The 57,010-nt window shown below is 60.5% G+C and carries 55 protein-coding genes and 2 pseudogenes (1 of these 57 cut by a window edge); 20 read left to right on the forward strand and 37 right to left on the reverse strand.

Annotated features, from left to right (window positions below; translation table 11 throughout):
- A partial coding sequence (locus NJC38_RS14365) for a transposase (protein ID WP_253115247.1) occupies positions 1-643 on the reverse strand: 643 nt, incomplete at its 3' end.
- A gap of 124 nt (positions 644-767) precedes the next feature.
- The gene (locus NJC38_RS14370; protein WP_253115249.1) at positions 768-1,925 is read right to left on the reverse strand and encodes an MFS transporter; all 1,158 of its coding nucleotides are present in this window, start codon (positions 1,923-1,925) and stop codon (positions 768-770) included.
- A 244-nt stretch (positions 1,926-2,169) separates the two neighbouring features.
- On the opposite strand from NJC38_RS14370, the gene NJC38_RS14375 reads away from it, so the two are divergent.
- A complete protein-coding gene (locus NJC38_RS14375; protein ID WP_253115251.1) occupies positions 2,170-2,892 on the forward strand; it encodes a hypothetical protein in 723 nt (240 codons plus the stop codon).
- Between the two features lie 33 nt (positions 2,893-2,925).
- On the opposite strand, the pseudogene NJC38_RS14380 reads toward NJC38_RS14375, so the two are convergent.
- A pseudogene (locus NJC38_RS14380) lies at positions 2,926-3,791 on the reverse strand (IS5 family transposase); the annotation flags it as partial.
- Between the two features lie 388 nt (positions 3,792-4,179).
- Between NJC38_RS14380 and NJC38_RS14385 the strand changes: the two are divergent.
- A complete protein-coding gene (locus NJC38_RS14385) occupies positions 4,180-5,805 on the forward strand; it encodes a methyl-accepting chemotaxis protein (protein ID WP_253115253.1) in 1,626 nt (541 codons plus the stop codon).
- 317 nt (positions 5,806-6,122) lie between these two features.
- Here NJC38_RS14385 and NJC38_RS14390 read toward each other — a convergent pair.
- Together NJC38_RS14390 and NJC38_RS14395 are read right to left on the reverse strand one after the other, a co-directional pair.
- Positions 6,123-7,036 (reverse strand): annotated as a pseudogene (locus NJC38_RS14390) (IS5 family transposase).
- A 254-nt stretch (positions 7,037-7,290) separates the two neighbouring features.
- Positions 7,291-7,953, reverse strand: a complete 663-nt coding sequence (locus tag NJC38_RS14395; protein ID WP_253115255.1) for a DUF4214 domain-containing protein — start codon at positions 7,951-7,953, stop codon at positions 7,291-7,293.
- Between the two features lie 282 nt (positions 7,954-8,235).
- Here NJC38_RS14395 and rarD point away from each other — a divergent pair, with 282 nt between their 5' ends.
- Positions 8,236-9,123: an EamA family transporter RarD gene (rarD, locus tag NJC38_RS14400; protein ID WP_045489594.1), complete on the forward strand. Its 888-nt coding sequence runs from the start codon at positions 8,236-8,238 to the stop codon at positions 9,121-9,123.
- A gap of 581 nt (positions 9,124-9,704) precedes the next feature.
- Here rarD and zapE read toward each other — a convergent pair.
- The gene (zapE, locus tag NJC38_RS14405) at positions 9,705-10,814 is read right to left on the reverse strand and encodes a cell division protein ZapE (RefSeq protein ID WP_253115257.1); all 1,110 of its coding nucleotides are present in this window, start codon (positions 10,812-10,814) and stop codon (positions 9,705-9,707) included.
- A gap of 3 nt (positions 10,815-10,817) precedes the next feature.
- Positions 10,818-12,269, reverse strand: a complete 1,452-nt coding sequence (locus tag NJC38_RS14410; protein WP_253115259.1) for a SulP family inorganic anion transporter — start codon at positions 12,267-12,269, stop codon at positions 10,818-10,820.
- Positions 12,270-12,478: 209 nt separating this feature from the next.
- Here NJC38_RS14410 and NJC38_RS14415 point away from each other — a divergent pair, with 209 nt between their 5' ends.
- From NJC38_RS14415 to efeO (NJC38_RS14440), 6 genes are all read left to right on the forward strand, one after another.
- Positions 12,479-13,411, forward strand: coding sequence for a methyltransferase domain-containing protein (locus NJC38_RS14415; protein WP_253115261.1), 933 nt, complete (start codon positions 12,479-12,481; stop codon positions 13,409-13,411).
- Positions 13,412-13,559: 148 nt separating this feature from the next.
- A complete protein-coding gene (ampC, locus tag NJC38_RS14420) occupies positions 13,560-14,774 on the forward strand; it encodes a class C beta-lactamase (protein WP_253115263.1) in 1,215 nt (404 codons plus the stop codon).
- Between the two features lie 233 nt (positions 14,775-15,007).
- On the forward strand, positions 15,008-15,850 hold the full coding sequence (efeU, locus tag NJC38_RS14425; RefSeq protein ID WP_253115266.1) for an iron uptake transporter permease EfeU: 843 nt from the start codon (positions 15,008-15,010) through the stop codon (positions 15,848-15,850).
- 15 nt (positions 15,851-15,865) lie between these two features.
- Positions 15,866-17,062: an iron uptake system protein EfeO gene (gene efeO, locus NJC38_RS14430; protein ID WP_253115268.1), complete on the forward strand. Its 1,197-nt coding sequence runs from the start codon at positions 15,866-15,868 to the stop codon at positions 17,060-17,062.
- Between the two features lie 22 nt (positions 17,063-17,084).
- Positions 17,085-18,392 carry an iron uptake transporter deferrochelatase/peroxidase subunit gene (efeB, locus tag NJC38_RS14435; protein ID WP_045489577.1) on the forward strand — a complete coding sequence of 436 codons (1,308 nt, stop codon included), beginning with the start codon at positions 17,085-17,087 and terminating at the stop codon, positions 18,390-18,392.
- A gap of 21 nt (positions 18,393-18,413) precedes the next feature.
- Positions 18,414-19,238 (forward strand): iron uptake system protein EfeO, encoded by an 825-nt coding sequence (gene efeO, locus NJC38_RS14440; RefSeq protein ID WP_045489576.1) that lies wholly within the window; start codon positions 18,414-18,416, stop codon positions 19,236-19,238.
- Positions 19,239-19,323: 85 nt separating this feature from the next.
- Here the strand turns inward: efeO (NJC38_RS14440) and NJC38_RS14445 are convergent, their stop codons facing one another.
- Entirely contained in the window at positions 19,324-19,992 is a 669-nt protein-coding gene (locus NJC38_RS14445) for a polysaccharide lyase family 7 protein (protein ID WP_253115271.1), read from the reverse strand.
- A 304-nt stretch (positions 19,993-20,296) separates the two neighbouring features.
- Positions 20,297-20,962 (reverse strand): aspartate/glutamate racemase family protein, encoded by a 666-nt coding sequence (locus NJC38_RS14450; protein ID WP_253115273.1) that lies wholly within the window; start codon positions 20,960-20,962, stop codon positions 20,297-20,299.
- A gap of 111 nt (positions 20,963-21,073) precedes the next feature.
- Between NJC38_RS14450 and NJC38_RS14455 the strand changes: the two genes are divergently transcribed.
- The 9 genes from NJC38_RS14455 (at position 21,074) to NJC38_RS14495 (ending at position 29,735) form a co-directional block, all read left to right on the forward strand.
- On the forward strand, positions 21,074-21,973 hold the full coding sequence (locus NJC38_RS14455; protein WP_253115275.1) for a LysR family transcriptional regulator: 900 nt from the start codon (positions 21,074-21,076) through the stop codon (positions 21,971-21,973).
- 115 nt (positions 21,974-22,088) lie between these two features.
- The gene (locus NJC38_RS14460; RefSeq protein ID WP_253115277.1) at positions 22,089-22,538 is read left to right on the forward strand and encodes a MarR family transcriptional regulator; all 450 of its coding nucleotides are present in this window, start codon (positions 22,089-22,091) and stop codon (positions 22,536-22,538) included.
- 2 nt (positions 22,539-22,540) lie between these two features.
- Entirely contained in the window at positions 22,541-24,628 is a 2,088-nt protein-coding gene (locus NJC38_RS14465; RefSeq protein ID WP_253115279.1) for an FUSC family protein, read from the forward strand.
- Positions 24,625-24,834, forward strand: coding sequence for a DUF1656 domain-containing protein (locus tag NJC38_RS14470; RefSeq protein WP_045489560.1), 210 nt, complete (start codon positions 24,625-24,627; stop codon positions 24,832-24,834). The genes NJC38_RS14465 and NJC38_RS14470 overlap by 4 nt, the downstream gene beginning before the upstream one ends.
- The gene (locus NJC38_RS14475; RefSeq protein ID WP_253115281.1) at positions 24,831-25,718 is read left to right on the forward strand and encodes an efflux RND transporter periplasmic adaptor subunit; all 888 of its coding nucleotides are present in this window, start codon (positions 24,831-24,833) and stop codon (positions 25,716-25,718) included. The genes NJC38_RS14470 and NJC38_RS14475 overlap by 4 nt, the downstream gene beginning before the upstream one ends.
- Positions 25,715-27,127, forward strand: a complete 1,413-nt coding sequence (locus NJC38_RS14480) for an efflux transporter outer membrane subunit (protein ID WP_253115283.1) — start codon at positions 25,715-25,717, stop codon at positions 27,125-27,127. Before NJC38_RS14475 ends, NJC38_RS14480 begins: the two co-directional genes overlap by 4 nt.
- 290 nt (positions 27,128-27,417) lie before the next feature.
- A complete protein-coding gene (locus NJC38_RS14485; RefSeq protein ID WP_253115285.1) occupies positions 27,418-28,251 on the forward strand; it encodes an ion transporter in 834 nt (277 codons plus the stop codon).
- 105 nt (positions 28,252-28,356) lie between these two features.
- On the forward strand, positions 28,357-29,352 hold the full coding sequence (locus tag NJC38_RS14490; RefSeq protein ID WP_045489548.1) for a sulfate ABC transporter substrate-binding protein: 996 nt from the start codon (positions 28,357-28,359) through the stop codon (positions 29,350-29,352).
- Positions 29,353-29,462: 110 nt separating this feature from the next.
- Positions 29,463-29,735, forward strand: coding sequence for a hypothetical protein (locus NJC38_RS14495; protein WP_253115288.1), 273 nt, complete (start codon positions 29,463-29,465; stop codon positions 29,733-29,735).
- A gap of 72 nt (positions 29,736-29,807) precedes the next feature.
- On the opposite strand, the gene NJC38_RS14500 is transcribed toward NJC38_RS14495, so the two are convergent.
- From NJC38_RS14500 to ccmA, 10 genes are all read right to left on the reverse strand, one after another.
- A complete protein-coding gene (locus NJC38_RS14500; RefSeq protein WP_253115290.1) occupies positions 29,808-30,221 on the reverse strand; it encodes a hypothetical protein in 414 nt (137 codons plus the stop codon).
- Between the two features lie 9 nt (positions 30,222-30,230).
- Positions 30,231-31,418, reverse strand: coding sequence for a c-type cytochrome biogenesis protein CcmI (ccmI, locus tag NJC38_RS14505; protein WP_253115292.1), 1,188 nt, complete (start codon positions 31,416-31,418; stop codon positions 30,231-30,233).
- On the reverse strand, positions 31,415-31,897 hold the full coding sequence (locus tag NJC38_RS14510) for a cytochrome c-type biogenesis protein (protein WP_253115295.1): 483 nt from the start codon (positions 31,895-31,897) through the stop codon (positions 31,415-31,417). Before NJC38_RS14510 ends, ccmI begins: the two co-directional genes overlap by 4 nt.
- A complete protein-coding gene (locus NJC38_RS14515; RefSeq protein WP_253115297.1) occupies positions 31,894-32,430 on the reverse strand; it encodes a DsbE family thiol:disulfide interchange protein in 537 nt (178 codons plus the stop codon). Before NJC38_RS14515 ends, NJC38_RS14510 begins: the two co-directional genes overlap by 4 nt.
- On the reverse strand, positions 32,427-34,400 hold the full coding sequence (locus NJC38_RS14520; RefSeq protein WP_045489534.1) for a heme lyase CcmF/NrfE family subunit: 1,974 nt from the start codon (positions 34,398-34,400) through the stop codon (positions 32,427-32,429). Before NJC38_RS14520 ends, NJC38_RS14515 begins: the two co-directional genes overlap by 4 nt.
- A 3-nt stretch (positions 34,401-34,403) precedes the next feature.
- The gene (gene ccmE / locus NJC38_RS14525; RefSeq protein ID WP_045489532.1) at positions 34,404-34,883 is read right to left on the reverse strand and encodes a cytochrome c maturation protein CcmE; all 480 of its coding nucleotides are present in this window, start codon (positions 34,881-34,883) and stop codon (positions 34,404-34,406) included.
- Positions 34,883-35,056 (reverse strand): heme exporter protein CcmD, encoded by a 174-nt coding sequence (gene ccmD, locus NJC38_RS14530; protein ID WP_045489531.1) that lies wholly within the window; start codon positions 35,054-35,056, stop codon positions 34,883-34,885. The genes ccmE and ccmD overlap by 1 nt, the downstream gene beginning before the upstream one ends.
- Positions 35,053-35,835, reverse strand: coding sequence for a heme ABC transporter permease (locus NJC38_RS14535; RefSeq protein WP_045489528.1), 783 nt, complete (start codon positions 35,833-35,835; stop codon positions 35,053-35,055). The genes ccmD and NJC38_RS14535 overlap by 4 nt, the downstream gene beginning before the upstream one ends.
- Positions 35,836-35,937: 102 nt before the next feature.
- Positions 35,938-36,609, reverse strand: coding sequence for a heme exporter protein CcmB (ccmB, locus tag NJC38_RS14540; protein ID WP_253115299.1), 672 nt, complete (start codon positions 36,607-36,609; stop codon positions 35,938-35,940).
- Entirely contained in the window at positions 36,606-37,238 is a 633-nt protein-coding gene (ccmA, locus tag NJC38_RS14545; RefSeq protein ID WP_253115301.1) for a cytochrome c biogenesis heme-transporting ATPase CcmA, read from the reverse strand. The genes ccmB and ccmA overlap by 4 nt, the downstream gene beginning before the upstream one ends.
- Positions 37,239-37,430: 192 nt before the next feature.
- On the opposite strand from ccmA, the gene NJC38_RS14550 reads away from it, so the two are divergent.
- On the forward strand, positions 37,431-39,065 hold the full coding sequence (locus NJC38_RS14550) for a flagellar hook-length control protein FliK (RefSeq protein WP_253115304.1): 1,635 nt from the start codon (positions 37,431-37,433) through the stop codon (positions 39,063-39,065).
- Positions 39,065-39,397, forward strand: a complete 333-nt coding sequence (locus NJC38_RS14555) for an EscU/YscU/HrcU family type III secretion system export apparatus switch protein (RefSeq protein WP_045489516.1) — start codon at positions 39,065-39,067, stop codon at positions 39,395-39,397. Before NJC38_RS14550 ends, NJC38_RS14555 begins: the two co-directional genes overlap by 1 nt.
- Before the next feature lie 55 nt (positions 39,398-39,452).
- Here NJC38_RS14555 and NJC38_RS14560 read toward each other — a convergent pair whose 3' ends face one another.
- From NJC38_RS14560 to fliP, 18 genes are all read right to left on the reverse strand, one after another.
- Positions 39,453-39,845 carry a DUF2802 domain-containing protein gene (locus tag NJC38_RS14560; protein WP_253115306.1) on the reverse strand — a complete coding sequence of 131 codons (393 nt, stop codon included), beginning with the start codon at positions 39,843-39,845 and terminating at the stop codon, positions 39,453-39,455.
- Between the two features lie 3 nt (positions 39,846-39,848).
- Positions 39,849-40,328, reverse strand: a complete 480-nt coding sequence (locus tag NJC38_RS14565) for a chemotaxis protein CheW (RefSeq protein ID WP_045489510.1) — start codon at positions 40,326-40,328, stop codon at positions 39,849-39,851.
- A 63-nt stretch (positions 40,329-40,391) separates the two neighbouring features.
- Positions 40,392-41,288 carry a CheW domain-containing protein gene (locus NJC38_RS14570; RefSeq protein WP_253115308.1) on the reverse strand — a complete coding sequence of 299 codons (897 nt, stop codon included), beginning with the start codon at positions 41,286-41,288 and terminating at the stop codon, positions 40,392-40,394.
- A gap of 99 nt (positions 41,289-41,387) precedes the next feature.
- On the reverse strand, positions 41,388-42,176 hold the full coding sequence (locus NJC38_RS14575) for a ParA family protein (RefSeq protein WP_045489505.1): 789 nt from the start codon (positions 42,174-42,176) through the stop codon (positions 41,388-41,390).
- Between the two features lie 40 nt (positions 42,177-42,216).
- A complete protein-coding gene (motD, locus tag NJC38_RS14580) occupies positions 42,217-43,104 on the reverse strand; it encodes a flagellar motor protein MotD (RefSeq protein ID WP_045489502.1) in 888 nt (295 codons plus the stop codon).
- A 4-nt stretch (positions 43,105-43,108) separates the two neighbouring features.
- Complete coding sequence (locus tag NJC38_RS14585) at positions 43,109-43,849, reverse strand: flagellar motor protein (protein ID WP_253115310.1); 741 nt, start codon at positions 43,847-43,849, stop codon at positions 43,109-43,111.
- Positions 43,849-45,039 (reverse strand): chemotaxis response regulator protein-glutamate methylesterase, encoded by a 1,191-nt coding sequence (locus NJC38_RS14590; protein WP_253115312.1) that lies wholly within the window; start codon positions 45,037-45,039, stop codon positions 43,849-43,851. The genes NJC38_RS14585 and NJC38_RS14590 overlap by 1 nt, the downstream gene beginning before the upstream one ends.
- A 45-nt stretch (positions 45,040-45,084) precedes the next feature.
- Positions 45,085-47,370, reverse strand: a complete 2,286-nt coding sequence (locus NJC38_RS14595; RefSeq protein ID WP_253115314.1) for a chemotaxis protein CheA — start codon at positions 47,368-47,370, stop codon at positions 45,085-45,087.
- Between the two features lie 34 nt (positions 47,371-47,404).
- A complete protein-coding gene (locus NJC38_RS14600; protein ID WP_253115316.1) occupies positions 47,405-48,190 on the reverse strand; it encodes a protein phosphatase CheZ in 786 nt (261 codons plus the stop codon).
- A gap of 20 nt (positions 48,191-48,210) precedes the next feature.
- A complete protein-coding gene (locus NJC38_RS14605; RefSeq protein WP_173426689.1) occupies positions 48,211-48,585 on the reverse strand; it encodes a chemotaxis response regulator CheY in 375 nt (124 codons plus the stop codon).
- Positions 48,586-48,820: 235 nt separating this feature from the next.
- A complete protein-coding gene (fliA, locus tag NJC38_RS14610) occupies positions 48,821-49,561 on the reverse strand; it encodes an RNA polymerase sigma factor FliA (protein WP_045489483.1) in 741 nt (246 codons plus the stop codon).
- Complete coding sequence (gene fleN, locus NJC38_RS14615; RefSeq protein WP_045489480.1) at positions 49,558-50,394, reverse strand: flagellar synthesis regulator FleN; 837 nt, start codon at positions 50,392-50,394, stop codon at positions 49,558-49,560. The genes fliA and fleN overlap by 4 nt, the downstream gene beginning before the upstream one ends.
- Positions 50,395-50,509: 115 nt before the next feature.
- Positions 50,510-51,844, reverse strand: a complete 1,335-nt coding sequence (gene flhF / locus NJC38_RS14620; protein ID WP_045489477.1) for a flagellar biosynthesis protein FlhF — start codon at positions 51,842-51,844, stop codon at positions 50,510-50,512.
- An 11-nt stretch (positions 51,845-51,855) separates the two neighbouring features.
- Positions 51,856-53,985 carry a flagellar biosynthesis protein FlhA gene (gene flhA, locus NJC38_RS14625; protein WP_045489474.1) on the reverse strand — a complete coding sequence of 710 codons (2,130 nt, stop codon included), beginning with the start codon at positions 53,983-53,985 and terminating at the stop codon, positions 51,856-51,858.
- Between the two features lie 132 nt (positions 53,986-54,117).
- Entirely contained in the window at positions 54,118-55,254 is a 1,137-nt protein-coding gene (flhB, locus tag NJC38_RS14630) for a flagellar biosynthesis protein FlhB (protein ID WP_253115319.1), read from the reverse strand.
- Positions 55,255-56,040 (reverse strand): flagellar biosynthetic protein FliR, encoded by a 786-nt coding sequence (gene fliR / locus NJC38_RS14635; RefSeq protein WP_253115321.1) that lies wholly within the window; start codon positions 56,038-56,040, stop codon positions 55,255-55,257.
- A gap of 6 nt (positions 56,041-56,046) precedes the next feature.
- Positions 56,047-56,316: a flagellar biosynthesis protein FliQ gene (fliQ, locus tag NJC38_RS14640; protein WP_253115327.1), complete on the reverse strand. Its 270-nt coding sequence runs from the start codon at positions 56,314-56,316 to the stop codon at positions 56,047-56,049.
- A gap of 25 nt (positions 56,317-56,341) precedes the next feature.
- Positions 56,342-57,010, reverse strand: partial view of a flagellar type III secretion system pore protein FliP gene (fliP, locus tag NJC38_RS14645; RefSeq protein ID WP_253115330.1) — the 3' portion only. It continues 84 nt past the right edge of the window; the window shows 669 of its 753 coding nt (coding positions 85-753); its start codon lies off the right edge, out of view; it ends in the stop codon at positions 56,342-56,344.

The following is a 57,010-nucleotide window of genomic DNA, read 5'->3' on the forward strand; positions in this document are numbered from 1 at the left end:
GCACACGGGCCTTCTTGCCGGCGCGCTGGGCCGTGCCCAGGGCGCTCTCCAGATCCCGGTAGAACCTGCCGCTTTCAAGGCGATCACCGTCGCTGCAGGTGGCCGTGGTTTTCAGTCCGAGGTCGATCCCCACTGCATCCTGGCCTGGCGATAACTGGCGGTCGAGCTCGACCACGACGTTGAAATACCAGCGTCCACGGCTGTCCTCGTTGAAGCTACCGGATCTGAATTTAAAGCCCGCCAGGCCGTAGCTGTCCCAGACCTTGAAGTGCTGTCTGTTGAAGACGACCTGGCCGTTTTTCCAGACAGCAGCGCCGGCCTTGAGGGGCACCCAGCCCAGGCTGCGCCGAGCGCCGCCCGAGCAGCGCCAGCGTAGCTGGCGCTTTTTGAACTGCTTGCGCCGTGTGACATATTCGTCGGCAACAGCCTGCACCGATTGGCTGTGCAGTCCCAGGTCTTTGCCGGCCCCGTTGGTGTACTTGTGAATGTCGAACGCCGACAGAAAACGACCACGCTCACGAATCGTGCGACTGCTCAACTCGTTTACGTAGTTCCACACAAAATTCACAGCACGAGAAGCTTCACGCAACTGCGCTGCATGCTTATCTCGCACTCGAATCTTGAGGGTTCTGGTCGCTTTCATTTCAGTCATGAAACACAGGATAGGGGAGGTTTTATGGATCTTAACCCTTATGACCGCTTCGCGGTGGCGCTTTCATCCCCCACCTGAAGGAAGGGGCTTTTCGCGCCAGCTTGGTAATCAGGCATCACGCCTTGAGCCGGCTGCCACTGGCCGCCACTCCCAGCAGCATGATCGCCACGACCATGAACGCAACGCCCAGGCTGCTGAGGTGGGCGACAAAGCCGATGGCTGCCGGCCCCATCAGAATCCCGGCATAGCCGACCGTGGTCACTGCCGGGATGGCCACGCTTTCGGGCATGTCTTGCTGGCGTCCCACGGCGCTGTAACACACCGGAACGATGTTCGAGCAGCCGGCGCCGACCATCGCATAACCCAGCAAGGCCGCTTCCCAGGCCGGCACCAGGGTGGCAATGGCCAGACCCAGCGCCGCCAGCAGACCACCCAGAATAATGATGCGATTCGGCCCGAGCCGACGCACGATGGCATCGCCGAACAACCGGCCAAAGGTCATGGTCACGGCAAATACCGCATAGCCCAGGCCAGCGTAGGCGGTCTCCATGCCGCGGCTGGCGGTCAGGAACACCGCGCTCCAGTCGAGCATCGCGCCTTCGGCGAGAAATACGGTGAAGCACAGCAGACCAATGAACAGCACCACCCCACGCGGAATGGCAAACGCCGGGCCTTCAGCAGCACTGCCATAAGGCAGCAAATGCGCCATGGCCTTGAACAACGCCAGCGCAATAATGACCAGCACCACCAAAATCGCCTGCAACGGCGAGGCGCCCAGCACCAGCAGTACGCTGACGCCGGCAGCGCCCACGATCCCGCCCAGGCTGAACAAGCCGTGAAAACCCGACATCATGGTCTTGCCACTTTCACGCTCGACAATCACCGCCTGGATATTGGCCGTGCAGTCCACAGCGCCCATCCCCACCCCGAACATAAACAGCGTGGCAATCAGCAACGGCAGGCTGGCGACCGTGGCCAGCAGTGGCAGGCACAGGCAGATCAGCAAAGTGCCGCCAACCAACAGACGTCGACACCCCCAGCGTGCCGCCAGCGCTCCGGCCACCGGCATGGCGCTGATCGAGCCCACCCCCAGACACAACAAAAGCAGGCCGAGCATGCCGTCATCCAGACCGACACGCAGCTTGGCGTAAGGCACCAGTGGTGCCCAGGCGGCCATCCCGAAACCGGCAATGAAAAACGCCAGGCGCGTTGCCATCTGCTCCTGGCGCGGGGTGCTGCGCGAGGCAGCGGTAGCGGTGTCACAAGCGGTCATGCGGGCTCCTCATCCATGACAAAAAAGGGCCATGGTAGCGACTCAGACCTGACAACGCTGGAAAAGTCGAATACGTGTCACCTCCATTAACGCCAATTCACTCGGAGGGGAACCTTTAATACTCATCTGCACCCGGGCGAACGACCCTCTCCAAAACCTCTGATATCAAAATGAAATTACCTAGGGTATATGTCTGCCCCGCTGGACAAGGATCATTTAGTGACATTCACGCAGGCTTGAGAAAATGAAACGGATCAAATCGGTTGCACTGTCAGGTGCAATGATCTTCTCGCTGTTTTGCCACAATATCTGGGCTGCCAATGCTCAATCCTGGAATCTGGCCAGAGACATGTACCTCATGACGGAAAAGTCCCCTGCGGGCTCTCCATGGGCGTTCATGCAGAACAAGACAGCAGTCAATGCGGCAGCCAATTACACGCTTTTCCCAACCTTGCATGCTGATCAATGCGGCGACGGGGCGACTACCTGCTGGATGGAAGGTGCTGGCAACGGCTACATAGCTATCGTAAAGAAAAGCTGGACCTTCTCAGGGTCGGGCTCCAGTTCCCTGTTCAAGCAGGGCGACGTGGTTGCACATCCTGGCTCAAACTTCCAGAGCATTGTTCGCTGGACCAGTCCGATTGCCGGCAACATCAATGTACTGGGCAGGATCAACGATCTGCATAACGCGTGCGGAGACGGGATAAGCTGGTCACTCAACCTCGGCGACACATTGCTGCAGTCAGGCAGCCTTGCAAAAGGCGGCAGCTCGTTGATTCATGTCGATAACATCGCTGTTACTGTGGCCGCCGCTCTATATTTAGTCATCGACAAGAAAGCCAACTACTCGTGCGATGCCACGAGCTTCGATCCACTAAGGAAACTCCGAACACGTTGTCCATCAGCCGGAAATAGACGGCTTGAGGATGCCGAAAAGCCCGATTTTCAGCCGCTGATTATTGGATAACCAAGGCAAAGCCTTGGGTTTCTGCCCTCCCGGGCGCACCTCTCCCGCAGCAGGTAATAATTGCCGACGCACCATCCGCAGATTCGACAGAGCAAACAGCGTGGTCAGTTGCGCCATGTTCTTGGCCAAGCCACGGAAACGGGTTTTCACATAGCTGAATTGGCGCTTGATTACACGGAATGGATGTTCGACCTTCGCTCGCGCCTGCGCTTTGAACTTTTCGATCTTGCGTCTGGCCTTGTAGAGCACGCTTCGTTTGCTTAAATGCGTATAGGTGCTACGACGAGCCGCAATCTGCCAGATTACCGACCTTCCTTCATGCTCCGGCCGCTTTTCCACGCCGGTATAACCCGCGTCGGCACAGATAACATTTTCATCGCCATGCAACAGGTGAGCGACCTCCGTTACATCGGCCACATTTGCCGCATTTCAGGATCGCGCTTGCCGTCCTTGTTCTTGGTCGAGCTGGGTGCGTGGATGATGGTGCCCTGGCGCAACGACAGGCCCTTGTCTCGCAGGTAATTGTTGATGGCTTCCAGAATCCCCGACGCTAGCTGATGCTTTTCCAGCAGGTGCCGGAAATTCATGATTGTCGTGTCTTCGGGGATAGGAGCGCTGAGCGTCAATCGAGCAAACTGGTGCGCCGAAGTGATCTCGTACAGCGCCTCTTCCATGGCTGGCTCACTCAACGAGAACCAGTTCTGCAGCAGATGAACACAAAGCATGGTTTCCAGTGGGTACGGCTTGCGACCATCGCCGGCCTTTGGGTAATGCGGCTCGATCAATGCCACCAAGCCGCTCCACGGCACCACCTGCTCCATCTCGGCCAGAAAACGCTCGCGACGGGTTTGCTTGCACTTACCGGTGTACTCGAAATCGGAAAAGCTCATCTGACTCATGGGATGGAGGGTTTGTAGAGGGCAGTTGGATGGGCCCTATTTCAGCACAGCTCAGATGGTCTGTGCTGACTTGTTCGGAAAATCCCTAACCGGCCTTCTGGCCAGTTTTTCGTTTCCACGACCCTCCGTCTGGAACTAACAAGCAGCGACCTCGAATGCCACACGGCGCAAATCGCGTGATGGTGCCTGCAAACTTTTGGGCGGCGGTGCAGGGCTTCTCGTGTAGACGGAATATTTTTTACGATCAGGCCTGAATAAAACCTCAAGGGTTGCCGATATATCTGGAAAGTTCATAAAGCTTTCGTGCATAGCAATAGACTATAAAAAAATACATTGCGATAGATGTAATAAAAATTCGCCAGTAGCATCATTGTTCAGAGAGATTCTCATGCCACTACGCAGTATGAACATCGCCCCTCGCGCTTTTCTCGGTTTCGCATTCATCGCATTGCTGGTGATTGTGCTGGGCGTCTTTGCCCATACCCGCATGACGTTGATGCGCCAGGCGACGATTGAGGTGCAGACCAACCAGTTGCCCAGCGTCGGCTACCTGGGCAACTTGATCGAGGGTGTGCTACGGATGCGCATTCTGTCATTTCGGGTCTTGGTCAATCGCGAGCCCGCGGCCCTGGACGAGGCCTATGCGCGTATTGGCGTCCTGGTGGACAAGTTGCGCAAGGACCAGAAGAGCTATGCCGACCTCCCTGCTGTAGATGAGGAGTTGGCAAAGTACCGCGAGTTCACCGCTACCCTCGACACCTACCTCAAGGATCAGGAGCGCATGGTGGAACTGTCCCGGCAAAACAAGCTGGAGGATTTGCGCAGCCTGATCAATACCCAGATCAAGGCCGGCACCGATCTGATGGGCGTACAGCTTAATAAACTGGTGGAAATCAACAAGGCTGGTGCCAAGGTCGCTTCGGATGAATCCGGCAGGCAATACGACAACGCGAGTACCGGCATTGTCATTGTTTCGGTGGTGGCTGCCCTGCTGACGGTGCTGTTGGCCTGGCTGCTGACCCGAAGCATTGTCACGCCATTGAGGAAGGCCGTCGAAACTGCCGAAGTCATCGCCAGTGGCGATCTGAGCAAGCAGATCCTGGTCGAGGGTTCGGATGAACCGGCTCGCCTGCTGACCACCTTGTCCACCATGCAGGACAACTTGCGCAAGACCATAGAACAGATCTCCGGCTCAGCCACGCAGTTGGCTTCGGCTGCGGAGGAACTGAGCGCTGTGACCGAAGAGTCTTCGCGTGGGCTGCAACAGCAGAACAACGAGATCGAGCTGGCGGCCACAGCCGTCAATGAGATGACCAGTGCGGTGGAAGAGGTGGCGCGCAATGCCGTTTCGACCTCCGAGGCGTCCCAGCAGTCCAACCAGGCCGCGCGCGAAGGTCATTGCCGTGTCTTGGAAACCGTGGAAGCGATCCAGGCCATGACCCGTGACGTACAGAGCACTTCGGCCATGATTGAGGGCCTCGCGGCTCAAGGCCGTGATATCGGGCAGGTGCTGGACGTGATTCGGGCGATTGCCGAACAGACCAACCTGCTGGCCCTCAACGCAGCTATCGAGGCGGCCCGTGCCGGTGAAGCAGGTCGTGGTTTTGCGGTGGTGGCCGATGAAGTACGAGCTCTGGCGCACCGTACCCAGCAGTCGACCCGCGAGATCGAGCAGATGGTGGCAGGCATCCAGAACGGCACCGGTGAAGCCGTGCAGTCGATGCAGCAAAGCAACCAGCGTACCCAGGACACTCTGGAGCGCGCACGTGCGGCAGGCGGGGCGCTGGAGCAGATCACCCACTCGATCAACCTGATCAACGAACGCAATCTGGTGATCGCCAGTGCGTCGGAAGAGCAGGCACAGGTTTCCCGTGAGGTGGACCGTAACCTGGTGAATATCCGCGACCTGGCCTCCCAGTCAGCGGCGGGAGCCAACCAGACCAGTGCTGCCAGTCATGAATTGTCACGTCTGGCGCAGGAGTTGCGCTCGCTGGTCGCCCGATTCGTCATCTGACGGTCCGAAGGACTTGAGTGTGATGATTAGTTGCGATCTTTCCAGCGCAATGTGCCGATGGCAGTCTCTCATCGCCAAAACTCCGCGTGCCTGCAAGTTCGCCGTCTTGCAGGCACGCGGTTTCTTTTCAGAATGATAGAGAAGATGGGCCTAATCAGCCCTTTGCAAGCTCGGGAAGCACCAGAGCGCTTTAGGGATCCTCCGATCAAGTTAGCTTCTGACGTGCAGAAGCTAACCACCAGCGGCGTTTTTCCGTCATATCGGCTTGATAAGCAATTGCTCAAGCAGCTGTCGGCAGGCTTTTCAGCCCACCTTGTCTAGCCAAGGCGCAATTCACCCATACCCATCAGTTTCTTGCGCACCATCCACAGGTTCGACAGTACAAACAGCGTGGTCAGATGAGCCGTGTTTTTTACCGAGCCACGGAACCGGTTCTTTACGTGGCCGAACTGACGCTTGATCACCCGAAACGGATGTTCGACCTTGGCTCGGGTTAGTGCTTTTGCCCGTTCAATTTCGCGCTTGGTCTTGTAGATCCGGCTGCGCTTGCTCAGCTTCGTGTACGTACTGCGACGCCCTGCAATCTGCCAGATCACCTTACGGTTTTCATGCTCCTTGCGCTTCTCAACAACGGTATAGCCCGCGTCGGCGTAGACAGCATTCTCGTCACCGTGCAGCAGTTCAGCCACTTGCGTCACATTTGCGACCTTGGCTGCGGTGCAATGGACGTGATAGACCAGCCCCGATTCCATATAGGCACCAATGTGGGCTTTCATGCCAAAAAAGGACTGATTTCCTTTTCTGGTCTGGTGCATTTCAGGGTCACGTTTGCCGTCGTTGCTCTTGGTCGAACTGGGGCATGAACAATCGTGGCGTGGACGATGGTGCCTTGGCGAAGCGACAGACCTTTGTCCTGCAAGTAGCGATTGATGACGTCCAGGATCCCCGCTGTCAGTTGGTGTTTTTCCAGCAGGTACCGGTAATTCTTGATCGTGGTGTCTCCGGGGATCGGAGCGCTGAGCGTCAGCCGGGCGCACTGGCGCATCGAGGTGATTTCGTACAGCGCTTATTCCATGACCGGATCACTGAGAGAAAACCAGTTTTGCAGCAGGTGAATGCGCACCATGGTCTCCAGCGGATAGGGCTTGCGACCGCCGCCAGCCTTTAGGTAATGAGGCTCGATCAGTGCCACCCGCTCGCACCAGGGAACGACTTGCTCCATCTGGGCCAGGAAGCGCTCTCAACGGGTCTGCTTGCGTTTGCCGACGTACTCGAAATCGGAAAAGCTAATCTGACTCATGGGACTGGCTGTTGCTCGTGACGGGAGTGGTGGGCTATTTCAGCACAGCGGGCGGGCGCTGTGCTGGAACTTGATCGGAGAATCCCTAATAGCCGGTTGAAACCGAAGAGCTCTTTGCAGCGATGAGCTGAAAAGGGTCAGGCGCAGTGCCTGTAGGCGTGCAGGCACTGTGCAAGCCCAGGGTGTCAGACAAACGCTTCAGTAGCGACCGGCTGGCCGGCCAGTTGAATGAAGCCGTCGACGGCCTGGTTGCTCAAAGCGACAAACTCGGCCGACTCGGAGAAGGCGATTACCACTTCCTGACGGCTCATGGTCTGGTTGTCCAGATGGCCGGCCCACCAATCCCGGCCACCGGCGTCGGCGCTGCGATCCAGGGCATTGAGGTACAGCTGATTGACGAAGTCGGTATTGTTGAGGGCACCGTAGGTCTGATTGAACTCGCTACTGTTCACAAAGCTTGCAGCCACATCCGTCAGTGACATGCCGCGGTCCACTTGCTGTTCCCAGTAACGAAAGCCGCCAAGGTCCGGGCTGCGGTCGAAGGTGGTCATGTACAGGCGCGCCAGTGACGCATCACTGACTTGCGCCACCAACGGCTGGCCGGTCTCGCCCGGACGACTGTGCGACACCGAGATTTCCTGATAGATGCCACTGCCGTCCAGGTCGCGGTAAACGGTGGTCTCGATCCAGCCATCGTCGCGCTCGACATGCAGCACATCAGTGCCAGACACGCTGTAGGTCTCGTCGCGATCAATGTTCTCAAGCTCCCAGCGACCGTCGTCGAACTCATAGACCCGCTGGATCTGCCCGGAAACAATATCGAAACGCTTCAGATCGATCTCCGCCATGACTCACCCTCTCCCTAACAATGTGAATATTTGATGTCAGGCAAATGTATGGCACTTGGCTTAAACGAAACTTAATAACCAGTTACAACCTCGCCCCCATTCAGTGCACGGCATCGCGTTCGGGCATTCAAGGGACGCATCTGGGCAGGCGGGCGGACAAATTCTGTAGCATTTTCAACTACACGACTGTTTTGAATCGCGAACAGTCCTTAGAATAGGCAGGCATTGCACCACTGCGGTGCAACCCTTCTCTTTCATCCATTGCCTTCCCAAGAGTCCCTCGTGCAGAAAGGAATTGCGCTTTCGGTACTGGCTTCCTGTCTGTTCGGAGTCATGTACTACTACACCTCGCTGATGGCCCCGCTCAGCGGTGAAGAGATTTTCGGCTGGCGCATGCTGCTGACGGTGCCGTGCGTGACGCTGTTCATGTTCATGTGCGGTGACTGGCCGCTGGTCAAGGCGCTGGGCGCACGCATTTTGCGTCATCCGGTGCTGATTCCCGGGATCATGCTGTCTTCGTTTCTGATGGGTGTGCAGTTGCTGTTGTTCATGTGGGCGCCGTTGCACGGTCGCAGCCTGGAGGTGTCGCTGGGTTATTTTCTGTTGCCACTGACGATGATCCTGACCGGGCGTCTGGTGTATGGCGAGCACCTGTCGCACCTGCAGAAGGTGGCGGCAGCCTTTGCTGCGTTTGGGGTGGCGCATGAAGTGTGGCGACTGGGCAGTTTTTCCTGGGAGACGCTGGTGGTGGCGGCCGGTTATCCGGTGTATTTCGTGCTGCGCCGACGGTTGCAGACGGACAATCTGGGCGGGCTGTGGTTTGACATGTTGTTCATGTTGCCGGTCGGGGTGTGGTTCATTGTCAGCGGTAATCCGGCGGCGGCGCAGGCGACGCCGATGTTGTATGTGTTGATTCCGCTGTTGGGGGTGATCAGTGCGTCGGCGTTGATCAGCTATCTGCTGGCGAGCCGGCTGTTGTCGTTCAGCCTGTTCGGGCTGCTCAGTTATGTGGAGCCGGTGTTGCTGGTGGGTGTGGCGTTGTTGCTGGGCGAGAGTATCGGCGCTGATGAGTGGCTGACCTATGTGCCGATCTGGCTGGCGGTGCTGGTGTTGGTGATCGAGGGCGCGAAGCATCTGTTAGCGCAGCGGCGGCGCAACGCGGTTTCCTGAACGGCTGTAGGAGCGGCTTCAGCCGCGAACAGCTGATGTCTTGGCAGGTTCATTGCCGCGGTTGTCTGGCCTGCGGGTTTCGCCCCGACGGGCGACCCTATTTTGTGCTTGGCAAAACCGGGGAAAACCGCTTGCTCCTGGCTTGGGTCCGCCCTGCGGGCAGACTTCCCTCCGTCCGGCGCCGATTCGGGGGCCGGCGCGATGGGCATCCCTGCCCAGCGCACCTGAAACTGGCTTCCCTGCCAGTTTCTCCCCCGAATCGACGCCTACCCTCGGCCTGCACCCAAGTCGCGACTCGCGTCGTCTGCGCCATCTCGGCTCGAAGATCAAAAGCAAAATCAACGGCAACGGCAACGGCAACGGCAACGGCAACGGCAACGGCAACGGCAACGGCAACGAAGTTCTCAAGCCATGCGCGATTTGTTTTGGAATGTTCTTGCAGGCGCCGCCGAACGCGACTTGGGCGCTGGCCGAACGCAGGTGTCGATTTGGTGGGAAAGCCGGCAGGGAAGTCGCTGCTCTTTCTATAAGGAGCAGGTGCGCTTGGCAGGACGGGTTTTAATCTGCCGGGGCTCTCTCACTCACTCACTAAACCGCTGCAACTGCATCTCCTGCAACCGGCTCAAAGTTCGGCGGAAGGCGAATTCCAGGTAGCCCTGGGTGTAAAGCTGGTCCATGGGCACGGGGGCTTCGACATAGAGCGGGACGCGGCGGTCGTAGCATTCGTCGACCAGGGCGATGAAGCGCCGCACGCTGTCATCTTTGGGTGACAGTTGCGGCAGTTCGCGGTCACCGGCTTTGACCTGTTCGACGCCGTCTTCGGTGCCGCGGGCAATCTTCGCCTCGCGCTGTACAGCGCTGAGCAGCGGTACTTCGCTGAGCATGACCACGGCAAAACGGTCGCACAGGGCGATGAAGTCCATCGCCGCCAGTGGTTGTTCGCACAGGTCGCGGTAGCGGCACCAGATCACGTTGTCGGTATGTTGCAGGACATTGACGCTACGGTAGCCCAGCATGACCTGAGTGTCGTGCACGGTCTGGCCGTGGGTCAGGCCCTTGAAGATTTCAGCCAGGGCGCCGGGCTTGCCGGGTTCGCTGACCCAGTAGCGTTGCAGCAGTTGCCCCGGATGCAGTCGGTGGTCTGCGCCGCCATCGACCTCGACCACTTGCATGTAGTGCTCGATCGCGGCAATGGCCGGCAGGAAGCGTTCGCGGTTGTGGCCGTGGCTGTACAACTGCGGCGGCGGGATGTTCGAGGTGCAGACCAGCACCACACCGGCTTCGAACATGGTCTGTAGCAGCCCACCGAGAATCACCGCGTCGCCAATGTCGGTGACGAACAGCTCGTCGAAACACAGCACTCGCACGTCTGCCGCCAGTTCCCGGGCGATCACCGCCAACGGCTGGGCGGTGCCGGTCAGTTCAAACATGCGCTTGTGGACCCAGCGCATGAAGTGATGAAAGTGCTGACGCCGCGACGGTACTTGCAGGCTTTCATGGAAGCGATCCATCAGCCAGGTCTTGCCGCGCCCCACTGGCCCCCACAAGTAGATACCCCTGGCGCCGCCGCCATCAGCCAGCGCCTGCCAGCAGGCCTGCAACTGTTCAGCGGCATCACGCTGGGACGCATCAGCATGAAAGCCCCGTTGCAGGGCTTGTTCATAGGCTTGCAGCGGCGTCGGGCCAGTCATTGTTCACACTCCTTGTGGCTGGATGCCGGCACGCCGCAGCAGGCTGCGGCAACGCTCGGACAGATGGATCACGCGCAGGTGTTTGCCGGCCTTTTCATAGCGCTCGCGCAGGGTTTTGAGTGCGGCAATGGCCGAGTAGTCGACGAAGCTCAGGTGCTGACAGTCGAGTACCACCTGCTCAGGATCATCTTGCGGCGAGAACTGTTCGAGAAAATGTGTGGTCGAGGCAAAGAACAGCGTGCCATGCGCGTTGTAGACCTTGCTGCCATCGACGGCCTGATGGCTGTCGACATACAGGTCACGGGCATGCTTCCAGGCAAAGTCCAGCGCGGCGACGATAACCCCGAACAGCACCGCCATGGCCAGGTCGGTGAGCACCGTGACCACGGTTACCGCGACAATCGCCAGCATGTCGCTGACCGGCACTTTGCGCAGGATCCGCAGCGACGCCCAGGCGAAGGTCTGCTGCGCCACCACCAACATCACACCGACCAGTGCCGCCAATGCAATACGCTCGATCAGCGGCGCCAGAAACAGGATGAACATCAGGATCATGCCACCGGCCACAACCCCGGACAGCCGCCCACGACCGCCGGAGCCAAGGTTGATCACGGTCTGGCCAATCATGGCGCAGCCGCCCATCCCGCCGAACACCCCTGACACCATGTTCGCCGCCCCCAGCGCCACGCACTCGCGGTCCGGGTAACCACGAGTCTCGGTGATTTCATCGGTGAGGTTAAGGGTCAGCAACGTCTCCAGCAGGCCCACCATGGCCATAACCAGCGCATAAGGCGCGACGATGTACAGGGTTTCCAGCGTCCAGGGCACTTGCGGCCAGGCAAAGGCCGGCAAACCACCGGCCATGTGCGCCATATCCCCCAGGGTGCGGGTCGGCAGGTCGAGCAGGTACACCGCCAGGCCAACCCCGACAATCGCTACCAGTGCGGGCGGTGCCGCACGGGTCAGACGCGGCAGCAGGTAAACGATGGCCATGGTGACCGCGACCAGGGCGAGCATGATGTACAACGCCTGGCCGCTGAGCCAGGCGCCGTCATGTTGAAAGTGTTCGAGCTGGGCCATGGCAATGACAATGGCCAGACCGTTGACGAAGCCGAGCATCACCGGGTACGGCACCAGCCGCACCAGCTTGCCCAGGCGCAGCAGGCCGAACAGCACCATTAGCGCCCCGCCGAGCAGCACCGTGGCCAGCAGGTATTGCACGCCATGTTCGACCACCAGCGCGACGATCACTACCGCCATTGAGCCTGCTGCGCCGGAGATCATGCCCGGCCGACCACCCAACAGGGCGGTCAGGATGCAGATGATAAAAGCCCCGTACAGGCCCATCAGCGGGTTGAGATGCGCCACCAGGGCAAAGGCGATGCACTCGGGCACCAGCGCAAAAGAGGTAGTCAGGCCGGCGAGAACATCGGCGCGCAGACGGGAGAATTTCATGGGTTACCAGACAAAATGGCCCGTAGGCGCGAAAAAGCAGGCATGTTACGCAAAGTGCTGGCGTGCGGCCAGAGACTGCGCAGAACCGTTAGCGTTACGGCGCCATGCTTCTTGCTGCTGCGTGCAGCACCTGAAAGGCAGCTTCATGCAAAGGCACGAAAACTGCTAACTGACTCCAAAGTCAAATTTTCGCCACTCAAGGAATCAATATGTCTCATGTTCAAGGAATGACCCTTGCTTACAACTATTGCCTTGGTGAGGGCCTGGAGCTTGGAGCCTCGTTGCATAACTCATTCCACTTGCCAAACTGCCCCAATCTGTCGCCCAGTGACGGGACCGCCTACCTGTATGAACGTGATCTGCTGGACTACCAGCACTACCAGGCCGGTTACATCAATTACTCCAACAGTGAAATGGCGCCCGTCGACCTGATCGGTGATTTCCAGAATATCCCCAAGGCCGATATTAGCCTGGATTATCTGGTCAGTTCCCATGTCATTGAGCACGAACCCAATCTCTTTGCCGCATTTATTGAGTCGGACCGAGTGCTCAAAAATTTTGGGGTCTTCTTCTGTATTTTCCCCAAACGTCACGCTACCCCCGGAGACGGGGTTCGCCGACTGACAACCCTGCAAGAGATGATCGACGCCCATGAAAACGAGCTTGGCATGCTCGACATGCCGCCGGAATCCTGGCGTGGTCATTATCAACTTCTGTCTCTGCAAAGCATGCTTCGAGCTGTGAATTACCTGAATCAACAACACTTGGGTAGCTGGCTCATCGAGACCGTTGAAGAAACCGACAGCAAGGTGGGCAACGGGCACACCATTGTGCTTCGCAAGTACGAAAAACTGGCAGAATCGCGCTGGCCCGACGACGAAAGTTTTGCTCAGGCTTTCTTTAGTGCATGGGAATCCGACCGCCTGGGCGAGGCACTAGCCATGCTGAAAATCTCGCTTTCATTCAATTTCTTTGATCCGGTCAAGCTGCACCTGGCAGGCCATCTGTCCAGGCAACTCGGCTACACCGATGAGGCCATTGAGTTCCTGCGTCAGGCACTCATCATCGAGCCGGAAAACGAGGAGTTTCGAAGAGAGTTTTTCGAATGGTCGGGCATCATCTACAGCAACCCTGTCCTTTAATACCGATCACCTCGTAGGCGACCAAGGATGTGCATGCCGCTTATGGGCCAGAGCACGGGGGAGGCAACCCACGCATGCATGACCAACCCAGCATTCGGGTTACACGCGTGTATGATCACTGCCCCCTATTGAATATCTGGAACTTGTAATGCGCAGAGTTTCAACAACCGCGCTGCCTGCTTGGCTGAGTCTGGCTGTCGCACTGGCCTGGAGCCAGAACCTCCATGCGACCGTCAGTCTGGAGCGTACCGCCATTGAACAGGTTGAAGTACAGCGCGCGGCGCAGGAACAGCTAATTGAAGAAACCGCCCGGCAAGTCATGCAACAAAACGGCATCGCCGGCATGGCCATCGCGGTCACTGACCATGGCGTCCAGCGCTTCTATAATTTCGGCGTGGCGGCCAAAGACACGGGCGCACCGGTGACCAGCGACACGCTGTTCGAGCTGGGCTCGATCAGCAAGACCTTCACCGCGACCCTCGCCACCTGGGCTCAGGCGCAAGGCAAACTCCGGCTCGACGCCCCGATCGACAGCTACCTGCCCGCCCTGCATGACAGCCGCCTGGGCAAGGTCGCCGTATTGCACCTGGCCACCCACACGGCCGGCGGCTTCCCGTTACAGGTGCCGGATCGAGTGCAGGATGAGCAACAACTGATGGCGTACTTCAAGGCATGGCAGCCGCAGTACCTGCCCGGCACGCATCGCAGCTATGCCAACCCGAGTATCGGCCTGCTCGGGGTGATTGCCGCCAAAAGCCTGGGGCTGCCGTTCGACCAGGCCATGCAGCAAGGGTTGCTGCCGGCCCTGGGGCTGTCGGCGACCTGGATCAAGGTGCCTGCGGACAAACAGAGCCTGTATGCCCAAGGCTATGACCGGCAGGACCAACCGGTACGGCTCAATCCCGGCATACTGGCCGATCAGGCTTACGGGGTGAAATCCAGCAGCGCCGACCTGATCCGTTTTGTCGAGGCCAATATCGCCAGCCATCCGCCAACCAGTCCGTTGCAAGAAGCGCTGCGAGCGACCCACACGGGTTATTTCAGCTTTGGCCCGGCGATTCAGGCGCTGGCCTGGGAGAGCTATCCGCCACCGGCGGACCTGTCGGCACTGCTGGCAGGCAATTCCAATGACATGGCGCTCAAGACCCAACCGGCGCAGGCACTGCGCCCCCCCGTGCCTCCAGCACCCGGCAGTTGGCTCAACAAGACCGGCTCGACCAATGGTTTCGGTGGTTATGTGGCCTTCATGGCCGACCGCAAATGGGGCGTGGTGATCCTGGCCAACCGCAACTACCCGAACCCAGAGCGAGTGCGCCTGGCACAGACCATTCTCAACGCTGCGGACACGCCACTAGTGCGTTGAAAACCGTTTAAAAGCGCCGATTGGAATTGATAAACAAGGCATCGCCAGACGCTTTGGCCATGACAACCGGCGCTTGACAAACACCTGAACCGCCCCTGAACAGCAGCCAGAAATCCTTGGATAAGGGAAAAACAACTGGCCCTTACACGGGAATGACTATCATTATGTTGCGCATTGTTTCGGTGGCAACACTTTGAAACGCTTCACCCGCCCGTAGTCATTCCTGGTGAAAAATGCTCGTTCCCTTTCTGATCATGCTGCGCGAAGGCATTGAAGCCGCGCTCATCGTAGGCATCATTGCCTCCTATCTCAAACAGACCGGCCGCGGCCAATGGATGCCGGCGGTGTGGATCGGCGTGTTCCTCGCAGGCGCCCTGGCCTTGTTGGTCGGTGGCGGCCTGGAACTGATGAGCGCCGAATTTCCGCAAAAACAGCAGGAACTGTTCGAAGGCATCGTCGGCCTGCTGGCAGTGGGCATCCTCAGTTCCATGGTGTTCTGGATGCGCAAAGTGGCGCGCTCGGTCAAAGACGATTTGCAACAGTCACTGGACAGCGCATTGAGCGGTTCGCGCAATCAAACCTGGGCGTTGATTGCCATGGTGTTCTTCGCCGTGGCCCGCGAAGGTCTGGAGACCGTGTTTTTTCTGCTCGCGGTATTCCAGCAGAGCACCGGCTCCGGTGCCCCGCTGGGTGCCCTGCTCGGCCTGCTGGTCTCGGTAGCCGTGGGGGTGGCACTGTACCGCGGCAGTCTGCGCCTGAACCTGAGCCTGTTCTTTCGCTGGACCGGGCTGTTCATCCTCGTCGTGGCGGCCGGAGTGCTGGCCAATTCGGTCAGGTCACTGCATGAAGCCGGTATCTGGAACCACTGGCAAGAGGTGGTCTTCGATTTCAGCGCCACGCTGCCGATGGATGGTCCGACCGGCGCGATCCTGGCCGGGATGTTCGGTTACCAGGACGCCCCCACCGTCAGTGTGCTCGGCGCATGGCTGCTGTATCTGCTCGCCGCCCTGACGCTGTTTTTCCTGCCGCACAAAGCTCAGCCGCAGGCGCCGCGCCCGGCCCTCACGAATCACTAGTCTCAAGGGATACTCATGTCCAACGCCTCATCGGGAGCCTGGTCTCCCCGTGCCCTGCGCGTGGCCGTCGCCGGCTCCGTGGTCCTGATGTTCGCCGCTGGCGGGCTGTTCTACTACGCCTCGCAAGTGGCCGCGCACAAGCGTGCCGCCAATGCAGGTAACGAAACGGTGATCAATATTCACCCGCGCAGTTGCGAGCCCAATGCCCTGACCGTGCCGGCGGGCAAGCACAGCTTCCGCATCGTTAACCAGTCCGAACGTGCTGTGGAATGGGAAATCCTCGACGGCGTGCTGGTGGTCGAAGAGCGCGAAAACATCACCCCCGGCATGAGCCAGGTGATCAACGCCAATCTGATGCCCGGCGATTACGCCATCACTTGCGGCCTGCTGAGCAACCCGCGCGGCACCCTGCACGTGACCCCGACCGCCGAGTCCGAGGCGCAGGCCAAGGCGCGCCCGTCGATGACCGCATTCATCGGCCCGTTATCCGAGTACCGGGTGTACCTGAGCCAGCAAGGCTCGGCGCTGATCAAAGCGGTTGCCAGCTTGCAACAAGCCATCGAAGCCGGCGATCTCAACGCCGCCCAGGCGGCCTACCTGCCCGCGCGCAGTGCCTATCAGCGCATCGCCCCGGCCGCCCAGCGCCTGGCCGAACTGGACAACACCATCAACGCCCGGGCCGATTACTTCGAACAACGTGAGCAAGACCCAGGCTTCAGCGGCTTCCACCGGATCGAATTCGGTCTGTTCAAGCAAGCCAGCCTCGACGGTCTTGCTCCTGTGACGCAAAAACTCAGTGCCGATGTGGCACGGCTCAAGCAGGAACTGCTGGCCCAGAGCATTGCCCCGGAGCAACTGACCAGCATCGTGATCCGCAACCTGCTGAGCCTGGCGCAGAACCGCAGCAAGGGTGAAGAGGAACGCTACAGCCACACCGACCTCAATGGGTTTGCCGCCAACCTTGAGGGCGCGCGTAAGGTCATCGACCTGCTGCGTCCACTGCTGGCGAAGAACCACGCTGACCTGCAACAGCGCCTGGACAGCGCCGTGACCAACCTGGACAGCACCTTTAACGGCCTGAAAAGCGCAGACGGCTATCGACCTTACGATCAGGTCGATGCCGCCGCCCGCCAACTGATCGCCAGCCAGTCCACGGCGCTGGCCGATGCCCTGCAACAAATCGATCCGGCCTTGGGCCTGTCGAGCCTGTAAGACTGCGGAGTACTCAATCAAGATGAAAAAACCAGACGCAACCGCTGTGATCGAATCGCCCCAGCGCCGCCGCGTGCTGATGGGGCTGGGCGCCGCCGGGGCGGCGTTGGCCGGCAGCAGCCTGGCAGGTCCAGCGATGGCCGCAAAACCTGCGCAGGTCACCGAAGCACCGAACAGCGACAAGACCCAGGACAGCAACGCCTTTCATGGCGTGCACCAGAGCGGCATCGTCAACCCGCGCCCGGCGGCCGGCATGTTCGTCGCTTTCGATGTACTGGCCACTGACCGCCAAGACCTGGAGCGACTGCTGCGCACCCTCAACGAGCGCATCGCGTTTTTGATGAAAGGCGGCCTGGTCCAGGACATTGATCCAAAGCTTCCACCGCTGGACTCCGGCATCCTCGGCCCACTGGTAACCCCGGACAACCTGACCATCACCGTGTCGGTGGGCGATTCGCTGTTCGACGAGCGTTTCGGCCTGCAAGCGGCAAAACCCAAGCGGCTGAGCCGTATGGTCGGTTTTCCCAATGACGCGCTGGACGCCGCCAGTTGCCATGGCGACCTGAGCATTCAGTTCTGCGCCAACACCCCGGACACCAACATCCACGCCCTGCGCGACATCGTCAAAAACCTGCCGGACCTGCTGCTGGTACGCTGGAAGCAAGAAGGCACCGTACCGCCGCAGGCACCGAAAAAGCCCGGTCAGCCGGCAGAGAGCGCGCGTAACTTCCTGGGTTTCCGTGATGGCTCGGCCAACCCGGACTCCAACGACAAGAAACAGATGGACGAACTGGTCTGGGTCCAGCCCGGCAGCGACGAGCCGGCCTGGGCCGCGCACGGCAGCTATCAGGTGGTACGCATCATCCGCAACTTCGTCGAACGCTGGGACCGTACCCCGTTGCAGGAGCAGGAGTCGATCTTCGGCCGCACCAAAGCCAGCGGTGCGCCCATGGACGGCAAGCTCGAAAGTGACGAGCCGAATTACGCCGCCGACCCGCACGGCAAAAAGACCCGCCTGGATTCGCATATTCGCCTGGCCAACCCGCGCACCCCTGAGAGCCGCAAGAACCTGATTCTGCGCCGCCCGTTCAACTACTCCAACGGCGTCAACAAGAATGGTCAGCTGGATATGGGGCTGCTGTTTATCTGCTACCAGGCTGACCTTGAGAAGGGCTTCATTACCGTCCAGACCCGCCTTAACGGTGAACCGCTGGAGGAATACCTCAAGCCGGTCGGCGGCGGTTACTTCTTCACCCTGCCGGGGGTGACCAATGATGAAGATTTCATCGGTCGCTCGCTGCTGGCGGCCACTTCACCGAAATCTGTCTGAACCTCAACTGGAAGAGTCGATATGAACAAGACCCCGCTCGCCCTGCTGTTCGCCCTTGGTGTGTTGAGCGCACCGCTCGCCGCCGTTGCCGCCCCCGCACCGCTGGATCTGGTCGGCCCGATCTCTGACTACAAGATCTACGTGACCGAAAACATCGATGAACTGGTCAGCCACACCCGCCAGTTCACCGATGCGGTTAAAAAAGGCGACATCGCCACCGCGAAAAAACTCTACGCACCGACCCGTGTGTTCTACGAGCGCGTGGAGCCGATTGCCGAACTGTTCAGCGACCTCGACGCCTCCATCGACTCGCGGGTCGATGACCACGAACAAGGCGTCGACGCCGAAGACTTCACCGGCTTCCACCGCCTGGAACATGCGCTGTTCGAGAAGAACACCGCGCAAGATCAGGGCGCTATTGCTGACAAGCTGATGGCTGACGTCAATGACCTGCAAAAGCGCATTGCCGATTTGACCTTCCCTCCGGAGAAAGTGGTCGGCGGCGCCGCCGTGCTGCTCGAAGAAGTGGCGGCCACCAAGATCTCCGGCGAAGAAGACCGCTACAGCCACACCGACCTGTATGACTTCCAGGGCAACGTCGACGGCGCGAAGAAAATCGTCGACCTGTTCCGTCCGCAGATCGAGAAGCAGGACAAAGCCTTTGCCGCCAAGGTGGACAAGAATTTCGCCTCGGTGGACAAGATCCTGGCCAAGTACCAGACCGCTGACGGCGGCTTCATGACCTATGACAAGGTCAAGGAAAACGACCGCAAGGCACTGGTGGGTCCGGTCAACACCCTGGCCGAAGACCTCTCGACCCTGCGCGGCAAACTGGGCCTGAACTGATCGGCATTGCCCCGTAGGAGTGGTCGGGCGGCGATCCGCTTTAGCCGCGAATTACCTTCGCAGCTAAAGCTGCTCCTACAAAGGTTCAAGCCTTTTTGTCGTGGCTGATACGCAGCAGATAAAAGGTCGCCGCCCCCCCTTCACTGGCATAGCCGGTATTGTCCTGGGTATAGACCCCGGCCTTGAAGTACAAAAGTTTGGTACTCCACTGCTGATCCAGGCGCACTTTCCAGTCGTGATCATAAGCGTTGACGCTCAGCTCGCCGGTGCTGGTCAACGCAATCGTGTAGTTGAAGCGCACATTGAGTGGCACCCCTTGCGCCAGGGTGATGACTTCAATCTCGGCATCCGGGTTGCGCCGCAACTTGGCAACGATGTTGCCGGTCTGGAGTTTCTCCTTGTACTGATACTCCACCTTGAGCAGCGGCTCATTACTCTGATAAGCGTGAATCTGGCCGATGACAATCTTGCCGTTCGATGGCACCTGATTGACGGTCAAGGCGGCGCGCAAAACGTTGTCTGCCGAGGTGTAACTCCAGTTGAAAGCCCGACCATCTGCGGTGGTCTCGCGCAGTTCACTGCGCGGGTATTTGGCGTTGTCAGTGGTCGAACCGGTTACCGGAGCCCAGAAGAACAGCGTTTCGCCGGAGCGGAAGTAACCATCCTGGTAGCCGCGCACCAATTGCGGGGTGTTGATGGTCGTGGCGGGAATGCCGACGGGAACGGACAAATTCCAGGTGGCGAGGTCGATCATTGGGGGGCTCGCAAGGTGCGCATGCGCACCGACAGAATGGCTCTGGAGCGGGCCTTTCGGCCTGCCCTGTTCGCCACCGCTATCGGCCTGGAGCGTTTTTTGTTGACCCCCTGAAAGCGTCAATGAATCGTTGCCCGAGCCGCCGGGCCATTATTGCGATATCACCGATGACCGCCCTTGTGCAGGACCGTTTCAGCTCCGGCGCCGGATTGATCGGCATAGGCGGCGACATCGCAGTGTCAGTTTTTTGAATGGCGCGACTCAAACACCGAACAAAAGTTGCACGGCTTCCGACCAACGGTCATCAACCAGCCTGATCAAGCAGGCCGCGCAGCTTCAGAACCGCGCTGTCTGGCGTGGTCAACACCGGCAGGCCGCTGACTTGCCGCACCCACTCACTGGCACGGGCCATGGAGAATTGCGCCAGGCAGATCACCTCAGCCGGCCCCAACGCATCAGCTGCTTGCGCCACTCGCCGGTCATGTTCAGGGCCATCACCCTGAGCCAGGATCTGCATGCCGTCCTCGGCCAGTTGCAGTTGCAAGTCCAAGGCCTGGCCCTGGCGTTCGGCAGCCGCGATAAATTCGGCACGCATCGACGCCAGGGTCGGTTCAAAGGTCGCCAACAGCCCGATCCGGCTGCCTTGCGCCAGCGCCGCTTCGATCATCGCCTCATTGGGCTTGAGCAGCGGAATGCTCACTTCGCGCTTGCAGGCATCGATGGCTTCACCGAACGCCGAGCAGGTAAACAGAATGGCATCGGCACCGGCACTGACCGCGTAACGGGTCAGATCGAGAAAGCGCTGGATAATGGCCGGGGTCAGCTGCCCGGCAGCCTTCAAATCACGGGGCAGCGAGTCCTCCAGCAAGTTGACAAGCTCGGCTTGCGGCCAGTGCCGGTCAAAGGCCGCATTGATGGGGCTGATCGACAAGGGAGTGGCATGGATCAGGAAAATACGCGGCGTGTTCAAAACGAACCCTCATGAGCTGGAAAACGTGACACCATCCTGCCGCATCGCGCTCATCACAAAAAATATTTATTTGTGATGCTACCTATCAATTTTTGTTAGCTATGGCGAGTCATGAATCTCAAGGCACTGACTTACTGCGTTACGGTCGCGCAACTGGGCAGCTTCACCAAGGCGGCGCAGGCGCTGCATGTGGCGCAACCGGCGCTGAGCATGGCCGTGGCGCGGCTGGAAGAAGAACTCGGCGTGCAACTGTTCAACCGCGCCGGCCGGCAACTGACGGTCACCGCCGAGGGCCAACTGTTCGTGCAACGGGTAGAAGCTGGCCTGGTGCAGTTACGCGGAGCGCGGCAGGCACTCAAGGACCTGACCGCGCTGGAGTGCGGCGAGATCCGCATCGGCATCCCGCCGTTGTACGGTATTGGTCATATTCCTGAGTTGCTGGCGCGGTTTCGGGCACGTTATCCGGGTATGGCCATGCACGTGGTCGAGGGCAGCGCAGACGATATTCGCCAGCGCCTCAAGGACCGGCAGATAGACGTTGCGCTGCTGGAGCAGCGCCGGATAGATCCTGACTGGGAGCACGTGGCGCTGGGCAGCGACGAAATGGTCCTGTGCATGACTGACGACCACCCGCTGGCCAACGAAACAGCAATTCGCGCCGAGCAACTGCAGGACATCGACATGCTGGTGTTCGACCAGAGCTTCTTGCAGCGTCACCTGCTAGACGCCTTCTGCGCCAACCGTCAGGTCCGCTACCGGATTGCCCTGGAGAGCAATTTCGTGTCGCTGATCAGCCGCCTGGCCTGCGACGGGATGGGCATCTGCACCCTGCTGCGCTCAATCCAGCGTCAGCAACCAAGGCTGGTCGGCGTGCCGTTCGATCCGCCGTTACTGCTGAGCTTTGGCCTGTGCTGGCGTCCTCAGGAGTACTTGTCATTGGCCAACCAGCGGTTTGTCGAAGCGGCGCAGGCGTTTTTCGCTGAGTCAGCGGCGGAGCGTGTTCGCGGCTGAAGCCGCGCCTGCAAGCAAGAAATTTCATTTGACTGAAACAGGTTGTTACAGGATAGTAATAGTTAGCAAGCTATTAATATCCTCACTAATAATACTCTCCCTAACGACCTGAGCCATGTCTGACCCAACCCTGCATCGCGCCATCAGCAGCACCATGGTCGCCGCCTCCCGTCATTGGCGGCGGCTGTGCCATGCCACGCTGTCCAGCTACAGCATCAGCGAAGCCTGCGCCGGTCCCCTGCTGGCCATCGCTCGCCTGGGCGACGGGGTGCATCAGGTCAGGGTGGCGCACGCTGCGGGGATGGAAAGTCCAACCCTGGTGCGCCTGCTCGACCAGTTATGCAAGGCCGGGATCGTCTGCCGTACCGAAGACCCCAACGACCGCCGCGCCAAGGCCTTGAGCCTGACCGACAAGGGCCGCGAGCTGGCCGCCTCAATCGAGGTCGAGCTGACCCGCCTGCGTGCCGGCGTGCTGAGCGGCATCACCGCTGAAGATCTGCAGATTGCCCTGCGCGTGCTGCAGGCGTTTTCTGATGCGCTGCCGCCCGAGGGGGATCCGGCTTGAGCATGAAGGACTTTCTCAGCGACCTGCCGCCCGGCCGCGACTGGCTGCACGGAGTACGCACCTTCGCCGCCTCGATGCTGGCGCTGTACATCGCGCTGGTCATGGAAATGCCACGTCCTTACTGGGCCATGGCCACGGTGTACATCGTCGCCAGCCCGTTTGTCGGCCCGACCAGTTCCAAGGCCCTGTACCGGGCGTTAGGCACACTGACGGGCGCCTGCGCCTCGGTGATCCTGGTGCCGATTTTCGTCCAGACACCGATCCTGCTGGCCATCGTTATTGCCTTGTGGACCGGCACCCTGCTGTACCTGTCGCTGCACCTGCGTACCGCCAACAGCTACGCGCTGATGCTGGCCGGCTACACCATGCCGCTGATTGCCTTGCCCGCCGTGGACAACCCCCAGGCGGTGTTTGAAATCGCTGTGTCGCGTACCGAGGAAATCTTCCTCGGGATCACCTGCGCCGCGGTGGTCGGCGCCATGTTCTGGCCACGGCGCCTGGCGCCGGTGTTCCGGGCCAGCACCGACAAATGGTTCAGCGATGCCACCCTGTACAGCGAGCAGTTTCTCAGCCGCAACGTTGACCCCGGCGAGGTCGCGGGCCTGCGCACCGCCATGGCCGCCGGGTTCAACAGCCTGGAGCCAATGATTGGCCAGTTGCGCCATGAAGGTGCGCATAAACAGACCGTGCGTCACGCGCTGGAACTGCGCGGGCGGATGATCCATCTGCTGCCGGTGATCGACGCGCTCAACGACGCGCTGTGGGCGCTGGAACGGCGCTGCCCGGAACGCATGGCCGACCTTTCGGCCCTGCTGATCGAGGCGCGCCACTGGCTGCGGGCCACTGCCAGCGGCCTGCAACCGGAGCAGTGGGACTCTCTGCATCAGGCGTTGCAACGCCTGCAACCGGACGCCGAACAGCTCGACGAGCGCGAGCACCTGCTGCTCTCCAACGCTCTGTACCGCCTGGGCGAGTGGATCGATCTGTGGCAGGACTGCCGAAGCTTGCAACAGGCTATCGAAGCCGATGATGGCCGGCCCTGGCAGGCGGTGTACCGGCACTGGCGGCTGGGGCGGATCAGCCCGGCGCTGGATCGCGGCCTGATGCTCTACTCGGTGGCTTCGGCGGTGCTGGCGATTGTCGTCGCTTCGCTGATCTGGATTTTCATGGGCTGGCAGGACGGCGCCAGTGCAGTGATTCTGGCCGCAGTGTCGTGCAGCTTCTTTGCCGCCATGGATGACCCGGCGCCGCAGATCTACCGGTTCTTCTTCTGGACCCTGGTTTCGGTGGTGCTGTCGAGCCTGTACCTGTTCGTGGCGCTGCCCACAGTGCATGACTTCCCGATGCTGGTACTGGCCTTTGCAGCGCCATTCATCACGGTGGCGACCCTCAGCGCCCAGCCGAAATTCTTCCTGCCTACGGTGCTGACGGCGGTAAACACCGCGACGTTCGTCAGCGTGCAGGGCGCCTATGACGCCGACTTTCTGGTGTTTATCAACAACAATCTGGCCGGCCCCGCCGGTCTGCTGTTCGCGTTCATCTGGACGCTGATCATGCGCCCGTTCGGTGTAGAGATGGCCGTGCGCCGCATGACCCGTTTCAACTGGCAGGACATTGTCAGCCTGAGCGAACCGGCCACTCTGGCCGAACATCGGCGCCTGGGCGTGCAGATGATCGACCGCCTCATGCAGCAGGTGCCGCGCCTGGCCCAGACCGCCCAGGACAGCAGCACGCCACTGCGTGAACTGCGGGTGGCGTTGAACCTGCTTGACCTGCTGGCCTGGACACCCCGGATCCCGACCTCCTGTCAGGCACCGCTGCGTCAGGTGGTCGCGCAGATCGGCGGTTATTTTGCCGCCTGCCTCAAGGCCGGGGAGCGCCTGCCGGCCCCCAATGGCCTGCTGATGACGCTGGACCGAACCCGGCGGGCGCTGAACAGCCAGGCCCCGGCCGAACCTCAGGCACGCCTGCACCTGCTGCATGCCCTGAGCGGCCTGCGCCTGGCACTGCTGCCGGGGCTGGAGATCATCGACGTCAATGGCCAAAGCATCGAACAACCGATCCACGGCCCCGATGGAGCACCCGCATGATTGGCGAGCTGGATATCAACGGGATCTTCATCCCGACCTTTCTGGTGCTGATGGGCCTGGCGTACCTGTTGTTTCTGGCTGTTCACGCTGTGCTGTCGCACACCCGCTTTTATCGTCTGGTCTGGCACCGGGCGTTGTTCAACACAGGTTTGTATGCCCTGCTGCTGGGCGTACTGGACACCTTTAGCCGGTACCTGATGACATGAAAAAACCGATCCTGACCCTGGGCCGCGTGGTCCTGACGTTAATTGTGGTGGCGCTGGCCAGCGTGCTGGTATGGCGCATGGTGATGTACTACATGTTCGCGCCCTGGACCCGCGACGGGCACATTCGCGCCGACATCGTGCAAATCGCCCCGGATGTATCCGGGCTGATCCAGCAGGTCCAGGTGCGCGACAACCAGCAGGTCAGCAAGGGCCAGGTGCTGTTCAGCATTGACCAAGACCGCTTCAAACTGGCGCTGCGCCAGGCCCAGGCCACCGCAGCCGAGCGTCAGGAAACCTGGCAGCAGGCGCAACGCGAGAATCGCCGCAACCGGTCGCTGGGCAATCTGGTATCGCGCGAACAACTGGAAGAGAGCCAGTCCAAAGAGGCCCGGGCGCTGTCGGCACTCAATGAAGCCAGAGTGTCAGTGGACGCCGCGCAACTGAACCTGGATCGCTCGGTGATCCGTAGCCCGGTGGATGGCTACCTCAACGACCGCGCCCCACGCCCCCATGAATTCGTCACTGCCGGGCGGCCGGTGCTGTCACTGGTGGATGCAGCCTCCTACCACATCGACGGCTACTTCGAAGAAACCAAGCTCGACGGCATCCATATTGGCTCGAAGGTCGATATCCGCGTGGTGGGCGACAATGCGCGCCTGACAGGCCATGTCGTGAGCATGGTCGCCGCCATCGAAGACCGTGACCGCACCAGCAGCAGCAACCTGTTGCCCAACGTCAACCCCGCGTTCAGTTGGGTACGCCTGGCGCAGCGTATCCCGGTGCGCATTGCCTTCGATCAAGTGCCCGAAGACTTCCGCATGATCGCCGGACGTACCGCCACCGTGTCGATCATCGACGCCTCACACCAGGAGGCCGCGCAATGAAACCGGCCTTACGCCTGCTGGCGCTGAGCGTCGGCGCCCTGCTCTCGGCCTGTCAGGTGGTCGGCCCGGACTACCAGCCACCCAAGGACGCCGCAGTCAATCGCGCCGACCTGCAAGGTACGCTGGGCAACTCGGCCAATGTGGTTTCAGCGCCGGTGCCTGAGCATTGGTGGCGGCTGTACCAGGACCGGCAACTCGATGAGCTGGTGCGCCAGGCGCTGGCCAGCAACACCGACCTGCGCATCGCGGCGGCCAACCTGCAACGCTCGCGCTACCAGAGCGCCGAGGCCGAAGCCGCCGGAGGTTTTCACGGCAGCGCCAAGGCCGGCGCCCAGCGTTTACAGGAATCGGGCGAAGCCTTCCTGCTGGCTGAAAAAGTCCCGGTGGCGACCGTGGGTGACGTGGGCCTGACCACCTCGTATCAGTTTGACCTGTTCGGCACTCTGCAACGCGGCATCGAAGCGGCCCAGGCCAATGTCGACGCCACCCAGGCGGCGGCTGATACGGCGCGCATTACCGTGGTGGCCGACGTGGTGCGGGCCTACACCCAGGTCTGCGCCGCCAACGAAGAGCTGGCCATCGCTCACCAGTCGCTGGACCTGCAACAGCAGAGCGTGACCCTCAACCAGCGCCTGCGCGATGCCGGGCGTGGCGATCAGACCCAGGTGACCCGCTCGCAGACCCAATTCAAGTCGCTGCGCGCCGAACTGCCGCGCTATGAAGCGCTACGCCAGAGCGCGCTGTTCCGGCTGTCGATGCTGCTGGCCAAACCCGTGGCGCAACTGCCGGCCGGGGTCGAGAACTGCGCCGAGCTGCCGCATCTCGCCCAGGTCATTCCGGTGGGCGACGGTGCCGCGCTGCTCAAGCGCCGCCCCGATGTCCGCCAGGCCGAGCGTCACCTGCACATGGCCACTGCCGAAATCGGCGTGGCCACCGGCGAGCTGTACCCGGACATCAGCATTGGCGCCTCGGTGGCGACCATCGGTTTTCTTGATCATCTGGGCAAACCCGCCACCAACCGCTGGGGCTTCGGCCCACTGATCAGTTGGACCGTGCCGAGCAATGGCACCCGGGCGCGCATCCATCAGGCCGAGGCGGCAAGCCAGGTCGCGCTGGCGCGCTTCGACGCCGTGGTGCTCAATGCCATCCGCGAAACCCAGACCAGCATGGCCCAGTACACCGCCCTGCTCGACCGCCGCGATGCCTTGGTAGAAGCCGAGCAATCGGCCAAAGAAGCCGCCGAACAGACCCATCGGTTTTACCAGGCCGGCCGGGAGTCGTTCCTGGCGGACCTGCAGGCCACCCGCACCTACACCCAGATGCGTGCACAACTGGCGCAGGCCAATACCCAGGTGGCGATGGGGCAGATCGATCTGTTTCTGGCGTTGGGGGGTGGCTGGCAGCAGTAGCCCGACTCAAGCCCCGAGCATGCCCGAACGGGCGGTTTCGCAGAAATCTCTCACAAAATTTCGGAAATAATCTGACATCCAGCAGGTAGTAAACGTCAGAAACCAGGAGCAGACTCTCACAACTTTTTCAGCACCAGGGAAACAGACGTTTCCCTGAACAAGGCTTAACCTGCAGCCAGGCGACTGGGAGCAATTGCTCAAGGAGGCGAAATCACAGGCTGAGCGCTTGAATACGCTCGCCATCGCTGTCGAATGACCACCGAGCCATCCTTGCCACGCAGAGACCACCCATGAGCACCACCCCAAACCGCCGCGAGCGGTTGCACACGGTCATCTTCCAGACCGACACCCCCGCCGGCCGCCGCTTCGACCAGACCTTGCTGGTGATCATCCTGCTCAGCCTGCTGGTCACCATCATTGACAGTATCGAGAGCATCCACGCCCAATACGCCACCGCGCTGGCCTGGATCGAATGGGGCTTCACAGCGGTGTTCGCCGTCGAGTACCTGCTGCGCCTGTACTGCTCGCCCCGGCCATTGAAGTACGCTTTCAGCTTTTATGGGCTGGTCGACCTGCTGGCGATCATCCCCGGCATCCTGGCGATCTATTACAGCGACGCTCAGTATCTGTTGATCGTGCGGATCATCCGCATGTTGCGTATCTTCCGGGTCCTGAAAATGGGCATGTACCTGCGCCAGGCCCACTACCTGCTCGAAGCACTGCGCGGCAGCAAACAGAAGATCATCGTGTTTCTGGCCAGCGTCTCGACCCTGGTAACGGTGTTCGGCACCCTGATGTACGTGATCGAAGGCCCGGAGCATGGCTTTACCAGCATTCCGAAGGGCATTTACTGGGCCATCGTGACCCTGACCACCGTGGGCTTTGGCGACATCGTGCCCAAGACCCCGGTGGGCCAGATGGTTTCATCGCTGGTGATGATCATCGGTTACTCGATCATCGCGGTCCCCACCGGAATCTTCACCGCCGAGCTGGCCAATGCCATGCGCGGTGAACAGCTCAAGCACGACTGCCCGGTGTGCGCCAAGAAACAGCATGAACACGGCGCAGCGTTCTGTTCACGGTGCGGCAACGCGCTGTTCCCGAAACTCGACGATCGGGCATAAGTAAATATTTTTTTAATCTTTAATGGCAAGGTGCCCCGCCGTTATGATCGCGGCAGCTGGATATCTGCCGCATAACAACGACGCACTCATCTAAAGGAATCTGCTGTGAAGAAACTATTCGCCGCCTCACTGCTGGCCGCCGGCCTGGCTCTGGGCAGCAGCGCCCAGGCCGCGCCGCTGCTGAACGTCTCCTACGACGTGATGCGCGACTTCTATAAAGACTACAACGTCGCGTTCCAGAAGCATTGGGAGGCCCAGCACAAGGAAAAGGCCACCGTGCAGATGTCCTTTGGTGGTTCGAGCAAGCAGGCCCGTTCGGTCATCGACGGTCTGCCGGCGGATGTGATCACCATGAACATGGCCACCGACATCAACGCCCTGGCCGACAACGGCGAGCTGGTGCCCAAAGACTGGGTGACGCGCCTGCCAAACAACAGCGCGCCGTTCACCTCCGCCACGGTATTCATCGTGCGCAAGGGCAACCCTAAAGCCCTGAAAGACTGGCCGGATCTGATCAAGGATGGCGTCGAGGTCATCGTGCCGAACCCCAAGACCTCGGGTAATGGTCGTTACACCTATCTGTCGGCGTGGGGCTATACCCTGAAAAACGGCGGCGATGAAGCCAAGGCCAAGGAGTTTGTCGGCAAGCTGTTCAAGCATGTGCCGGTTCTGGACAGCGGTGGCCGTGGCGCGACCACCACATTCATGACCAACCAGATCGGCGACGTGCTGGTGACCTTCGAGAACGAAGCGGAAATGATCGCCCGTGAATTTGGCCGTGATCAGTTTGAAGTGATCTACCCGAGCGTTTCTGCCCAGGCCGAGCCACCGGTGAGTGTGGTTGACAAGGTGGTCGACAAGAAGGGCTCACGCGAGTTGGCTGAAGCCTATCTGAAGTACCTGTGGTCGCCTGAGGGTCAGGAGATCGCGGCCAATAACTTCCTGCGCCCGCGTGATGAAACGGTGCTGGCCAAGTACAAGGATCGCTTCCCGAAGGTCGACTTCCTTTCGGTTGAGAAGACCTTTGGTGACTGGCGCACCGTGCAGAAGACTCACTTTATCGATGGCGGCGTGTTCGACCAGATTTACACCGGCAAGTAGGAGCGGCTTTAGCCGCGAAGACCTTCCGTTCTGCGCAAGAGTCTTTGCCGCGGTTGTCTGGACTGCGGGCGAACTTCCCTCCGTCCGGCGTCGATTCGGGGGCCGGCGCGATGGGCGTCCTGCCCAACGCACCTGCTCCTGATATCAAGAGCAGCGACATCCATGTCGGTTTCTCCCCCGAATCAACGCCTACCCTCGGCCAGCGCCCAAGTCGCGATTTGCGGCGCCTGTGCCATCTCGGCTCAAAGATCAAAAGCAAAATCAACGGCAACGATCTACAGCCGAGCACAGATCATTTGAAATGCGATCTTGCAGGCACCGCCGAACGCGACTTGGGCGCAGGCCAAGCGCAGGTGTCGATTTGGTGGGAAAGCCGGCTTTAGGTGCGCTGGGCAGGACGCCAACGCCGCCGCGGCGAATGTACACCGCTCAACCCGTCAAAATCCCATCGCACATCAATTACCGAACTTCTGCCCCAACCCACCCGGCACACCATTGGCATCGGTCGGCTGCCAAGGCCCGTCAGGCTGGGTTGACCAGCTCCAGCCGTTGTTCCACTGGTAATACGTGCGCTGGCGATAAAACGTGTTGGTCTTGCCATCAAGCACATAGACGCCCAGTTTCTGATCCCAATGACTATTGCCCCCTGGCGGCGGCGCAAAGCTGGCCGAGGTTTTGGCCGGGGCCGACTTTACCGGCTGGCTTGGTCTGGGTTGTGGCGTGCCAGGTTGCGACGGGCCCGGCAGGCTCTTGATTGACTCCTGGCTGCGCGGCCCGGAGGGTGGCTGGTGTACCGCACAGGCGCTCAGGCCCATGACGGCGGCCAGCAAGGTTGTGCGGGCAAGGCGCCAGGTGATGACAGCAGACATGGCAAGTACCTATTCAGAACGGTCAATGATCAACGCTTGACGGGCCGTCGTGCTGGTCGCCAGTGGTGGGCTATTGCCCACCCATTCACCCTTGGTTGGCTGCCCGGCACGCGACACCCGTGCACTGAGTTGGACTTGCGCGAAGTTCGACAGTTTCAGTTGCGGCATCATGGCGTCGGCATCGCTCATCTGCACCTCGATCGGCAGGTCAGCCACAGTCACCCGCCTGACCGCCAACGGCGCAGGCGGGCCGCCTACGGCACGGGCAAAGATGAATACACTGTCGCCGGGCTGTACCTTGTCTTTTAACGCGGCGGCCAGTTCGACCCGGACCTTGAGCTGCGGGCCACTGACGGCTGGCGCCGGCGCGGTGGTGCCGAGGTTTTCACGGGCTCTGGCGATGCCACCTTCCAGCGCGGCACGGGACGGGTCCTGAGCCGGCAGCAACTGTTGCAGGCGGGTCCAGTAGTCCACCGCGTCCTGATAACGCTTGCTCTCGAACGCCGCGATGCCCAGCAAGCCCAGGCTGGTGACTTCGTTGGCATCGGCTTTCAGGGCTTCGTCAGTCAGCGCCTGCACCTGCGGGGTAAAGGTCTTGTTCGCGGCGAAGTACAACGCCTGAGCCCATTGCCCCAACAGTTCCGGTTGACGGCCGGTCAGTGCCGCTGCGCGTTCGAACTGCCGCGCTGCATCGGCCGGGCGTTGCTGGGCCATGTAGCTGCGGCCCAGAAAGTAAAAGCCCTCGGCCGACTCGGGCTGGACTTCGACGGTCCGCTCCAGGCGATGGGTCATTTCTGCCAGCGAAGTCGGCGGTTCGGCGAACTCCCGGCTCAGCTCGACCCGCTCACTGGCGCCGTAATGCAGGTAAAGACCTACCCCCAGCAGCGGCACCAGGATGGCGGCGGTCAACGGCCAGGCTTTACCCAGGCTGCCCGCCGCACGGGCGCGGTCGCTGCCTTCGGTATCGGCCAGCAGTTCGCGGGCGGCTTCGGCCTTGCCGATGTCCAGTTGCTCGGCACTCAGCCCGCCCGCATCACGTTGGGCCTGCAACTGCGCCAGCCGCTCTTCGTACAGCTCGATATTGACTGCCGTGCGATCCGCAGCAGCCGCCAGCGGGCGGCTACGCAGGATCGGAATCAGCAGGATACTTGCAGCCACCAGTGACACAAGCCCGACGGCCATCCAGAAATCGATCATTGCCGGTGTTTATCCATGGGGTGGTTATTCAAAAGATTCGCCAGACGCTCGCGCTCTTCGTCAGAAAGCGTTGCATCGCTGTACACCGCAAGGCGCCGACGCCGGACGATCAGCGCAATCACAGCGCCGCCGACGATCAACAGGCCGGCCGGGCCGAACCACAGCAGCCAGGTGCGGGCCGTGAGGGTCGGCTTGTAACGCACGAACTCGCCGTAGCGATCGACCATGTAATCGACGATCTGGCGATTGCTGCGGCCCTCTTCCAGCAACCGGTAGATTTCCTTGCGCAGATCGGCAGCGATCGGCGCATTGGAGTCGGCAATGTCCTGGTTCTGGCACTTGGGGCAGCGCAGTTCGCGGGTCAGCTCGGCAAACCGCGCCCGCTCGGCTTCATCGCGAAAGGTATGCGCCTCGATGGCGGCCTGGGCCAGACCGGTCAGCCCCAGACTCAACAGCGCAGCGGCCAGCCAGCGCTTCATGGCCGGGCCTCGTCAACCAGTGCCTGATAACGGCCGGCCAGTTGCTCGCGCCAGACCTGATCGTCGATCACTCCGACGAATTTGTGGCGGATGATGCCCTGGCTGTCGATCAAGAAGGTTTCCGGAGCGCCGTATACGCCAAGGTTCAGACCCAGCGTACCGTCATCGTCGCGGATGTTGAGCTGGTAAGGGTTATGAAAGTCGTTGAGCCACTTCTGCGCCTCGGCGTTCACATCCTTGTAGTTGATGCCATGGATCACCACCCCCTGCTGCGCCAGCCGGTTGAGCACCGGGTGTTCGGCACGGCAGGCCACGCACCAGGTGGCCCAGACGTTGACCAGCGCCGGGCGCCCGATCAAGTCGGCACGGGTCAGGGTCCTGGCGCTGCTGACATCGCGCAGGCTGAACTCGGGAAACGGCTTGCCGATCAGCGCCGACGGCAACGCGGCAGGGTCAAGAAACAGGCCGCGAAACAACAGCGCGCTGAGGCCGAGAAAGACCACCAGGGGGATCAACAGAATCCAGCGTTTCATGAGATTGCTCCGGCAGGACTGAGGGCCTGGCGTACCTTTTGGCTGACCTTGAGCCGATAGCGGCGATCCAGCGCCGCCAGGAAACCGCCCAGCCCGGTCAGCAGGCCGCCCAGCCAGATCCAGCGCACGAACGGTTTGACATGAATACGCACCGCCCAGGCGCCCTGCTCCAGCGGCTCGCCGAGCGCCACATACAGGTCGCGGGTAAAGCCTGCATCAATACCGGCCTCGGTCATCATCGACTGCTGCACGGTGTACAGACGCTTCTCCGGGTGCAGGACGCTGATTGGCTGCTCATTACGCAGAACCCGCACCGTGCCCCGGTCGGACGTGAAGTTCGGCCCCTCGTAATGCCGGGCACCTTCGAACACGAAGCGGTAACCGCCCAGTTCAGTGGATTGCCCCGGCGCCAGGCGCAGGTCGCGTTCGATACTGTGCTGGCTGGAAAGCACCACCCCCAGCGCGCACAGCACCAGCCCCAGGTGCGCCAGCTGCATGCCCCAGTAACTGCGGCTCAGACCGGCCAGCCCTTTGAACAGGCCCTTGTGACGGATCTTGTCGTGGATATCCCGCAACGCGCCCAGCACGACCCAGCCAGCCAGCAATACCACGGCCAGTACCGCCCACTGGCCTTCGCCAAGGATCAGGCCCAGCGCCACCGCCAATACCACGCTGCCGATCAACACCGGCGTCAGCATGCCCAACAGCCACTTGACCGGTGTGTCTTTCCAGCGCACCAGCACGCCGACACTCAGCACCGCCATCAGCAACGCCATCAGCGGCACGAACAGGGTATTGAAGTACGGCGGGCCGACCGACATCTTGGCACCGCTGAGGGCATCAATGACCAACGGATACAAGGTGCCCAGCAAAATCATCGACGCCGCGACCACCAGCAGCAGATTGTTGGCCAACAGCAGGGTTTCGCGCGACCAGAGGGCGAAGCCGACCTGGCTCTTGACCACCGGCGCACGCACCGCGAACAGCGTCAGCGAGCCGCCGACCACCAGCAGCAGGAAAGCCAGGATAAACACCCCGCGCTCCGGATCGGTAGCAAAGGCGTGGACCGAGGTCAGCACCCCGGAACGGACCAGGAAGGTCCCCAGCAGGCTCAGGGAAAAGGCAGCGATGGCCAGCAGCACCGTCCAGCTTTTGAATACGCCGCGCTTTTCTGTCACTGCCAGTGAGTGGATCAGTGCCGTGCCCACCAGCCAGGGCATGAACGAGGCATTCTCCACCGGGTCCCAGAACCACCAGCCGCCCCAGCCCAGTTCGTAATAGGCCCACCAGGAACCAAGGGTGATGCCAACGCCGAGAAATGCCCAGGCGACCATGGTCCATGGCCGCGACCAGCGCGCCCAGGCGGCATCCAGACGGCCACCGAGCAGCGCCGCGATGGCAAAGGCGAAGGCCACCGAAAAGCCGACATAGCCCATGTACAGCATCGGCGGGTGGACGATCAGGCCGATATCCTGCAACAACGGGTTGAGGTCGCGGCCGTTGGCCGGGCTCTGCGGCAACAGGCGCAAGAACGGGTTGGAGGTAAGAATCAGAAACGACAGAAAGCCCACGCTGATCATGCCCATCACCGCCAGCACTCTGGCCAGCATCTCGTGTGGCAATTGCCGTGAAAGGACTGACACCGCGAAGGTCCAGCCCCCCAGAATCAATGCCCAGAGCAATAGCGAACCCTCGTGGGCGCCCCACACCGCGCTGAACTTGTAATACCAGGGCAGCGCGCTGTTGGAGTTTTGCGCGACATAAGCCACGGAAAAATCATCGCTCATGAACGCCTGGGTCAGGCAGCCAAAGGCGAACAGCAGAAACGCGAATTGCCCCCAGGCAGCGGGACGGGCGATGCTCATCCACAAGCGATCACCGCGCCAGGCGCCAATCAGCGGCAGGCTGGCCTGGACCAGGGCAAAGCACAGCGCGAGAATCATGGCCAGATGGCCGAGTTCGGGAAGCATGGCTTACCCCTCCCTGGAGACTGATGGAACGGCTGCGGCAGGCGTCGGGCTGTCAGTCTTGCCACTGTCTTGCAAAGCCTTGGTGACCTCCGGCGGCATGTATTTCTCATCGTGCTTGGCCAGCACCTCATCGGCTTCGACCACGCCTGCGGCATTGAGCCGGCCCAGGGCGACGATGCCCTGCCCTTCGCGGAACAGATCCGGAAGGATGCCCTGATAGCGGATGGTTACCGAACGGTTGTAGTCGGTGACCACAAAGCGTACCTCAAGCGAATCCGGCGAGCGTTGCAATGAGCCCTTTTGCACCATGCCACCGGCGCGGATACGGGTGTCCAGCGGCGCTTCGCCATTGGCGATCTGGGTCGGGGTATAGAACAGGTTGATGTTCTCTTGCAGGGCGCTGAGGGCCAGCCCCAGCGCCACGCCGATGCCCGTCAGCAACGCAAGGATCAATAGCAGACGCTTTTTACGCTGCGGGTTCATCACTTCCCCTCCCGGCGCAGGCGACGGGCCTGCTCCTGCAAATAGCGGCGCCGGGACAGCAGCGGCAACGCGATATTGATCAACACCACCAGCACGAACAGGCCATAGGCCGACCAGACGAACAGCCCGTGGCGGCCCATGGCCAGAAAGTCGGCAAAGGATTCGAAACTCATGGTTGCACCTGCGTGACCGGACGCCCCAGGGTTTTGAGCACTTCATCCTGGACCCAGCGGGTCCGGGCCTCGCGCTTGAGCACTTCAAGACGCATGCGCAGCAGCAGCACGCTGGCGAAGAACGCGTAAAAACCCAATGTGGTGAACAGCAGCGGCAGCCACATTTCAGCGGGCATCGCCGGTTTTTCGGTGAGGGTGAAGGTCGCGCCTTGGTGCAGGGTGTTCCACCACTCCACCGAGTACTTGATGATCGGGATATTCACTACCCCGACAATCGCCAGCACCGCGCAGGCCTTGGCGGCGCTGTCGCGGTTGCTGATGGCGTTGCCCAGCGCGATCAGCCCCAGATACAGAAACAACAGAATCAGCATGGACGTCAGCCGCGCATCCCAGACCCACCACGACCCCCAGGTCGGCTTGCCCCAGATCGCCCCGGTCAACAGCGCCAGGGCGGTCATCCAGGCGCCGATGGGCGCCGCGCATTGCAGTGCAACGTCAGCCAGTTTCATGCGCCAGACCAGCCCCACCACGCCACAGGCCGCCAGCATCATGTAGCACGACTGAGCCAGGATGGCGCTGGGCACATGGATATAGATGATCCGGAAGCTATTGCCCTGCTGGTAGTCCGCTGGCGCGAAGGCCAGACCCCAGACCACTCCCACAGTCAGCGACAGCGCGGCAAACGCCGCCAGCCAGGGCAACCAGCGGCCGCTGAAGTCGTAGAAGGTTTTCGGTGAGCCCAGACGGTGAAACCAGGCCCAACTAATGCTGCTTTTCATGAAACTGCCTTTGTTCACGGTTACACAAACGCTATGGGCCGGTTACCCGCATCGCCTGCAAGGGGGTCGCTGATGACCGCTACAGCGGTCTCGGCACCTCGATTATTCACCTACGCTGATTTTCAAGCCCTCAGCAATGGCCAATGGGCAGAGCGTCAATGCCAGCACCGCCAGGCAACTCAACCACAGCAGGTAGCCAGCAACCGGCATGCCCTGCAGGGACGCCTGTAGCGTACCGCTGCCCAGAATCAGCACCGGAATGTACAGCGGCAAAATCAGCAGGGCCAGTAACAGACCGCCGCGCTTGAGGCCGACGGTCAGCGCGGCACCGACCGCGCCCAGCAGGCTCAATACCATGGTGCCCAGCAACAGTGACGCCACCAGTGCCGGCACGCAGCGCGTGGGCAACCCCAGCATCAAGGCCAGCACAGGTGCCAGCAACACCAGCGCCAACCCGGAAAACAGCCAGTGTGCCAGCACCTTGGCCAACACCATAAGCGCCAGCGGGTGCGGCGAAAGGACCCACTGCTCAAGCGAGCCGTCTTCAAAATCGCTGCGAAACAGGCCGTCCAGCGACAACAGCACCGCCAACAGCGCTGCGACCCACACCAATCCCGGCGCCAGGGTCTGCAACAACTGCGCTTGTGGCCCTACCGCGAGGGGAAACAGAGCAATCACGATAGCGAAAAAAACCAGCGGGTTGAGCAACTCCGCCGGACGGCGGACCAACAGGCGGACTTCGCGCCCCAGCAGAAGGATAAAGACCTGCCTCATGCCTGAACCTGCGCCAGATCAAGGTTGCGGTAACCGGCCGGCCGATGCTGCAGCAGGTGGTGGGTGGTCATCACCAGCAAGCCACCCTGCTCACAGTGCTCGACCAGCCGTGCCTCCAGCTGCGCCACACCGTGCACATCAAGCGCGGTGAACGGTTCGTCAAGAATCCAGATATCAGGACCGGGCAGATACAGCCGGGCCAATGCCACCCGGCGTTGCTGACCGGCCGACAGGGTATGGCAAGGCACATCCTCGAAACCGCGTAACCCCACCCGCTCCAGCGCCTGCCACAGCACAGCAGGCGGCACCGGTTGATGCAGTGCGCACAGCCAGGCGAGGTTCTCCAGTGGCGTCAGCACATCCTTGATCCCGGTGGCATGGCCGATCCACAGCAGATGACGGTCCGGTTGCCCTCGCTGCCCGGCCAATGGCAGGCCGTTGAGGCTAATCTGCCCGGCGGCCGGGCGCATCAGGCCACAGAGCAGACGTAACAGGCTGGTCTTGCCACTGCCATTGGGGCCGCTGACTTGCAGCATGTCCCCCGACCGCAATTGCAGGTCAAGATGCTCGAACAGCAGCCGCCCGTCACGTTCGCAACACAGGCCCTCAGCCTGTAGAGTCACACTCATCGCACACATCCGCCAGTACACTGCGCACAGCCGGAACAGACACGGCGCTGCGAGCGGGTTAAATGGAGGTTCAAGTCGGCCTCGTAACGGCCGTTACACTGATGCAAGGTTCTTGCAAGCCCGGCAAAAAAAGCTGGGATTATACATGGCAGCCCGCTCCCCAAAGCGTCTAATTCAGCAGGTCACAGCTTAATGACAGGTGATATTGCCAGCGTCCCGCCGGCCAATCCCAACCTGGCCCAACTGCGTGCCAGCATCACGGCCAATCAGGTTCTGACCCTGTTCAACGCTGCGGCCAATCTGATCCCCCAAGGTCAGACCGCCGAAGCTGAAGTGGTCACCCTCAAGCAGATCGACCTGCAATTTCAGTTGCTGCTGCGGGTGATGCTGGGTAACGGTAACCAGACCAGCCTGCAGGTGAAGAGCAACCTGCCGCTGACACCCGGCACCCAATTGCTGGTGGCGCAAGCATCACCCAATGAACTGACGCTGTCGTTGCAGCAGATCAACAGTGCATTGAATAACCTCAAGACCGAACTCGATACCCGGCAGATACCGATCGGTACGCTGTTGCAGGGCAAGGTGCTGACCAGTCAGGTCATCAACTCACTGACCACAGCGCCTTCGGGCCCCGGCCAACCCGCTGGCCCGGCCTCGGGCCAAGGGCTCACCGCCCAGTATCGCTCGATCGTGCTGCTGCTCAACACCGCGCTGGCGGGCACCAGTTTGAGCATCGACAGCCCAGAGCCACTGAAGCTGGGCAGCCTGCTCAGCGCCCGGGTGCTGGGCAGCCAAGCGCTGAACTTTGTCCCCCTGCCCGGCGGCCTCGATCAATTGGCGGTCGCTCAGCAACTGAGCACTCAACAGAGCCGCCAAGGGTCGCTGGAGAATTTGTTCAACGCCCTGCAGAACCTGCCACGCAGCCAGGCCCCGATCGCCCCTGCACTGCAAGCCAGGGTTGACCAGTTATTGGCCGATATTCCCGACATTGAGCAAATGGCCAGCCCGCGCAATGTGGCACAAGCGCTTAACGCCAGCGGCCTGTTCATGGAGTCAAAACTGTTGGCCGGCCAGAACCTGACGCAGTTGCCGGACATGAAAGCCAATCTGATGCGCCTGATCGCCCAGATCCTGCCGCCCGGAGTGCCGGCCAACACCGCCTACAGCGCCGCCGCCGCGTCCAACACGCTGGTCCGGGTGATGCCCAGCGCCATCCGCGCCGCCTTGGGCACTCTGGGCCAGCTCGCGCCGCCGGTGATGCCGAGCAGCTTTCCGCTGCCGGCACGCGATGCCGGTGCAGGCGCAGAAAAAGATGACCTGGAGCTGTTGCTCAAACTGGCGGCCGCAGCGGTATCACGGGTGCAGAGCCATCAACTCGGCGCGCTGGAACAGACCCGCACCCAGCCCGATGGAACCCAGCTGACCACCTGGCAGACTGAAGTGCCGATGCGCCATGCGCATGAAATCGTGCCGCTGCAGGTCAAGGTACAACGCGAAGACTCGCCAGAGCGGCAAGAACAACAGGGCCGCGAAGAGGAATCAGGAGCACAGCAGCGCGAGCAGCTCTGGCGCATCGACCTGAGTTTTGATCTGGAGCCGCTGGGGCCTTTACAGGTTCACGCGCAATTGGTGCGCGGCACTTTGTCCAGCCAGCTCTGGGCCCAGCGCGAGGACAGTGCGCAGTTGATCGAGCGCGAACTTGGCTACCTGCGCGAGCGCCTGGTTGCCTGCGGCCTGGCGGTGGGCGAGCTGGCCTGCTCCCATGGCAGCGCACCACAAGGCCCACGTACCCACCTTGAACAACGCTGGATCGACGAGAACGCCTGATGAGCCATTCTGACCTTGCCAACCCTCGCCAGGCCATTGCCCTTACCTACGACGGCCAGCAGGCACCCACCCTCAGCGCCAAAGGTGACGACCGCCTCGCGGAAGAAATCCTCAGCATTGCCCGCGAGCACGAAGTGCCGATCTATGAGAATGCCGAACTGGTCAAGCTGCTGGCACGCCTGGAGCTGGGCGACAGTATTCCTCAGGAGCTGTATCGCACCATCGCCGAAATCATCGCTTTTGCCTGGCATTTGAAGGGCAAGTTTCCGGCGGGCCAGGGGCCGAATGACCCACCGCGGGAAAAAGACATCACCCCGCTCAGAGGGCGCTAGGCGCGAACTTCAAGCCACAAGCGGCATCTCTCATGCCGCTCGTGGCTTGCCGCCTTCAACTGTTCTTGTGCAGCTTGCTCATCAGTTGCGCTTCGGCCTGGGTCAGGCCGCAAGACTGGGTGAGCTCTTCGACGCTGGCCCCCATCCCCACCAGCCGCGCCGCCTGGGCAAAGGTCAGGGTCGAAGGATCACGTTGCTCCAGGGCCGTGATCTTGTCCGGCAACACGGCGACGATGGCACGCAGTTCGTGCAGATCCTCGCCCATGCCGACCGTGCCCTTCTGGAAGTTTTCCACTCGCCGGGCCAGCTCGCGCAGACGCTGCTCACGGGCTTCATCAGCCTTGCTACGCTGCTCATCGAGCTGACGCTGGCGCTTGATATGGTTCAGCAGCACAACCAGGGTCGCGACCCAGAGCATGCCCAGAACACCGACAGCGATCCACAGCATCGGTCAGATGTTCTCCAGCTCGGACCATTCTTCCTCGGTCATCATCTTGTCCAGCTCAACCAGAATCAGCAGTTCGCCGTTCTTGTTGCACACGCCCTGAATGAACTTGGCCGACTCATCGTTACCCACGTTCGGTGCGGTTTCGACTTCGGACTGACGCAGATAGACCACTTCCGCCACGCTGTCGACCAGGATACCGACCACCTGCTTGTCGGCTTCGATGATCACGATCCGGGTGTTGTCACTGACCTCGACCGGGGCCAGACCAAAGCGCTGGCGGGTGTCGATCACCGTGACCACGTTACCGCGCAGGTTGATGATACCCAGCACATAGCTGGGGGCACCCGGCACCGGCGCGATTTCGGTGTAGCGCAGCACTTCCTGGACCTGCATCACATTGATGCCGTACGACTCGTTGTCCAGACGGAAGGTCACCCACTGCAGGATGGGATCTTCGGAACCTTGTGCAGACGACTTATTCATGTTTCCAACCCCTCACCTAGTGCTGTGCAGGCAGCGCAACAAGCGCCAGCCAATGATTATCGATTATCTGAGCGTGTTCATTTGCTTGACCGCGCCACTGGCGATCAACTCGGCCAACTGTGCAACATCGAGCAAGGCGCACATATGCTCAATCACTGTACCGGCCAGCCATGGCCGATGACCGCGCTGGGCGCGCCACTTGATTTCCTGCGGGTCCAGGCGCAGCGAACGGCTGACCTGATGCACCGCCAACCCCCACTCGTAACCTTGTACCGAAATCACATATTGCAGTCCCTGGCGGAAATCTTCCCGATAGCGGTCCGGCATGACCCAGCGGGCGGTGTCGAGCACCTTCAGGTTGCCGGCCTGGCACGGCAGGATGCCCAGGAACCAGTCAGGCTGACCAAACAGCGGCGTCAGTTCCTGCCCTTCCAGAGAATAGATCGCCCCCAGGCACACCAACGGCACCGCCAGGGTCAACCCCGCCACATCGAACAACAGGCATTCGAACGGCTCGGCAGCCCAGTCCGGCCGCCCATCGGTGGCCGGTGGTGGTGGCGGACTCTGATCGAGCCGGGTGTTGAGCTCAGCCACCGGCTCGGCCCGCGCAATGGCCGGCTCCAGCACCTCGACAACCGGAACCTCGAGCTTGGGCACCACCACTTCAGGCACCACCACCGGAACCGGCAGCTCGACCCTGGCCTGAACCTTGGCCTCGACCGCAACAGCAACCGGTACCGCCACCGGTGCCGGCGCCGCGACAGCCACTGCCAGCGGTTTGGGTGCCAGCATACGGGCGTCATGCGCCTGCTCTTCAAGCACAGCCGCCTTGAATTCATCGAAATGATCAACCGGCGCCGGCACCACCAACAGCTCGTCGGTGACGTCCTGCAGCAGCGCATCCAGATACGACTGCAAAGCCACCTGTGGCCGGGTTGCCAAATCTACGGGGCGAATCATGTCAGAACCCAACCAGAAAAAGTGCCATGCCTCATTGACCGGGTTATCGGCTGCCGGGTGCACAGGCTTGAGCGCACGAACAAGGATTTAAACGTCACCTCAGGCCACCTGCGCTGTCAGTTGTTCAGCCAGCAGGTGCTTGAGCAACGCCCGATAGGCCAGTACCCCACGACTCTTGGGGTCATTCTGCGAAGGGGTCACTCCGGCCCGGCTGGCATCGCGCAGGCGGGTGTCGACCGGCACGTAGGCTTTCCAGACATGTTCCGGGAAGCTGTCACGCAGCAGCTTGAGGGTGCCCATCGAAGCCTGGGTGCGTCGATCGAACAGGGTCGGCACGATGGTGTACGGCAACGGCACCTTGCGCGAGCGGTTGATCATCGCCAGGGTGTTGACCATGCGTTCCAGGCCCTTGACCGCGAGAAACTCGGTTTGCACCGGAATCGCCAGTTGCTGACTGGCCGCCAGCGCATTGACCATCAACACGCCCAGCAACGGCGGGCTGTCGATCAGTGCATAGTCAAAATCCTGCCACAGTTGCGCAAGGCTTTTGGCAATCACCAAACCCAGGCCGCTCTGGCCTGGCGACTGGCGCTCCAGAGTGGCCAGTGCGGTACTGGACGGCAACAGCGAAATCCGCTGATCGCTGGTCGGCAGCAGCAACTGGCCGGGCAGCCCTTGAGGCACTGCACCTTTATGCAGAAACAGGTCGAAAGCGCTGTGCTCGAGCTCGTCAGGGTTATGGCCGAAGTAACTGGTCATCGAGCCATGCGGGTCCAGATCGACCACGACCACACGCTTGCCCGAGTCAGCCAGCAGGCCGGCCAGGGCAATGGTCGTGGTGGTCTTGCCGACCCCACCTTTCTGATTGGCGACTGCCCAGACTCTCATTTAGCTGTATTCCTTGTGCACGGCAATGTCCCTGACCGTTCTAGCGAGCGGGTGACGGAGAATTGACGGCATTGGTGCCTGACGGTGGACTTGCCGGAGCCGGTGCAGTTTGTGTGCCAGCACGCCGTAATGCTGCATCAGGGGTGGCATTGGCTGAACCACCCGCGGTCAGGCTGCGGCGCACATCCAGATTACGGGAAATGACCAGCACCACGCGGCGGTTCTGCGCCCGCCCCTGCGCGGTGGCATTACTGGCGATTGGCTGAAACTCGGCATAACCCACTGAAGCCATGCGCGCCGGATTGACGCCGTACATGGCCAGCAGACGCACGATGCTCGCTGCCCGTGAAGCGGACAGTTCCCAGTTGGTCGGGAACTGCGCGGTGTTGATCGGTTGATCGTCTGTGAAACCTTCGACATGCACCGGGTTATCGAAGCGTTTGACGATATTGGCCACCCTTTCAATGATGCTGAAGGCCTGATTGCTGGGCATGGCGTCGCCGCTGCCGAACAACAGGCTGGAATTAAGCTCGATCTCAACCCACAACTCGTTGCCGCGCACGGTCATCTGGTCGGAGCGCAACAGGTCGCCGAATCCGGCGCGCACATCATCGGCGATGGCCTGCAACGGATCGACCGTCTTGGCACCGATACCGGCGTCGGTCTGCTCACTGTCTTTCAGAAGAGGCTCGGCAGGCCGGGTGGTCTGTGGCCGCTGCTCACCGATCGGAATCGGCTGCATGGTCCGCTCAGCGTCATTGAACACCCCGACCAGCGCCTGGGACAGAATCTTGTACTTGCCCTCGTTGAGTGACGAGATCGAGTACATCACCACAAAAAAGGCGAACAGCAAGGTGATGAAATCCGCGTAGGACACCAGCCAGCGTTCGTGATTTTCATGCTCTTCGTGGCGGCGACGACGGGACATGCGGTTACTCCATGAAACCTTGCAGCTTGAGCTCAATGGAGCGCGGGTTTTCACCCTCGGCAATGGACAGCAGGCCCTCGAGCAGCATCTCGCGGTAGCGCGACTGGCGCAGGGCAATCGCCTTGAGTTTGTTGGCCACCGGCAGCAGGAACAGGTTGGCACTGGCCACGCCATAGATCGTGGCGACGAACGCGACCGCGATGCCGCCACCCAACTGACTCGGGTCGGCCAGATTGCCCATCACGTGGATCAGGCCCATGACCGCACCGATGATGCCAATGGTCGGCGCGTAACCGCCCATGCTTTCGTAAACCTTGGCGGCCTGGATATCGCGGTTTTCCTGGGTAATGAAATCGACTTCCAGGATACTGCGAATCGACGCCGGCTCCGCGCCGTCAACCAGCAGTTGCAGGCCCTTGCGCGCATAAGGGTCAGGCTCGGAGTCAGCCACGCTCTCCAGCCCCAGCAGGCCTTCCTTGCGCGCCGTCATGCTCCAGCCAATGATCCGGTCGATGCCGCCAGGCAGATCGATGCGTGGCGGAAACAGAATCCAGCGCAGGATCTGCACGGCACGTTTGAACGCACTCATCGGTGCCTGCAACAACGCAGCCGCCAGGGTGCCGCCCAGCACGATCAGCGCGGCCGGGCCGTTGACCAGCGAGCTGACATGCCCGCCCTCAAGCAGATTGCCACCCAGAATCGCGACAAACGCCAGAATCAGGCCGATAAGGCTCAGTACATCCATTACAGGCACGCCTCCACGATGTGCCGGCCGATATCGTCCAGGCTGTACACCGCATCCGCCAGATCAGCCTTGACGATGGCCATCGGCATACCATAAATCACGCAACTGGCCTCATCCTGGGCCCATACGGTGCTGCCGCCCTGCTTGAGCATGCGCGCACCTTCACGGCCGTCGGCGCCCATTCCGGTGAGGACCACCGACAGCACCTTGTCACCGTAGGCCTTGGCCGCCGAGCCAAAGGTGATATCCACGCACGGCTTGTAGTTCAGGCGCTCATCACCGGGCAGGATTTTCACCGCGCCACGGCCATCGACCATCATCTGCTTGCCACCCGGAGCCAGCAACGCCAGACCCGGACGCAGCAGATCACCGTCTTCGGCTTCCTTGACGCTGATTTTGCACAGCTTGTCGAGGCGCTCGGCAAACGCCTTGGTAAACGCGGCCGGCATATGCTGGATCAGCACAATCGGCGCCGGAAAGTTGGCAGGCAATTGGGTCAACACGCGCTGCAACGCAACCGGCCCACCGGTGGAGGTGCCAATCGCTACCAGCTTGTAGGCCTTGCGCCGTGGGGTCGGTGAATGATGAGCATGGGCCGGTGCAGCAGCCGGGCTGGCGGATGCTGTGACCGGCGCGGCGCGACTGGTCAACGGCCGGGTAGCCGCCGGAGCAGGTGTCGGCGCCACAGGTGGCGGCGTACGCCGCACACTCGGGCTGACCGCAGGCGCCGGGGTGGTTGCCGTCGCCGCAGGCGTCGACTGCGAACTGCTGCCAAACGAGCTGAAACGACGATTACTGCGCGCGATGCTGTTGATCTTCTCGCACAGCAACTGTTTGACCTTGTCAGGGTTGCGCGAGATGTCTTCGAAATTCTTGGGCAGGAAGTCGACCGCACCGGCATCCAGCGCGTCGAGCGTGACCCGCGCGCCCTCGTGGGTCAGGGAGGAGAACATCAATACCGGCGTGGGGATACGCTGCATGATGTGGCGGACCGAAGTGATGCCGTCCATCATCGGCATCTCGTAGTCCATGGTGATCACATCAGGCTTGAGCGCCAGGGCCTGTTCAATGGCTTCCTTGCCGTTGGTTGCGGTACCGACCACCTGAATGAGCGGGTCCGAAGAGAGGATTTCCGTAACGCGGCGGCGGAAAAAACCCGAATCATCCACCACCAGGACCTTGACTGCCATAAACACTCCAATAGACCCCGGGACAATACTGCCCCGGGGCCAGAATCAAATACGCCGTGCGGCGTAACGCTTGAGCATGCTCGGAACATCAAGGATCAAGGCAATCCGACCGTCACCGGTAATGGTGGCGCCCGACATGCCAGGGGTGCCTTGCAGCATCTTGCCCAGCGGTTTGATGACCACCTCTTCCTGGCCGACCAGTTGATCGACCACGAAACCAATGCGCTGCGTGCCGACCGACAGAATCACCACGTGCCCTTCGCGCTGCTCCTCATGAGCTGCCGACTTGATCAGCCAGCGTTTGAGGTAGAACAGTGGCAGTGCCTTGTCGCGCACGATCACCACTTCCTGGCCGTCAACCACATTGGTGGTCGACAGGTCGAGGTGGAAGATTTCGTTGACGTTGACCAGCGGGAATGCAAACGCCTGGTCGGCGAGCATCACCATCAGGGTCGGCATGATCGCCAGGGTCAGCGGCACCTTGATGACGATCTTCGAACCCTGGCCCTTGGTCGAATAGATGTTGATCGTACCGTTGAGCTGGGAAATCTTGGTTTTCACCACGTCCATGCCAACCCCACGACCGGACACATCGGAAATCTCGGTCTTGGTCGAGAAGCCGGGGGCGAAGATCAGGTTGTAGCAGTCGCTGTCGCTGAGACGATCGGCCGCGTCCTTGTCCATGACGCCGCGCTTGACCGCAATGGCGCGCAGCACGGCCGGGTCCATGCCCTTGCCGTCATCGGAAATCGACAACAGGATGTGATCGCCTTCCTGCTCGGCCGACAGCACCACCCGGCCACTGCGTGACTTGCCGCTGGCCTCACGCTCCTCAGGAGTTTCCACACCGTGGTCGACCGCGTTACGCACCAAGTGCACCAACGGGTCAGCGAGCGCCTCGACCAGGTTCTTGTCCAGGTCGGTCTCTTCACCCACCAGTTCCAGGTTGATCTCTTTCTTGAGCTGGCGTGCCAGGTCACGAACCAGACGCGGAAAGCGGCCGAAGACTTTCTTGATCGGCTGCATGCGGGTCTTCATGACCGCGGTTTGCAGGTCGGCGGTGACCACATCCAGGTTGGAAACCGCCTTGGACATCGCTTCATTGCCGCTGTTGAGGCCAAGGCGTACCAGACGGTTACGCACCAGCACCAACTCGCCGACCATGTTCATGATCTCGTCAAGCCGCGCGGTATCGACGCGCACCGTGGTTTCGGCTTCTGTCGCGGTCGGCTTCTCGGCTGGCGCGGCAGCAGCTCTGGCCGGTGTGGCAGCGGCAGGCTTGGCCGCCGCGGGCGCAGGCGCAGCAGCAGGCTTGGCCACCGCAGGCTCGACCTTGGCGACAGGGGCTGGCGGCTTGGCCGCCGGCGCTGCGGCGGCAACCGCGCCGCTTACTGCCGCCGGTTCGAACTTGCCCTTGCCGTGCAACTCGTCGAGCAGGTTTTCAAATTCGTGATCGGTGATTTCATCCGATGCAGGGCTGCTGGCAGGTGCCGCAGGGGCAACGGCCACCGCTTCTACAGCGCCGCTGAACGAGCCTTTGCCGTGCAACTGATCAAGCAGCGACTCGAATTCGTCGTCGGTGATTTCATCCGAGGCAGCGCCAGCGGGCGCTGCGACAGCAGGTGCTGCAGCACTGACAGTGGCGACGCTGGCATCGAACGAACCCTTGCCATGCAACTGATCGAGCAGCGCTTCGAATTCGTGATCGGTGATTTCATCACTCGCTGCAGCCGCAGGCGCGGCTGGCGCAGACGGCGTAGCGGCGACCGGGCTGCCGGCCGGGCCGTGCAGGGAGTCGAGCAGCCGCTCGAACTCATCGTCGGTGATCAGGTCGGAGCCGGCCTCCCCGGCAGCCGGTGCAGCCGCCTCGACCACCGGTTCCGGCGCGGGCTCCGGAGCCGGCTCAGGAGCCGCTGCCACCGCAGCCACTTCGTCAGCTGACTCAGGCTCGGCCAGCCGTGACAGTGCCTGCAGCAGCTCAGGGGTAGCAGGCGTGATGTCACTGCGCTCACGCACCTGGCCGAACATGCTGTTGACGGTATCCAGTGCTTCGAGGACCACGTCCATCAATTCGGCGTTAACGCGACGCTCACCCTTGCGCAGGATGTCGAACACGTTCTCGGCAATGTGGCAGCACTCGACAAGCTCATGCAACTGAAGGAAGCCGGCGCCTCCTTTTACAGTGTGAAAACCGCGAAAAATTGCGTTGAGCAAGTCCGCGTCATCCGGGCGACTTTCAAGCTCGACCAGTTGTTCAGACAATTGCTCGAGAATTTCGCCGGCCTCTACCAGAAAATCCTGGAGGATCTCTTCATCGGCGCCGAAGCTCATTGGGGTGCTCCCTAAAATTAACCGTCAACTGACCTTAGAAGCCAAGGCTGGATAGCAAGTCGTCCACATCATCCTGACCGGAAACGACATCTTCCCGTTTATCGGCATGAATCTGCGGACCTTCACCCTGAGCAAGATGTTTTTTCGGATCTTTTTCTGCTTGCATCGCTTCACGGTCATGCTCGATCCCGGCAAAGCGATCAACATGGCTGGCCATCAGTACCAGCTTGAGCAGGTTGCTCTCAACTTCGGTGACCAGTTGCGTCACGCGCTTGATCACCTGACCGGTAAGGTCCTGATAATCCTGGGCCAGCAGAATGTCGTTGAGATGGCTGGCAACGGCATGGCTCTCTTTCTCGGTACGCGACAGGAAACCGTCCACCCGCTTGGCCAGATCACGAAACTCCTCAGCACCGATTTCGCGGCGCATGAAGCGCCCCCAGTCGGCACTCAGCGTCTTGGCGTCGTCACTGAGGCTGTTCATCAACGGTGTGCTTTGCTCCACCAGATCCATGGTGCGGTTGGCCGCACCCTCGGTCAGCCTTACAACATACGACAAGCGCTCGGCGGCATCAGTGATCTGGGACACCTCTTCGGCTTGCGGCATCTGCGGATCGATATGGAAATTGACGATCGCGCTGTGCAGCTCACGCGTCAATTTGCCCACTTCCTGATACAGGCCGCGGTCGCGCGCCTGGTTGAGCTCATGGATCAGTTGCACGGCGTCGCCGAATTTGCCTTTTTCAAGGCTGGCGACCAGCTCGTGCGCGTGTTTTTTCAGGGTCGACTCGAAGTCACCCAATGAATCATTGTTATCCATAGCGCCCTCGCGGCATGCACTCAGCTATTGACGCGCTCGAAGATCTTTTCAATCTTCTCTTGCAATACCTGGGCGGTGAAAGGCTTGACCACATAGCCGTTCACACCGGCCTGGGCCGCTTCAATGATCTGCTCACGCTTGGCTTCAGCAGTCACCATCAGCACCGGAATGTTCTTCAGGCGCTCGTCCTGACGCACTTGGCGCAGCAGGTCGATACCCGACATGCCAGGCATGTTCCAGTCGGTTACCAGAAAATCAAAGGCACCGCTTTGCAGCATCGGCAGCGCGGTAAGACCGTCATCTGCTTCCGATGTATTGGTAAACCCCAGGTCACGCAACAGATTTTTTATGATCCGCCGCATCGTTGAAAAGTCATCAACGATGAGGATTTTCATGTTCTTGTCCAATTCGACCTCCAAGCAGTCTTTAACGAGCCCGCTCCCCGGACCCGCCGTTCACTCAATACAGGTACAGCAACCCCCCGGTGCAACCAGCGCTCGACGCACCAGACACCAGAACACGGCCAAATCGCCTGCAAACAACCCTGTAGAGTTGATTGACAGGCTCCTGCCTTGTCCGGGTAGTCGACACCTCAAGCCCTGCATAGCCGGCCTGAAACCAATGGATCTGTCAGCGCGCCCGCCATTCCCCCAAACGACCTCGCAAGCGGGCTGCGCACTGACTGTGTAACTGGCTGACCCGAGATTCGCTGACCCCAAGGACCTCACCGATCTCTTTGAGGTTCAACTCCTCGTCATAGTACAACGCCAGCACCAAACGCTCACGCTCCGGAAGATTGGCAATGGCATCGGCCAATGCTTTCTGGAAGCGCTCGTCCTCAAGATCGCGCGACGGCTCCAGCGAACCGCTGGCGCCATCTTCGTGCAGCCCATCATGCTCGCCGTCCTGCAACAGGTCGTCAAAGCTGAACAGCCGACTGCCCAAAGTGTCGTTCAAGATAGCGTAATAATCATCAAGACTTAACTGGAGTTCGGCAGCAACTTCATGATCTTTAGCGTCGCGCCCTGTTCTTGCTTCAATAGCGCGAATCGCATCACTGACCATCCGGGTATTTCGATGCACTGAACGCGGCGCCCAGTCACCTTTACGCACCTCGTCAAGCATCGCGCCACGGATCCGAATGCCGGCGTAGGTTTCGAAACTGGCACCCTTGGTGGAGTCGTATTTGGTCGATACTTCAAGCAGGCCGATCATGCCCGCCTGGATCAGGTCTTCGACCTGGACGCTGGCAGGCAGACGGGCCAGCAGGTGGTAGGCAATACGCTTGACCAGTGGCGCATAGCGCTCAATCAACTCGTATTGCGAATTCCTTGATGCCTTGCTGTACATCTGATAACCGCTGGCTGTCATTGAACCGGTCCCGCTGCACTGGTCTGGTGAACAAGTCGCTCGACAAAAAACTCAAGGTGCCCACGCGGATTGGCCGGCAACGGCCAGGTATCGACCTTCTGGGCAATGGCTCGGAATGCCAGCGCGCATTTGGAGCGTGGAAAGGCTTCGTAGACCGCACGTTGCTTTTGCACCGCCTTGCGCACACATTCGTCATAGGGCACTGCGCCGACATACTGCAAGGCCACGTCCAGAAAACGATCGGTCACCTTGGTCAGCTTGGCAAACAGGTTACGACCCTCTTGCGGCGTCTGCGCCATGTTGGCCAGGACCCTGAAGCGGTTCATGCCGTAGTCGCGATTGAGCAGTTTGATCAGCGCGTAAGCGTCGGTGATCGAGGTCGGTTCATCGCAGACCACCAGCAAGACCTCTTGGGCGGCACGCACGAAACTGACCACCGATTCACCGATACCGGCTGCGGTGTCGATCACCAGCACATCAAGATTGTCGCCAAGCTCGCTGAACGCCTGGATCAGGCCGGCATGCTGCGCGGGCGCCAGGTGCACCATGCTCTGGGTACCGGAGGCCGCTGGCACGATACGCACGCCGCCAGGCCCCTGGAGCAGGACGTCACGCAGCTCACAGCGGCCCTCGATGACATCGGCCAGGGTGCGTTTGGGCGTAAGGCCCAGCAAAACATCAACGTTGGCCAGACCAAGATCAGCATCAAGCAGCATGACGCGACGGCCGAGCTCGGCCAGCGCCAGCGACAGATTCACTGAAACGTTGGTCTTGCCAACGCCACCTTTGCCGCCGGTCACGGCGATAACCTGTACGGGATGCATGCTGCCCATGTTATTTCTTTACCTTGTCATGCGTAGACTGGAGCCACATTACGGGCTGCACGTTCCGTGACGAACAATGCCTGGCAGACCACCGATGCAGTAATTTTTTAGTCGTGTTCATCAATCACCCCACTCGCTTGCCGGGGTTGTGATAAAGGTCGGCGAACATGTCCGCCATAGCCTCTTCGCTGGGTTCATCCTGCATTTGCACACTGACGGCCCGACTCACCAGTTGATGGCGGCGTGGCAGATGCAAATCATCAGGAATACGCGGCCCATCGGTCAGATAGGCCACGGGGAGTTCATGCCCGATCGCCAGGCTCAGCACTTCACCCAGGCTGGCAGTTTCATCCAGTTTGGTCAGGATGCAGCCGGCCAGCCCGCAACGTTTGTAGCTGTGGTAAGCGGCGGTCAACACCTGCTTCTGGCTGGTAGTGGCCAGGACCAGATAGTTGCGCGAGCGAATCCCGCGCCCGGCCAGGCTTTCAAGCTGCAGGCGCAGCGCCGGATCGCTGGCTTGCAGGCCGGCGGTATCGATCAGCACCACACGCTTGCGGATCAGCGGTTCGAGCGCCTGGGCCAGGGACTGTCCCGGATCGACGTGGGTCACCGGCACATTGAGAATACGCCCAAGGGTCTTGAGCTGCTCCTGGGCACCGATCCGGAAGCTGTCCATGCTCACCAGCGCGATATTCTGCGCGCCGTACTTGAGCACGTAACGCGCCGCCAGCTTGGCCAGCGTAGTGGTCTTGCCCATCCCTGCCGGACCGACCATCGCGATCACCCCGCCCTCTTCCAGCGGCTCGTTGTCAGGCACATTGATCATCCGCGCCAGATGCGCCAGCAACATGCGCCAGGCATGACGGGGATCGTCGATATCGGGAACCATATCCAGCAGATCCCGCGACAGCGGGCCGGACAGGCCAACGCGCTGCAGACGCCGCCACAGGTTGGCCTGCTGCGGACGACTGCCCTGCAATTGCGTCCAGGCCAGCGAACCCAACTGGACTTCCAGCAGCTCGCGCAAGCCGTTGAGCTCCGAGCGCATCGAGTCAAACGCACGCTGGTTCAGCGTCGGCTCGGCAACGCCGGGTGCAGCGACGGCAACAGCAGGACGCGGCGGTTCTTCAAGGGTCGGCTCGATGTGCCGGTCGGCAGCGCTCAGCGGCAAGCCAGAAAACAACTGACGGTTGCTCGATACGTCATCGCCTTCGTTGCGACTTTCGAGTTCAGCTTGCGCCGAGACGATCCGCGACTGAGTCTTGCGCAGCTCGTCTTCAAGCTCCATGTTCGGCACCCGCGGCGCCAGCGCAGACAGCTTGTAATCAAGAGCAGCAGTCAGCTCAACGCCACCGGCAATGCGCCGATTTCCGATGATGGCCGCCTCGGCGCCCAGCTCATCGCGAACCAGTTTCATGGCTTGACGCATATCGGCGGCGAAAAAACGCTTAACTTGCATGACTCACTACCTCAGCCGTTAGGCCCGACAGTCGCTACGATGGTGACTTGCTTGTTGTCAGGAATTTCCTGGTACGCCAGAACATGCATGTTCGGTACAGCCAATCGTCCAAATCGTGACAGCATGGCCCGAATCGGACCTGCCACCAGCAAAATCACCGGCGAGCCTTGCATCTCTTGACGCTGCGCCGCCTCAATCAACGAGCGTTGCAGCTTCTCGGCCATGCTTGGCTCCAGAAGAACGCCTTCTTCCTGACCCTGACCCGCCTTCTGCATACTATTTAGCAAAATCTGTTCCAATCTAGGCTCAAGGGTGATGACAGGCAGCTCTGTCTCAGTCCCTACAATGCTTTGCACGATCGCCCGGCTCAACCCGACCCGTACCACAGCCACCAACGCGGCGGTATCTTGACTCCTGGCCGCATTGTTCGCGATGGCCTCGGCAATCGTGCGGATATCGCGCACCGGCACATGCTCGGCCAGCAGCGCCTGCAGCACATTGAGCAGCGCCGACAACGACAGCACCCCAGGCACCAGCTCTTCAGCCAGCTTGGGCGAACTCTTGGCCAGCAACTGCATCAGTTGCTGCACTTCCTCGTGGCCGATCAATTCATGGGAGTGCTTGTAGAGAATCTGGTTCAGGTGCGTCGCCACAACGGTGCTGGCATCCACCACTGTGTAACCCAACGACTGGGCCTGGCTGCGCTGACTGATTTCGATCCACACCGCTTCCAGACCAAACGCCGGATCGCGCGCATTGATACCGTTGAGGGTACCGAACACCTGACCCGGGTTGATCGCCAGTTCACGGTCCGGATAAATCTCCGCCTCGGCCAGAATCACCCCCATCAGCGTCAAACGATAGGCGCTGGGCGCCAGATCGAGGTTGTCGCGAATGTGCACCGTGGGCATCAGAAAGCCCAGGTCTTGGGAAAGCTTCTTGCGCACACCCTTGATCCGCGCCAGCAACTGACCACCCTGATTGCGATCCACCAGCGGAATCAGCCGGTAACCGACCTCAAGACCGATGATGTCGACCGGCGTTACGTCGTCCCAGCCCAACTCCTTGGAGTCCTGGGCACGCACTGGCGAAGGCAGCAGGTCCTGCTGACGCTGCACCTCGGCCAGCGCCACAGCCTTGGCATTCTGGTCACGGCGCCACAGCCAGTAGGCAGCACCCGAGGCGATTGCCCCCAGACCAATGAAGGCAAAGTGCGGCATGCCAGGCACCAGGCCCATGACGATCATGATCGCCCCCGACACCGCCAGCGCCTTATAAGACGAGAACATCTGGCGGTTGATCTGCTTGCCCATTTCTTCCGAACCGGAAGCACGGGTCACCATGATCGCCGCTGCGGTCGACAGCAACAGAGATGGCAATTGCGCCACCAGACCGTCACCGATCGCCAGCAAGGTATAAACACGCCCGGCGTCGCCAAAACTCATGCTGTGTTGCAACATGCCCACCAGCATGCCGCCGATCAGGTTGATGAACAGAATCAGCAGACCGGCAATAGCGTCACCGCGCACAAACTTGCTGGCACCGTCCATCGAGCCATAGAACTCGGCCTCGGCGGCCACTTCAGAACGACGCGCCTTGGCCTGGTTCTGGTCAATCAATCCAGCATTGAGGTCGGCATCGATCGCCATCTGCTTACCCGGCATGGCGTCAAGAGTAAAGCGCGCACTGACCTCGGAAATCCGCCCGGCACCCTTGGTGATTACCACGAAGTTGATGATCATCAGGATGGTGAAGACCACGATACCGACAACGTAGTTACCACCGATCACCACCTCACCAAAGGCCTGGATGACCTTACCGGCAGCGTCGTGACCATCCTGGCCGTGCAACAGCACCACCCGGGTCGAGGCGACGTTCAACGCCAGACGCAACAGGGTGGCGACCAGCAGGATGGTCGGGAATACCGAGAAGTCCAGCGGCCGCATGGCGTACACACAGACCAGCAGAACCACGATCGACAAGGCAATGTTGAAGGTGAAAAACACGTCGAGCAGGAACGGCGGGATTGGCAACATCATCATTGCCAGCAGCGACAGCAATAATATCGGCACGCCCAACTGGCCGCGCCCGAACCCGGCCAGATTGCTGCGCGCGTTACTGATTAACTGAGAGCGATCCACCGGTTCTTTCCTGCATCAGACCAAAACTTTGACGCCCCACGCGCCATGCACTGGCCTATTGCAAGAAACCGTCCAACTTTGCCGCCACAACCGCGTCGATAAAACCATCCATCGTCGACGCAGAAATCGTCATCAGGAGTCGCGCTGCAGATCGGGCGGAATGGGAAGATCGCCCAAAGGATCCGGACGCTTGGCGCGCCCGGCATGGAATTGACGAATCTGAAAGACATAGGCCAGTACCTGCGCCACAGCAAGATACAGACCGGCCGGGATCTCTTCTTCCAGCTCGGTGCTGTAGTAAATCGAACGCGCCAAGGCTGCCGACTCAAGAATCAGTATCTGGTGATGGGCGCCGATTTCACGGATCTTGAAGGCAATCAGATCCGCCCCCTTGGCCAGCAAAAGTGGCGCCCCACCTTTCTCCGGGTCGTATTTGAGCGCTACGGCAAAGTGCGTCGGGTTGGTGATGATCACGTCTGCTTCGGGAATCGCCGCCATCATGCGCCGGTGCGACATTTCGTACTGCAACTGCTTGATGCGCTGCTTGACCTCAGGACTACCCTCGGAGTTTTTATGCTCGTCACGTACTTCCTGCTTGGTCATCTTGAGCTTTTCATTGGCCTGATAAAGCTGAATGGGCACATCGACCGCTGCAATCAGAAACAATCCGCAGACGATCCATAACGTACTCCAGGCAACAATCTGCAAGGAGTGGATAACTGCCAGCTCAAGCGGCTCATGGGCAATCGCCACCAATGCATCCCGATCATTGTTGATCACTACCAGCGCGACGATCAGCACCACCAGAAATTTGGCCAGAGCCTTGAGCAACTCCGTCAGCGCCTGCATGGAAAACATGCGCTTGATGCCTGACATCGGATTCATCCGGCTGAACTTGGGCATCAGCGACTTGGTGGAAAACAGCCAACCGCCGAGCATGATCGGCCCGATCAAAGCGGCCGCCATCATCGCGAACATGAATGGCAGCATGGCCAGGATGGCGTAATTTCCGGACTTGAGCAGCATGCGCCCCATCCAGGAGGGATCCATCAACACATCACGACTCAAAGAAAAGTTATCGCGCATCACTTCCAGCAGCATATGCGCCATTGCACCACCAAACATGATCAGCCCGACAGCCCCCATCAGGGTGACCAGAAAAGTCGTCAGCTCCTTGGAGCGCGCAACCTGCCCCTCCGCACGAGAGTCATCAATCTTCTTCTGCGTGGGCTTTTCCGTTTTATCCTGGCCGCTCTCGCTTTCGGACATTCAGACCGCCCTCACCAGATCGCGCAATCTTTGCAAGGCATCAGTGGCCATGGGAACGAACTGGTTGAATATGTCACCCAGACTCATCCACAAAATGACCATCCCCAATACCAGCGTCATGGGAAAACCAATGGAAAAGATATTCAGTTGCGGCGCTGCCCGGGTCATGATGCCAAAGGCAATGTTGATAATCAGCAAGGCCGCGACTGCTGGCAGTACCAGCCGCAGCCCGGCGCTCATTATCCAGCCCAGACTGTTGGCCAGGACCCAGAAGTTGTTGACCGGCACGCCGCCGCCGACAGGCATGGTCGTGAAACTCTCAATCAGGATTTCCAGCACCACCAGATGACCATTCATTGCCAGGAACATGAGCGTCACCAACATGGTAAAGAACTGCCCCACCACCGCCGTGGTCACACCGTTGGCAGGGTCAACCATAGAAGCGAAGCCCATGCCCATCTGGGTCGAGATAATCTGCCCGGCCACCACGAAAACCTGAAAAAACATTTGCAGGCACAACCCCATACTGACGCCGATGATGATCTGCTCGGCAATCAGCAACAGCGCACTCAGATCCAGCGCCTGAACCGGCGGCATCGGCGGCAAAACAGGCGCCACGACAAAGGTAATGGCCAGCCCCAGATACAAGCGCACCCGACGGGGAACCAGTGTGGTGCCAATGATCGGCATAGTGGTCAGCACTGCAACGATACGAAACAGCGGCAGCATAAAGCTGGCAACCCAGCTACCTATCTGGGTATCGGTGAGCACAGCCAAGGGTTCCATGAGCAATCAGCCGATCAGGGTCGGAATACTGTTGTAGAGGTTCAGAACGTAGTCCATGAACACATTCAACAGCCATGGCCCGCCAACAATCAGAGTGATCAGCATAACGATCAGGCGCGGCAGAAAACTCAAGGTCTGTTCGTTGATCTGGGTAGCGGCCTGAAACATCGCCACGATCAGGCCACAGATCAGACTGGGAACCACCAGAATGCCGACCAGCAAGGTGGTCAGCCAGAGTGCCTCACGGAAAATGTCGACCGCCACCTCAGGTGTCATCGCAATGCCTCCTCATGCAAACGACTCATACCCCACCAAAACTGCCAGCCAGCGTGCCGACGATCAGCGCCCAGCCATCGACCAGCACGAACAGCATGATTTTGAAAGGCAATGAGACGATCATCGGCGAGAGCATCATCATGCCCATCGCCATCAGCACGCTGGCCACCACCATGTCGATGATCAGAAACGGAATGAAGATCATGAAACCGATCTGGAACGCCGTCTTGAGTTCAGAGATCACGAATGCCGGCACCAGGACGGTCAGGGGCGCGGCATCCGGTGTAGGAATATCAGTGCGCTTGGACAAACGCATGAACAGCTCCAGGTCGCTGGTCCGGGTCTGGGCCAGCATGAAGTCCTTGACCGGCACCTGAGCCTTGGCAAGCGCCTCCTGAGCCGTGAGGGTTTCAGCCAGATAAGGCTGTACGGCATCGTTGTTCACCCGATCAAATACCGGTGCCATGATGAACATGGTCAGAAACAGCGTCATGCCGATGAGAATCTGGTTCGACGGAGTCTGTTGCAGGCCCAGAGCCTGACGCAGAATCGAGAACACAATGATAATCCGGGTAAAGCTGGTCATCATGATCACGAAGGCCGGAATGAAACTCAGCGCCGTCATGATCAACAGAATTTGCAGACTGACCGAATACTCCTGCTGACCGTCAGTCCCGTTGGACAGCGTAATAGC

It is taken from the genome of Pseudomonas sp. 21LCFQ010, from assembly GCF_024129905.1.
Lineage (GTDB): Bacteria > Pseudomonadota > Gammaproteobacteria > Pseudomonadales > Pseudomonadaceae > Aquipseudomonas.

Coding starts and splice junctions, on each gene's coding strand:
- efeO (WP_045489576.1), top strand. CDS start 18,414: ATGAACAAGACCCCGCTCGCCCTGCTGTTCGCCCTTGGTGTGTTGAGC.
- NJC38_RS14410 (WP_253115259.1), bottom strand. CDS start 12,269: ATGAAATTCTCCCGTCTGCGCGCCGATGTTCTCGCCGGCCTGACTACC.
- NJC38_RS14560 (WP_253115306.1), bottom strand. CDS start 39,845: ATGCTGTGGATCGCTGTCGGTGTTCTGGGCATGCTCTGGGTCGCGACC.
- NJC38_RS14585 (WP_253115310.1), bottom strand. CDS start 43,849: ATGGATGTACTGAGCCTTATCGGCCTGATTCTGGCGTTTGTCGCGATT.
- flhF (WP_045489477.1), bottom strand. CDS start 51,844: ATGCAAGTTAAGCGTTTTTTCGCCGCCGATATGCGTCAAGCCATGAAA.
- NJC38_RS14395 (WP_253115255.1), bottom strand. CDS start 7,953: ATGGCGGAGATCGATCTGAAGCGTTTCGATATTGTTTCCGGGCAGATC.
- ccmE (WP_045489532.1), bottom strand. CDS start 34,883: ATGAACCCGCAGCGTAAAAAGCGTCTGCTATTGATCCTTGCGTTGCTG.
- NJC38_RS14555 (WP_045489516.1), top strand. CDS start 39,065: ATGAGCCATTCTGACCTTGCCAACCCTCGCCAGGCCATTGCCCTTACC.
- NJC38_RS14445 (WP_253115271.1), bottom strand. CDS start 19,992: ATGATCGACCTCGCCACCTGGAATTTGTCCGTTCCCGTCGGCATTCCC.
- efeU (WP_253115266.1), top strand. CDS start 15,008: ATGCTCGTTCCCTTTCTGATCATGCTGCGCGAAGGCATTGAAGCCGCG.
- NJC38_RS14475 (WP_253115281.1), top strand. CDS start 24,831: ATGAAAAAACCGATCCTGACCCTGGGCCGCGTGGTCCTGACGTTAATT.
- NJC38_RS14570 (WP_253115308.1), bottom strand. CDS start 41,288: ATGATTCGCCCCGTAGATTTGGCAACCCGGCCACAGGTGGCTTTGCAG.
- ccmA (WP_253115301.1), bottom strand. CDS start 37,238: ATGAGTGTGACTCTACAGGCTGAGGGCCTGTGTTGCGAACGTGACGGG.
- NJC38_RS14460 (WP_253115277.1), top strand. CDS start 22,089: ATGTCTGACCCAACCCTGCATCGCGCCATCAGCAGCACCATGGTCGCC.
- efeB (WP_045489577.1), top strand. CDS start 17,085: ATGAAAAAACCAGACGCAACCGCTGTGATCGAATCGCCCCAGCGCCGC.
- NJC38_RS14385 (WP_253115253.1), top strand. CDS start 4,180: ATGCCACTACGCAGTATGAACATCGCCCCTCGCGCTTTTCTCGGTTTC.
- NJC38_RS14565 (WP_045489510.1), bottom strand. CDS start 40,328: ATGAATAAGTCGTCTGCACAAGGTTCCGAAGATCCCATCCTGCAGTGG.
- NJC38_RS14520 (WP_045489534.1), bottom strand. CDS start 34,400: ATGCTTCCCGAACTCGGCCATCTGGCCATGATTCTCGCGCTGTGCTTT.
- fliR (WP_253115321.1), bottom strand. CDS start 56,040: ATGGAACCCTTGGCTGTGCTCACCGATACCCAGATAGGTAGCTGGGTT.
- NJC38_RS14495 (WP_253115288.1), top strand. CDS start 29,463: ATGGGCGTCCTGCCCAACGCACCTGCTCCTGATATCAAGAGCAGCGAC.
- NJC38_RS14480 (WP_253115283.1), top strand. CDS start 25,715: ATGAAACCGGCCTTACGCCTGCTGGCGCTGAGCGTCGGCGCCCTGCTC.
- fliQ (WP_253115327.1), bottom strand. CDS start 56,316: ATGACACCTGAGGTGGCGGTCGACATTTTCCGTGAGGCACTCTGGCTG.
- zapE (WP_253115257.1), bottom strand. CDS start 10,814: ATGACTGGCCCGACGCCGCTGCAAGCCTATGAACAAGCCCTGCAACGG.
- NJC38_RS14550 (WP_253115304.1), top strand. CDS start 37,431: ATGACAGGTGATATTGCCAGCGTCCCGCCGGCCAATCCCAACCTGGCC.
- fleN (WP_045489480.1), bottom strand. CDS start 50,394: ATGGGCAGCATGCATCCCGTACAGGTTATCGCCGTGACCGGCGGCAAA.
- NJC38_RS14510 (WP_253115295.1), bottom strand. CDS start 31,897: ATGAAGCGCTGGCTGGCCGCTGCGCTGTTGAGTCTGGGGCTGACCGGT.
- NJC38_RS14470 (WP_045489560.1), top strand. CDS start 24,625: ATGATTGGCGAGCTGGATATCAACGGGATCTTCATCCCGACCTTTCTG.
- NJC38_RS14590 (WP_253115312.1), bottom strand. CDS start 45,039: ATGGCAGTCAAGGTCCTGGTGGTGGATGATTCGGGTTTTTTCCGCCGC.
- fliA (WP_045489483.1), bottom strand. CDS start 49,561: ATGACAGCCAGCGGTTATCAGATGTACAGCAAGGCATCAAGGAATTCG.
- flhB (WP_253115319.1), bottom strand. CDS start 55,254: ATGTCCGAAAGCGAGAGCGGCCAGGATAAAACGGAAAAGCCCACGCAG.
- ampC (WP_253115263.1), top strand. CDS start 13,560: ATGCGCAGAGTTTCAACAACCGCGCTGCCTGCTTGGCTGAGTCTGGCT.
- NJC38_RS14455 (WP_253115275.1), top strand. CDS start 21,074: ATGAATCTCAAGGCACTGACTTACTGCGTTACGGTCGCGCAACTGGGC.
- NJC38_RS14465 (WP_253115279.1), top strand. CDS start 22,541: ATGAAGGACTTTCTCAGCGACCTGCCGCCCGGCCGCGACTGGCTGCAC.
- ccmD (WP_045489531.1), bottom strand. CDS start 35,056: ATGAGTTTCGAATCCTTTGCCGACTTTCTGGCCATGGGCCGCCACGGG.
- NJC38_RS14485 (WP_253115285.1), top strand. CDS start 27,418: ATGAGCACCACCCCAAACCGCCGCGAGCGGTTGCACACGGTCATCTTC.
- NJC38_RS14595 (WP_253115314.1), bottom strand. CDS start 47,370: ATGAGCTTCGGCGCCGATGAAGAGATCCTCCAGGATTTTCTGGTAGAG.
- NJC38_RS14600 (WP_253115316.1), bottom strand. CDS start 48,190: ATGGATAACAATGATTCATTGGGTGACTTCGAGTCGACCCTGAAAAAA.
- NJC38_RS14500 (WP_253115290.1), bottom strand. CDS start 30,221: ATGTCTGCTGTCATCACCTGGCGCCTTGCCCGCACAACCTTGCTGGCC.
- NJC38_RS14375 (WP_253115251.1), top strand. CDS start 2,170: ATGAAACGGATCAAATCGGTTGCACTGTCAGGTGCAATGATCTTCTCG.
- ccmB (WP_253115299.1), bottom strand. CDS start 36,609: ATGAGGCAGGTCTTTATCCTTCTGCTGGGGCGCGAAGTCCGCCTGTTG.
- NJC38_RS14515 (WP_253115297.1), bottom strand. CDS start 32,430: ATGAAACGCTGGATTCTGTTGATCCCCCTGGTGGTCTTTCTCGGCCTC.
- NJC38_RS14370 (WP_253115249.1), bottom strand. CDS start 1,925: ATGACCGCTTGTGACACCGCTACCGCTGCCTCGCGCAGCACCCCGCGC.
- motD (WP_045489502.1), bottom strand. CDS start 43,104: ATGTCCCGTCGTCGCCGCCACGAAGAGCATGAAAATCACGAACGCTGG.
- NJC38_RS14415 (WP_253115261.1), top strand. CDS start 12,479: ATGTCTCATGTTCAAGGAATGACCCTTGCTTACAACTATTGCCTTGGT.
- NJC38_RS14605 (WP_173426689.1), bottom strand. CDS start 48,585: ATGAAAATCCTCATCGTTGATGACTTTTCAACGATGCGGCGGATCATA.
- NJC38_RS14575 (WP_045489505.1), bottom strand. CDS start 42,176: ATGAGAGTCTGGGCAGTCGCCAATCAGAAAGGTGGGGTCGGCAAGACC.
- NJC38_RS14535 (WP_045489528.1), bottom strand. CDS start 35,835: ATGAAAAGCAGCATTAGTTGGGCCTGGTTTCACCGTCTGGGCTCACCG.
- efeO (WP_253115268.1), top strand. CDS start 15,866: ATGTCCAACGCCTCATCGGGAGCCTGGTCTCCCCGTGCCCTGCGCGTG.
- ccmI (WP_253115292.1), bottom strand. CDS start 31,418: ATGATCGATTTCTGGATGGCCGTCGGGCTTGTGTCACTGGTGGCTGCA.